The sequence below is a fragment of the Frigoribacterium sp. UYMn621 genome, assembly GCF_040549525.1.
Taxonomy (GTDB): Bacteria; Actinomycetota; Actinomycetes; order Actinomycetales; family Microbacteriaceae; genus Lacisediminihabitans.
The window spans coordinates 1-57,671 of the sequence record NZ_JBEPTM010000008.1 but is presented as its reverse complement, the minus strand read 5'-3'; the positions used below and the strand labels follow the sequence as shown (position 1 = coordinate 57,671).

Sequence of the window (57,671 nt, the reverse complement as noted above, 5' to 3'; positions counted from 1 at the left end):
CGGGTCGACATGTCGATCTCCACCTTTCTCGGGGTGCACTCCGAACTCGTCACCGCCGCGATCGACCGGCTCGGCTCGGACGAGCAGCGCGAGCGGCTGCTCCCGGGCCTGCACGACCTGTCCCGCATCGGCGCCTTCGCCCTCACGGAACCAGACCACGGATCGGACATCTCCCGCTCGATGAGGACGACAGCCACCCGGCGCGGGGACACCTGGAGCATCTCCGGTGCCAAACGCTGGATCGGTAACGGCACGATGGCTGACCACATCATCCTCTGGGCCCGTGACACGGCCGACGGGGAGATCAAGGCCTTCATCGTGGACCGTGACACTCCCGGCCTTCGCACCGAGAAGATCGATAACAAGATCTCGCTTCGCATCGTGCAGAACGCGGATATCCTGCTCGACGATGTGCGCGTCGACGAGTCTGCCCGACTGCCCGGTGCAAGTTCGTTCCGCGACGCGAGCGCGCTGCTCACCGACTCCCGGGTGTGGGTGGCCTGGCAGACCGTCGGCCTGCAGTTCGCCGCCTACGATCACGCGCTCGCCTACGCGCTCGAACGCCGCCAGTTCGGCAAGCCGATCGCGTCGTTCCAACTCGTGCAGGAGAAGCTCGTACGCATCCTCGAGAACACCACGGCCTCGCTCGGCACGATGTTTCGCATCGCACAGCTGCAGCAGAACGGCACCCTTCGCTCCGAGCACGCGGCGATGGCCAAGGCCTCCGGCAGCGCACGGATGCGGGAGTCGGTCGCCATGGCCCGTGGCATCCTCGGGGGCAATGGCATCTCGACCGACTTCGGCATGGCCCGCATCTTCGCGGATGCCGAAGCGGTCTACAGCTACGAGGGAAGCTACGAGATCAACACCCTGTTGGTCGGGCGGGCGATCACGGGGATCTCCGCATTCGAGTAGCGCGAGCCTTCGAATAGCGCGAACCTTCGGGCAGCGCGAGCCTTCTCCTGTCTCGCCTGCCGGGAGGAGACGGCGAAGGTGCAGTCGGTAGAATTGGACACCCATGACCGACGCGACCACCGACAACGCGACCCCGCAGTACGTGATCTCGTATCCGGAGGATCTGCCGGTCAGCCAGCGCCGCGATGACATCGCGGCCGCCCTCCGCAGCCACCAGGTGGTGATCATCGCCGGCGAGACCGGCTCGGGAAAGACCACCCAGCTGCCGAAGATCCTGCTCGAACTCGGTAAGACGAGCATCGGCCACACCCAGCCGAGGCGCATCGCCGCGCGCACGATCGCCGAGCGCATCTCCGACGAACTCGGGACGCCTCTCGGCGGGCTCGTCGGCTACCAGGTGCGATTCACCGACACCGTTGGTCCCGACACCCGCATCAAACTGATGACCGACGGCATCCTGCTCAACGAGATCCACCGCGACCGGCTCCTCCGCAAGTACGACGCGATCATCATCGATGAGGCCCACGAGCGCAGCCTCACCATCGACTTCCTGCTCGGCTACCTCAAACAGCTGATGCCGCGGCGTCCCGACCTCAGCATCATCGTGACCTCCGCGACCATCGACCCCGAGAGCTTCTCCCGTCACTTCGCGGATGCCGCGGGCGTCGGCGCACCGATAGTCGAGGTGAGTGGACGAACCTTCCCCGTCGAGGTGCGGTACCGACCACTCGTGGCCGAGGCCTCGCTGGAGGAGGACGACGACGACGCGGAGGCGGAGGCGGACCTCGATCCCCTCGAGGGGATCAATGCCGCGCTCGACGAACTGGCCCGCGAATCGAACGGCGATGTGCTGGTCTTCCTCAGCGGCGAGAACGAGATCCGGGACGCCGAGGAGGCGATCGGCGGCCGGAACCTGCCGTTCACCGAGGTGCTTCCGCTCTACGGCCGGCTGAGTTCTGCCGAGCAACACCGGGTGTTCGAGACCGGGCGAGCCCCCGGCATCCGTCGTCGCATCGTGCTGGCGACCAACGTGGCGGAGACCAGCCTCACCGTGCCGGGCATCACCTACGTCATCGACGCGGGCACGGCCCGCATCTCGCGGTACAGCGTCCGATCGAAGGTGCAGAGACTGCCGATCGAGGCGATCAGCCAGGCGAGCGCGAACCAGCGCTCGGGTCGAAGCGGCCGCACGAGCGACGGCATCGCCATCCGCCTGTATTCGGAGCAGGACTTCATGCGCCGACCGGAATATACCGAGCCGGAGATCCTGCGCACGAACCTCGCCGCCGTCATCCTGCAGATGATCTCGCTCGGACTCGGCGACATCGCCAGGTTCCCCTTCCTCCAGCCGCCGGATTCGCGCGGCATCAAGGACGGTCTGGACCTTCTGCGGGAGCTCGGAGCCGTTGAGGCCGGAAGCGGAGACGATCCCCGCATCACCCGCATCGGAAAGCAGCTCACGCAACTGCCGATCGATCCGCGACTCGCCCGCATGGTGGTGGAGTCCAAACAGCACGGGGTGACCCGCGAGGTGATGGCGATCGTCGCCGGTCTCAGCATCCAGGACCCCCGGGAACGACCGCTCGAGAAGCGAGCACAGGCCGACCAGTCCCATGCGCGCTTCGTGGATCCGACGAGCGACTTCCTCACGCTGCTCAATCTCTGGAATCACCTGCGCGAGAGGGAGAGGGAACTCAGCGGCAACCAGTTCCGGCGGCTCTGCCGCAGCGAATACCTCAACTACCTTCGGGTGCGCGAGTGGAAGGATGTCTTCCGCCAGCTCGAGCGGATGGCGAAGCCGCTCGGGCTCGTGGTCGGTGGCCCGTCTGCCAACCCCAACGGCATCCACCGCTCGCTGCTTGCCGGCCTGCTGAGCCAACTGGGCATCCGGGATGTGGCGAAGAAGGACTACATCGGCGCGAGGCAGGTGCGGTTCAGCGTGTTTCCCGGCTCGGCGCTCGCGAAGAAGCAGCCCGCCGAGTTGATGAGCGCCGAGCTCGTGGAGACGAGTCGGCTGTTCGCTCGCACGAATGCGGCCATCGACCTCTCCTGGGCGGAGCCCATCGCCGGAGATCTCGTGAAGCGCAGTTACAGCGAGCCGCACTGGGAGAGGAAACAGGGATCCGCCGTGGCTTGGGAGCGGGTCACCCTCTATGGTGTGCCGATCGTGGCCCGGCGGCGGGCGCAGTTCGCGAAGGTCGATCCGGCCTACGCGCGCGAGTTGTTCATCCGCCACGCCCTCGTCGACGGCGATTGGGACCTCGACCGGGTGGACAAGCGGGTGAGCGCCTTCGATCGCGCCAACCGCGCCCTGCGCACCGAACTCGCCGAGCTCGAGGAACGCACGCGACGCCGGGACCTGCTCTTCGATGACGAAGCGGTGTTCGACTTCTACCAGCGTCGCATCCCGAGCGAGATCACCAGCCAGCGGCTGTTCGAGACGTGGTGGCGCACGGCGCGCCGCGAGACTCCCGACCTGCTGACGATGACGGCCGAGAACCTCATCGACGAGGATGAGGCCGCTCCCGTGGCCGAGCTCGTGGAGACCTCCTACCCGAAGACGTGGAGCCAGGGCGACCAGCAGCTGTCGCTCGGCTACCGCTTCGAGCCGGGAAGCGACGACGACGGGGTCACCGTGCAGGTGCCGATCGCCCTTCTGGCGCGGCTCGATCCGGAGGGCTTCGACTGGCAGGTGCCCGGTTTTCGGGAGGAGCTCGTCACGGCGCTGCTCAAATCGTTGCCGAAGGCGATCCGTCGCAATGTCGTGCCGGCGAACGACTGGGCACGGCGGCTGCTCGCCGAGCTCCCCGAGGTGAGCGATGGACGCTCACTGCGGGCAGCCCTCGCGACCACGATCACCCGGCTCACCTATGTGCCGGTCGCCACGACCGACTTCGATGAGTCACGCATCCCCTCCCACCTGCGCATGAGCTTCGCGGTCATCGACGAGCGCTCGCGCACCGTCGCCACGGGTACCGACCTGCGCGCCCTCCAGGAGCAGCTCAAGTCCACGGTGCGGGAGAGTGTGGCGCGGGCATCCGTCACACCCCGAAGCAACCTCGAACGCGCGGGGCTCACCGGGTGGGATTTCGACGAGCTGCCGCGCACCCTCGACACCAAGCAGGGTGGCAACACGATCCGGGCCTACCCTGCCCTCGTCGACGAGGGCTCCAGCGTGGCCATCCGCCTCATGACGACGCCGCTCGACCAGTCGAGGGAGCAACGACGCGGGGTGCGGCGGATGCTGCTTCTCGCCATCCCCTCCCCCGTGTCCTACGTGCAGGATCACCTCACCCAGACCGAGAAGCTCATGCTCGCCCAGAGCCCCTACCGGACGACGGCCGAGCTTTTCGCGGATTGCATGGCGGTCTGCATCGACGCCGTGATCGCCGACCGCGAGATCTGGACCCGCAAGGAATTCGAGGCGGTGCGGGACGAGATCTCGGCCACGATCATGGAGGCGCTGTTCCAGACCGTCTCGCTGCTCACGAAGGTGCTCGCCGGGGCCAGGGATGCCGAGAAAGCGATCAAGGCGGCCTCGAACATCGCCATGCTCAGCCCGCTCGCGGATGCCCGTGAACAGCTGTCAGCCCTGGTCTATCCCGGTTTCGCCTCGGAGACCGGCCTCGTGCAACTGCGGCGGCTGCCGGTGTACCTCGCGGCCATCGTGCATCGCATCGGCAAGCTCGGAGACAACCTGGGGCGTGACCGGGTGTGGATGACGGAGGTGCAGACCGCGACGGCGCGCTACGAACTCGCCGGCGGCCGTCTGCCCCTCGCGCCGGACTCTGCAGCTCCCCTGGTGCGCGCCCGATGGTTGCTCGAGGAGCTGCGCCTCAGCCTCTTCGCCCAGCACCTCGGCACGTCAGAGCCGGTCTCGCTCCAGCGCATCGTGCGGGCGCTCTCGGACTGAGGTCTCAGCTGGCGGCGAACACGACGGCGTCGCCGAGCGCGCGGACCACGACCTGGTCGCCCCGGCGATGGGCGGATGCTCCGGTCACCGGGATCTCGATCGAGCCCGTTCCGGCCAGCTCGAGTGTCAGCAGCTGGGATGCTCCCTGGAATTCGACCGCGACCACCCGGGCGACGCAGCCCGCGGCATCCGCTCCCGGCAGCAGCGGGCCGACCACAAGCTGCTCCGGCCGGAAGAGGGCCGTGCAGGCTCCGACGAGCGAGCTCGACTGCGCGACGAGTCCGAGCGCGCAATGCACCCGACCACCGGAGGCCTCGGCGTCGAAGACCACGGCGTCCCCGAGGAAGCGCGCGGTGGCGAGATCCGCGGGGGTCGAGTAGACCGCGACGGGTGTGCCAACCTGGGCGAGACGCCCGTCGCGCAGCACGGCGACCTGATCGCCGAAGGTCAGCGCCTCCTCGCGATCGTGGGTCACCAACACCGTCGTGACTCCGGCCGCGCTCAGCGCTGCCGCGACCAGTTCGCGGGTCGCCGCCCGTAGTCCGGTGTCGAGGGCGGAGAACGGCTCGTCGAGCAGCATGATTCCCGGTTTTCGCGCCATCGCGCGGGCGAGGGCGACCCGCTGCTGCTGCCCTCCCGAGAGCTCATCAGGGCGACGCGAGGAAAGGGAGGGATCGAGGGAGACCAGCTCGAGCAGCTCGGCCACGATCGCCGTTCGATCCCCGCGCTCGTGGCGATCCAACCCGAAGGAGACGTTCTGGCCGACCGTGAGGTGGGGGAACAGTGCGCCGTCCTGGGCGACATGCCCGATTCCGCGGCGGTGGGCCGGTACGGCGACCCCCGGCCCGGCGACGATGTCTGACCCGATTCGGATGGTGCCGGCATCCGGGAAGTCGAAGCCGCTCAGCAGCCGCAGCAGGGTGGTCTTGCCCGACCCGGAGGAGCCGACGATCACGGTCTTCGACCCCGCCGGCACATCGAGGTCGATGGACTCGAGCACCGGGGTCGCGCCATAGCGCTTGCCGATTCCGCGAATGTCGATGGCACTGCTCTCGATGGCGCCGCTCTCACGCGAAGGCGAGGATGAATCGCTCACAGGCTGTTCACCACCATTCGGTCTGATCGGGATCTCGCGAAGAGCAGGTAGGTGACCGGCAACGAGAGCAGGATCATGAGACTGGCATACGGCGCCGCCCCCACATAATCGATGTCGTTGACCCGGGACCAGAACTGGATCGCGAGGGTGCGCGTGCCGTTCGGCGCGAGGAGAAGGGTCGAGGTCAGCTCCGTGACGATCCCGAGGAAGACCAGCGCCGACCCGGCAAGCGCCGAGGGCATCACGAACCGCAGCGTGACGGTGAAGAAGGCGAGCAGCGGCGGGCGACCGAGCGAACGGGCGGCCTCCTCGAGCCCCGGAGGCACCTGGGCCAGTCCGGAGCGGAGGTTCACGATCGCCCGCGGCAGGAACATCAGGAGGTAGACCACGATCACCAGCGCGGCGGTCTGGTAGAGGGCGGGCACCAGGCGGATGGCCACCGTCACGAAGGCGAGGGCGGTCACGAGCCCGGGGAGCGAGCTGGTGACGTAGTTGATCGACTCGAGGATGCGCGCCACGCGACTGGGGAAACGCACCGCGAGAAGCGCGATCGGAAAGGCGAGCAGGCACGTGGCCACAGCGCCGACGAGCCCGTAGCCGATCGTCTGGCCCAGAGCGGTGAGCAGGTAACGATCGGTCCACGCGGCGAGCCCACCGGAGACCAGCCACCGTCCGACACTCGCGAAGGGAACGGCGACGGAGAGAGCGACGAGAAGCCCCAGGAAGAGATAGGCGGCCGGTGCCCACCCGCCGAGAGCCGATCGCTCGGCCGGGCGCGCCGATCCGGAGCCGATGCGGGCGTAGCGCGCTCCGCCGCGTGCACCGGACTCCCCCATCAGGAGCACGAGGCAGCACAACACGAGCACGCCGGCAAGGGCGTTCGCCGCCGGCCCGTTGAAGGTGGAGCGGAACTGGTCGACGATCGCGGTGGTGAACGTGTCGAAGCGGATCAGGGCGAAGGCCCCGTACTCCGACAGCAGATGGAGCCCGATGATGAGCGAGCCTCCCAGGATGGGCAGTCGCAGTTGCGGAAGCACCACGCGGAAGAAGACCCCGATCGGCGCGACGCCGAGAGAGCGGGCTGATTCCTCGACGGCCGGGTCGAGGCGCCGGAGGGCCGCGACGGTCGGGAGGTAGACGAGGGGGAAGTAGGAGAGGCCAGCCACGAGCACCCCGGACCACAGCCCGTTGAGCGATGGCACGGCGCTCACCCAGCCGTAGCTGTTGACGAAGGCGGGGATGGCGAGGGGAACCACGAGCAGGATGGCGAAGGCTCGTGAGCCGGCGAGTCTGGTGCGCTCCACCAGCCACGCGGCGGCCACACCCACCAGAGCGCAGAGCGGCACCGTGACGACAACGAGTCCCGCGGTGTTGGCGAGGAGTTCGCCCACCCGCGCCCGGAAGATGAGCGCGGAGAGCGTCGGACCGCCGGTGAGGATGGCGGTGACCGCGACGTAGCCGAGCGGCACCAGGCCCAACAGCGAAACCCCGGCGGCCATAGCGATGATGGCACCGGGGGTGCGCTGTCGAAGTCGAGTCACCGGCCGAGTCTATTCAGGGCAGCTTCAGAGAAGCCCGGCCGCGGTCATGAGATCGGTGACCTTGCGGCTGTCGAGTTTCGAGGGGTCGAGCACGGGGGCGTCCAAGTCGACGAGCGGCACGAGCGCCGTGTTCGCCGCGACATCACTGGCGACCGGGTACTCGAATGAGCTTCCGGTCTGCAGGATGGTCTGGCCGGTCTTTCCGGTGATGAACTTCAGGAAGGCCTGGGCCGCCACCGGATTCTTCGCCGTCTTCAGCACTCCCCCGCCGGAGGTGCTCACGAAGGCGCCGGGATCCGAGTTCTTGAAGTAGTGGAGCTTGGTGTTGTCGCTGTTCTCCCCGGTGCCGGACTGGTCGCCGAACCAGTAGTAGTGGTAGATGACTCCGGCCGGGATCTCCCCCGCATTGACCGCCTTCATCACGGCACTGTTGCCCTTGTACGCGGTGGCGTTCACCTTCATCGAAGCGAGCCAGGCGGATGTCGCCTTCTCCCCCTTCAACGCCAGGAGCGCGCTCACGATGGCCTGGAAGTCCGCGCCCGATGGCGAGGCGGCCCAGCGCCCCTTCCACTTCGCCTCGGCGAGGTCGAGCAGGGATGCGGGCAGTTGGCTCTCGGAGAGCATCGACGGGTTGTAGACGAAGACCGTGCTGCGCGCGGCGATTCCGGTCCAGTGCCCCGAGGAGGGGCGGTACGCCTCCGGCACCTGCGCGAGAGTCGCGGCATCCACGGGCGCGAAGAGCTTCGCATTGTCGACGAGGCTCATCGCCGGGGAGTTCTCGGTGAGGAACACGTCGGCGGGAGAGGCGTTGCCCTCCTGCACCAGCTGGTTGCCGAGCTCGGAATCGTCACCGTTGCGCAAGGTCACGGTGACGCCGGTCTGCTTCGTGAACTCGTCAGCCCAGGCCTGCGTGAGCTCTTCGTGCTGCGCGTTGTAGACCGTGATGGTCCCGCTGGGCTTCGCGCCCGGGGTGGAACCGGTGGAGGGTGTCGCCGTCGAGCATCCGGCGAGGGTGATCGCGGCCACGAGGGCGAGCGCAGCGACGCCGACCCATTTCGGGGTGGTGATCATGGGGGGAGGCTCCTCTAAGTCGAAACCGGTTCCGTCCGCAGAACCTTTAGGTAAGCCTACCCTAAGCGATCACGGCTGAGTGGTGACCGCCACTTCGACCTCGGCCTCGTAGATGGCCACCAGTTCCCGCTTGAGCACCTTGCCGCTCGGCCCGAGGGGCAGGGTCTCCACGATCTCCACGCGGCGGGGGTACTTGTAGGCGGCCAGCTTCTCCTTCGCGTACTCCGCGAGGACCGCGGTGTCGACATCCGCCCCGGGCGCCAGCACCACTGCCGCCATGATCTCCTGGCCGTGCACCTCGTGGGCCACGCCGAAGACCGCGGCACTCGAGACCGCGGGATGGGCCACCAGCACCTCTTCGACCTCCCGCGGATAGACGTTGTATCCGTTCCGAAGAATCATGTCTTTCTTGCGGTCGACGATCCAGAGATAGCCGTCTGCGTCCTTGGTGCCCAGGTCGCCGGTGCGGAACCACCCGTCCACGATGGCCTTCGCCGACTCCTCTGGCAGGTTGAGGTAGCCCTTCATGAGGTTGTGCCCACGGATCACGATCTCGCCGAGTTCATCGATCGGAAGCAGTTCGATCGACTCTTCCACCTCTGCCCGCGCGATCTCCACATCCACTCCCCAGATCGGGGTACCGATGCTTCCGGCGCGCGGCGTGCGCCCCACATGATTGAAGCTCGCGACGGGTGAGGTCTCGGTGAGTCCATAGCCCTCGTAGATCTCCACCCCGAACTCGGCCCGGAATCGCTCGATCACGGCGAGCGGGAGCGAGGCTCCCCCGGAGACCGCATAGCGCAGCTTCGGGCGCTCGGTGGTCTTCTTCGCGGCCTCGAGAAGCGCGATGTACATGGTGGGAACGCCCATCATGATGGTGCATCCCGAGTCGATCAGCAGTCGAAGGGCGGAGTCTCCATCGAACTTCGGCAGCAGAACGATCTTCGCCCCGGCACGAAGTCCGGTGTTGAGCGTGCAGGTCTGGCCGAAGGTGTGGAAGAGGGGAAGGCCACCGAACACCGTGTCATCCGCGGTCATGTCGAAGGTGGTCAGCAACAGGGTGTTGGTCTGTTCGACGAGCGCGAAATGGCTGCCCATCGCGCCCTTCGGCTTTCCCGTCGTGCCGCTGGTGTAGAGGATCGTCGCCGTGTCCGATGGTTGGCGAGGGCTGTAGGTGCGGATCGGTTCCGCCTCCGCGGCGAGCTTCTCCAACTGCAGGATGCCCTCTACCGGATCGGGGGCGAGCACCGACAACACCGGGATCCCGGCCTGCGCCGCACCCTTCGCTCCCTGCCCGAGCAACGGCGCTGCGCAGATGAGCATGGTCGCTCCGGAATCGCGGAGCACGTATTCGATCTCGTCCGCCTTGAGGAGGGCGTGGATCGGCACGACGATGCCGCCGATGCTGAGGATCGCGAAGTAGGCGCGGGCGAAGTCTGCGACATTCGGAATCAGGATGGCGACCGCGGCTCCCTCGGTCACCCCCTGGCCGAGCAGGGCTCCGGCGTACGAACGGGTCTCTGTCCACAGCTCACCGTAGGTGAGCTCTTGGCCGCCGACGACGAGCGCGACATGGTCGGGGGTTCGATCGGCGGATTCCTTGAGGATCGCGGCGACGGAGAGGGTGGAGTAGCTCGGGTCGGTCATGGTGTTCCTGTCATCCTCGACTGGGCGCGCTCGCCTGCGAGCGCTCTCACGCACGCTACGCCTGTGGATGCGAAAACATCAACTTTGCCGGCCCTGCACAGCAAATCCGCAGCACCCGGGTCGCGCAGCCGATCCGAACGCCAGGAGCCGCGTCAGAGCACCTTGGAGAGGAAGGCCTTCGTGCGGGCGTGCTGGGGGTTGGAGAGCACCTCGCGGGGATCACCGGACTCCACCACCACGCCACCGTCCATGAAGACCAACGAGTCGGCCACCTCGCGTGCGAATCCCATCTCGTGGGTCACCACGATCATCGTCATGCCCTCCTGCGCGAGATCCTTCATCACCTCGAGCACCTCGCCCACGAGTTCGGGGTCGAGAGCCGACGTCGGCTCATCGAAGAGCATGAGCTTCGGATCCATCGCCAACGCGCGCGCGATCGCCACGCGCTGCTGCTGCCCGCCGCTCAAGTGGGCGGGGTAACTGTCCGCCTTGTCGGCCAGGCCGACGCGCGCGAGCAACACCTTCGCGCGCGCCACTGCAGCAGCCCGTTCAACGCGTTTCACCCGCATCGGCGCCTCGATGATGTTCTCGAGCGCGGTCATGTGGGGGAAGAGATTGAAGCGCTGGAATACCATCCCGATGTCGCGACGCTGCAGGGCAGCCTCTGCGGGCTTCAACTCGTGGAGTTTGTCACCCTTTTCCCGGTATCCGATGAGGTCCCCATCGACCCGGAGGCGGCCCGCATCCACCTGTTCGAGATGATTGATGCACCGCAGGAAGGTGGATTTGCCCGATCCGCTCGGCCCTACGAGGCACATCACCTCTCCACGCCCGACGGTGAGCGAGATGCTTTTCAGCACATGGTTCGAACCGAAGCTCTTGGAAACGCGATCGGCCTCGACCATGGGGGTTTCGGTGATGCTCACAGGTGCGCCTTTCCGTCGGGAGGAATCGTCGGATCGCTCGGCGCACCCGAGTCCGCCACGGTGATCGCACCGGTTTCGATCGAGGCCTCGGTGGTCGCCGGCCGCGCATCGCCGATGCCCCGCGCGAACCGCTTCTCGAGGAAGTACTGCCCCACCATCAGCACAGAGGTGACCGCGAGGTACCAGGTCGAGGCGACCAGCAGCAGGGGGATGGGGGTGAAGGTCTCGATGGAGATGTCCCGCGACCGCGCGAACAGATCGAAACTGAAAGGCACGGCCACCACCAGTGAGGTCGTCTTCAGCATCGAGATCACCTCGTTGCCGGTGGGAGGGATGATCACTCGCATCGACTGCGGGATGACGACCCGCCACATGGTCTGCGTCCAGCTCATCCCGAGGGCGACCGCCGCCTCCTCCTGGCCGGCATCGACCGAGAGGATTCCGGCGCGCACGATCTCGGCGAGGTACGCCGCCTCGTTCAGGGCGAGCCCGATGATGGCCAGTTCGAACACATTGAGAGCCTGCCCGGTGGGCAGGGTCAGCACCGGGGGCAGGAATGGCAGCCCGATGGACAACGTGGGGTAGATCACCGACAAAAGTCCCCAGAAGACGAGCTGCACGTAGACCGGGGTGCCACGGAAGACCCAGAGGTAGGCCCAGGCGATGCTCTTGAACACGGGATTCGTCGAGAGTCGCATCACCGCGAGCAGAAGGCCGAGCACCACCGCGATGAGCATCGAATAGACAGTGAGCTCGACGGTCACGAGCGCCGCCTGCGAGATCCGCTGGTCGAACAGGTACTTCGCGTAGATATCCCACTGGAACGGCTTGCGAAGGGCGGCGTCCCAGAGGAACGCCGCCAACCCCACGAGGATGATCACCGCGATGAGATTGCGCCACGGATGACGCAGTCTCACCACCGTGATCACAGCCGAGACGGACGGATCGTCCGCTGATCTTCCGCCACCCGTCGCGGCGCGATCAGGGAATGCGGACACGACCTAGCCGTTCGCCGCAGCGTTGATCGTGATGGACTTGAGAGCGCCGTCCTGCACGCCCCACTTCTCGAGGATCTTCGTGTAGGTGCCGTCATCCACTATCGCCTGGAAGGCCTTCTGCAGAGCGACACCGAGCTTCGATCCCTTGTCGACTGCCACGCCGTAGGGCGCGACCTCGAAGGTCTTACCGGCGGCCTCCAGCTTTCCGCCGGATTTCGCCACCGCGTAGTCGGTGATCGGCGAGTCGGCGCTCATCGCGTCGGCCTGTCCGAGCACCACAGCGTTCGTCGCCTGGTCCTGGCCGTCGAACTTGAGGATCTGGATGGCGGCCTTGCCGGCGTCGGTGCAGGTCTTCGACTTGGCCGGGAGCTCGTCCTGCTCTTCGGTGGTGCCGGTCTCGACGGCGACCTTCAGGCCGCACGCGTTGTCGGGATCGACGGTCTTGCCCTTCGGTGAGGCCCAGAGGATACCGGCGGAGTAGTAGTTGACGAAGTCGACCTGCTTCTCCCGGTCGACCGTGTCGGTGAACGACGAGAGGCCGACGTCGAACTTCTTGCCCGTGATGTTCGGGATGATCGTGTCGAATCCGGCGATGTTGTAGACCGGCTTCACTCCGAGCCTGGCCGAGACCGCGTCGAAGAGGTCGATGTCCCACCCGATCGCCTTACCGTTGGCGTCCTTGTATTCGTTCGGTGCGTAGGTGGCGTCGACGCCGACCTGGACCGTTCCGGAGGAGGCGATGGCGGCGGGCAGAAGAGCGGCCAGGGTGGCGTCCTTGGTGCCGGTGTCGACCTTGCCCGAGGGGGCCGTCACCGTCGTGTTGTTCACGCAACCGCTCAGGGCGAGTGTCGCCGCCAGTGCAACGAGGGGGATTCCATACCTGAGACGCATCCTGCTGTCCATTTCTCAATAGGGGGATTCGGGCGTTTGGGAAGAGTATTCCACCGCGCGCGACCGCGACTTCGCGGCCCGCGAAATCGGAGCCTACACCCCGTCAGCGCCACCCGAGCGCAGGTTGTCCTGCGTCGTTCGAGGGTACTGCCATCGACGTGATCGCCGAACGGGATGGATCGGAAGATCCGCGAGGAATGTTCGGTCATTCGAGCCACGGCGAGCGCCGCCGAGCGGGCTCGAATGAGCAGCGAGCCTGGGCGCTGCTACAGCACCTTTTCGTAGCACAGCGCGTTGGGCATCGATTCGAACGGCGGATACGGCGGGGTGACCGAGTAGCCGAGGGCCTCGTACAGCCCGATTGCCGCGCCCTGGAGATTGCCGGTCTGCAGAACCAGCCGGGTCGATCCGAGCTCCCGCCCCACGGATTCGAGCGTCGTCATGAGGCCGCGCGAAACGCCCCTACCGCGATGAGAGTGCCGCACGAAGACCTTCTTGATCTCGAGCACACCGAGATCGCCCGCCCGCGATCCGTGGGGACGCAATCCCGCATGCCCCACGGCAGTCTCTCCATCGAGCACGAGGAGGGTCGCGACGATGGTCTCCGGCTCCACCGCGAACGCGGCGGAGAGAGACCGCGCGATCTCCGGAGGATAGTGGTCCATCGTCGAGCCGTAGAGAGCGGTCATCTCCTCTTCCATGATGTCCCGCAGGGCAGAAGCGCGCGGGTCGACCCAGTCGACCCGCGCGATCTTCAGGAGTTCCCCGGGACCGAAGGCGGCTACTTCGCGCCCACAGTCGCCGAGGCGTTCGACTCGTACGACGTGTTGGTCGACTCGAAGAAGTTGACCAGCTGGAGGGTGTCGTTCGCGGTCGCCATCCACTTGGCCGGGTTGGTCACGTTGTACTCGGCTTCGAAGCCGAGCTCCTCGAGACGACGGTCCGCCAGGTACTTGACGTACTGGTTGATGTAGTTGGCGTTGAGGCCGAGGATGCCGCCCGGAAGCAGGTCGCGGTTGTACTGCTCCTCGAGCTCCACGGCATCCAGGATCATCTGCTTGATCTCGGCGGCGAACTCCTCGGTCTGCAGGTCGGGGTTCTCTTCGAGCACCGTGAGGATGAGGTTGATGCCGAACTTGAGGTGAAGGGACTCGTCACGCACGACCCAGTCCATGAGGGATCCGAAGTTGCGCAGCAGGTTGCGCTGGCGGAACGACAGCGCGACCATGAAGCCCGAATAGAACCAGAGGCCCTCGAGGATCACGTTGTACGCCACGAGGTTGCGCACGAAGTCCTTCTTGCCCTCGGTGGTGGTGATGTCGAGAGTGTTCTCCGTCATGCGACGGATGTACTTGATCTCGAACTCCTCCTTCTTCGCCATGGAGGGGATGTCGACGTGCGAGTTGTACGCCGCCTCGCGGTCGATCGGGAAGGTCTCGAGCACGTACTCGAAGGACATGCAGTGGTTGGCCTCTTCCCACATCTGCTTCGCGAGGTAGATGCTGCACTCCGCCGCGTTCACGTAGGGGTACACACCGAAGGCGAGCGCCTTGTTCACGAGCAGCTCGTTCGGGTTGAAGTAGCTCATGAGGAAGGTCACCGCGTGGCGCTCTTCATCCGTCATCTTCTTGAAGTCGGCGATGTCTTCGCCGAGCTGGATCTCGTTGGGGAACCAGGTGTTCGCGACGGCCTGGTCGTACAGGTCCATCGCCCACTGGTAACGGATCGGTTTGAGGAGCAGCCCCTCTTGCAGGCCGGTTCCAAGAATTCCCATGTCCTGTGCTTCTTTCTATTAGCTGTGTGTGATGCTCTGCTGTTCGTCTGCTGTTACTTCTGAGGTGCACATGGTGATCGAGTAGGGCGCTCAGCGCCCGTGTCGAGATCAGCCCGTGTCGAGATCCGCCCGTGTCGAGATCAGCCCGTGTCGAACGTCCCGACTACTGGCAGCTCTCGCACTGCAGGTCGTCCATCGGATCGACCGGAACCTCGTATTCGAATACCCGGGTGTCGTTATTCACTGTCTACTCTCCTGACTTGGGAGCGAGCCCACCGAAGCCGAACCCGCGCTTGGGTGCCGGAGCCTCGGAGACGGGAACTGCCGGAGCGGAGGCGGTCGGCAGAGCGCCGGCGGATTCCACCGCCGGAGCGGAGGCCGGTCCAGCCGAGCCGAAGCCCTTGCGCACGGCACCTCCCGCTCCGCCACCGATCTGCTCCGACTTGTTCACCTTCACTGTCGACTGCTCGGCAGTGTGGCGTGGCTTCATGTGCAGGTAGTAGGTGGTCTTGACGCCACGCTCCCATGCCCCCATGTAGATATCCATCATGTCGCCGAGGTCCCGCGTCTCAAGATACATGTTGCGGCTGATCGACTGGTCGACCCACTTCTGGGCCCGGGCCGCCACCTCGAGGAAGGAGTACGGCGAGAGCTGGAAGCTCGTCTTGTAGGTGGCCTTGATGTGGTCCGGAATGGCCTCGATGCCCTGGATGTCGCCCTGGCTGCGCAGGATCGATTCGCGGGTCGAGTCCCAGATGCCGAGCTCCTGCAGGTCGGACACGAGGTTGCGGTTCACCTCGAGGAACTTGCCGTTTGAGGTCGCGCGGCTGAAGATCTGCGAGAACTGCGGGTCGAGACCCGGAGTCGTGCCGGCGACGAGACCGATGGATGCCGTCGGTGCGATCGCCATGAGCGTCGCGTTACGCATGCCGCCCTTCACCTTGGTGCGCAGGGCATCCCAGTCGAGCCGCGTGGTGCGGTTGACCTCGATGCTCGTGCCGCGGTCGGCCTCGGTGAGCGCGATCGAGTCGAACGGCACGAGGCCCTTCGACCAGCCCGATCCTTCGAAGTTCGCGTACGAACCGCGCTCCTTGGCCAGGTTGGCGCTCTCGTCGATCGCCGCATAGGAGACGTGCTCCATGATCTCGTCGATCAGGTCGTAGGCCTCTTCGCTCTCGTAGCTGAATCCGAGCCGCTCCACGACATCCGTGAAGCCCATCACTCCCAGTCCGACGGCGCGGTTCTGCTGGTTAGAGAAGTCCGCCTCCTTCACCGAGGACCGGGTGATGTCGATGAGGTTGTCGAGCTGCCGAACGGCAAGGCGAGCGCTCTCTTCGATCTTCGCCCAGTTCATCGCGAGCACCCGTCCCTCGCCGGTCAGCGAGTCGAGGTGGCGCGACAGGTTGATCGAAACCAGGTTGCAGACGGAGACGTTGTCTTCGTCCTGCGGGAGGGTGATCTCGGTGCAGAGGTTGGAGAGGTGGATCGTTCCCGTGTTGTTGTTGAGCGCACGGAGGTTGATCGTGTCCTTCCAGCACAGCCACGGGTGGCTGGTGGTCTGCAGGGAGATGAGGATCGACTTGAACTGTTCGCGAGCGGTGATCTTCTTGAACATGTGCATCTCGCCGGCTTCGGCCTTGGCGACGTACTCGTTGTACTTCGCCGAGAACTCCTTGCCGTAGAGCTCGTTCAGATCCTGCACCTCGAGCGGGTCGAAGAGGTACCAGTCGTCGTCGTTCTGCACGCGCTTCATGAACTCGTCCGAGATCCAGACCGCGGTGTTCGCGGTGCGGGTGCGGCGGTACGGGTCTCCGGAGTTCTGGCGAAGGTCGAGGAACTCGGGGAAGTCGAGGTGCCAGTTCTCCATGTAGAAGCAGAGGGCACCGAACTTCTTGCCTCCACGGCTGACCGCCCGCAGGATCGAGTCGATCGTGTGCATGAACGGGATCGGGCCGGTCGAGGTGGTGTTGTTCGAGCGGATCGGCGAGCCCTGGGCGCGCAGCTTGGTGACGCTGAGGCCGATGCCGCCGGTGCCCTTTGTCAGCCACATGACATCGCGGGTGGTCTTCGCGATGTGCTCCATGTCGTCCTGCATCTCCATGACGAAGCAGTTGGCGAGCTGCGGGTAGATGGTGCCCGCGTTGACGAGGGTGGAGCCAGCAGCGATGTACTCGAGGCTCGACATCTTCTCGTAGAAGGCGATGGCGTGCTCGGTGGGGTTTGCCTCGTTGAGCGAGAGGCCCATGGCGATGCGCATCCAGAAGTACTGGGGAACCTCGAGGGCGTCGCCGTTGCGTCCCTTGATGCCGTAGCGGTTGTTGAGGGTGACGACCCCGATGTACTTGAGCAGCTCGTCGTGCGAGGGCTCGAGTGCGTTGGCGAGGGCGTCGAGGTCGAAGAGCTGGGTGAGACGCGAGTCGAGGAGGAGTTCCTCGACGCCACGGGTCACGTTCGCGGCGAAATGGCTGGCGTGGAGGGCCTTCAGCTCTTCTGCGGTCTCGTAGTCGCCGAGCACGCGCTTGTAGATGGTCTTGAGCAGCAGTCGAGCGGCCACCGTGTCGAATGCCGGGTCGTCCTTGACGTTCTGCAGGGCGACCTGGATGACCGCCTCATCGAGCTGCTGAGTGGTGATGCCGTCGAACAGGGTCAACTCGAGCTCACTGGCGATCTGCGTGACCCAGGTGATGTTCTCGTCGAGACCGGCACTGGCGTGCTCGATCGCGAGGTTGATCTTGTTCGCGTCGTACGGCTCTCGCTGTCCATTGCGCTTGACTACGGTGATTGCCACGTTTGCTTCCCCTCGTGCGCCCCTCAGCGAGGCCGAAATAGTGTGCGGAAACCGTCATTTCACGCTCCTCGACCGATGAAATCGATGAGCGGGGGTTCCGCGGTTTGACCACTATATAGCGGGCCTCCGACAAAGCGGTAACCCCATATGTAGTGGGCGTGTCGTCCACAGCTTGTGGATAAGTTCGCGGGTTTTTGCACAGGCTGTGCACAATCTCCGCGGTCTCGATTGCGACACTATCCCCGACATCCGACCCCGGTGGACCGGCGCCCAACCGATAGGCTTGCAGCCTTGTGAAGACCTACCTGAGCCTCCTGAAAACGCGCGGCGTCGCGCGCATCATGGCAGCCCAGTTGGTGGCTCGATTCCCCAATGGAATGCTCTCCCTGGCCTTCCTTCTCCACATCGAACACATCTCCGGCACCTATTTCGCCGCCGGACTCGTCCTGGCCGCCACCAGCATCGGCCAGGCGATCGCCGGCCCCCTCACCAGCCGCTGGATGGGCGTCTGGGGGATGCGCCGCGTGCTCGTGCTCACGACGATCGTGTGTGCGACTGCCGTTGGCACCATCGCTCTCGCGCCCGCACTTCCGATCGGGCTCTACATGGCGATCGGATTCGTCGGCGGACTCAGCACTCCCCCGATCCAGCCGGCGGTGCGCACCATCTATCCCAAGATGGTCAACTCAAGGCAGCTCACCCCGCTGTTCTCACTCGACGCCTCGGCGCAGGAGGTCATCTGGGTGCTCGGGCCGGTGATCACGACCTTCCTCGCCATCCAGGTGAGCACCGTGCTCGCGATTCTCGTCGCGCTCGCTTTCTTGGTCGGTGGTGGCATCTGGTTCATCTCCTCCCCCGAAGTCGGGCGCGTGCGGATCCCCCGAAGCAAGCGCAATCTCGGAGCCGTGCTGAAGAAGCCGGCAGTGCTGCTGGCGACAACGACCGGATTCCTTCTCGTCGGGGCCTGCGCCGCCATCGAGGCCGGGGTGGTCTCGGCATTCGGAGACAGCGGATCGGAGGCGGGCCTCGTGCTCGGCCTCTTCGCCGTCGGATCGCTCATCGGCGGACTCGCCCTCGGGCACATCCCCATCGGCCCCTGGGCGCTCGCCCGTCGCCTGTTCGCCATCTTCGTCGGGATGTCTCTCGCCGCGGTATCCCTCAACTTCTGGTGGCTCGCCGTCACCCTCCTGATCGCGGGGATCGGCATCGCCCCGGCCCTCGCGGTGATGTTCGCCATCGTGTCGTCGAGCGTGAGATTCAGTGAGACCGCCGAAGCCTACGGCTGGGTGGGCACGGGCCAGCTCATCGGCGCAGCGATCGGTTCCGCCGTGGCCGGGTTCATGATCGACCGGTTCACCGCCCCCGGCGCGTTCTGGGTTGCTGCCGCGTTTGCGGGACTCGGATTCCTCATCCCCACCATCTTCCACCGGGCACACCCCGACCTCCGCGGTCGTGACGCCAGCCCCATCCCCGACACGGAACCGATCGCGACCCATCCCGGCTAGCGTCCCCGTGCATTCCGGTGACGGCTGTGCCGCTTCGGGCCGGCGCGGAGCCGGGAATTCGCAGGAGAGCAGTCCGGGCCGGCCCCCGCTCGGCGACGGTCTTCGATAATGGAACGATGACGACAACGACCTCACCCCTCCTCGCGATGAACGATGGCCGCGACATCCCGCAACTCGGCCTCGGCGTGTACAAGGTGGCGGATGCCGAAGCTGCGCGCGTCGTGGAGCTCGCCATCGACGCGGGCTACCGTCATATCGACACCGCCACCCTGTACAACAACGAGCGCGGCGTCGGCGACGGTGTGCGCGCCTCCGGGGTGCCGAGAGACGAGGTCTTCGTCACCACGAAGGTGTGGGATGACGACCACGGCTTCGACAAGACCCGCCGCGCCTTCGACACGAGCCTCGAGTTGCTCGGGTTCGATTATGTCGACCTGTACCTCATCCATTGGCCGGTGCCGTCGAAGGACCTGTTCGTGGAGACCTGGCGCGCACTGGAGGCGATCAAGGCCGACGGTCGGGTGCTCTCGATCGGGGTCTCGAACTTCGCACCGCACCATATCGACCGGCTGCTCGCCGAGACCGAGACGGTGCCGGCGATCAATCAGGTGGAGCTGCACCCCTGGCTCCCCCAGCGCGAGGTGCGCGACTTCGACGCGAGCAACGGCATCCTCACCGAGGCGTGGTCACCCCTCGCCCGCGGACGACTGATCGGCGACCGAGTGCTCGACGCGATCGCGGCGAAGCACGAGCGCAGCGCCGCTCAGGTGGTGATCCGCTGGCATCTCCAGCTGGGCAACGTGGTGATCCCGAAATCGGTGACGGCCAGTCGCATCACGGAGAACTTCGACGTGTTCGACTTCGAACTGGATGCCGAGGATCTTGCCGCGATCGCCGGGCTCGAGTCGGGCGTGCGCACCGGGATGGAGCCGGACGCACACTGAGGGGTCTCGATGCGGGAGTGCGCGAGCTCACCAGCGATCGTGGATTGCGGCGCGAAACTCACGGTCGTACAGCTCGGTCACGGCGGCCGTGAACGCCGGGCTCAACGGGGGCACCGAACCGGCCGCGGCGTTACTCACGGCCTGGGACACATTCCGCGCGCCGGGAATGACCGCGCTCACTCCCTCGAGCTGCGCAACCCAGGCGAGGGCGACCTGCGCCGTGGTGAACCCGGATGCCGCGGCCTCGGACGGAAGCAGCGCGGCGAATTCCCGCGCGGCCGCCACTCCCCGTTCGAAGTCGACTCCCGAGAAGGTCTCCCCCACGTCGAACGCGGAGCCGTCACGGTTGTAGGTGCGATGGTCGTTCGCCGCGAAGGTCGTTTCGGCGGTGTACTTGCCGCTCAACAGCCCGGAGGCCAGCGGAACCCGGGCGATGATGCCGACGCCGGCCGCGATGGCGGCGGGCAGCACGGCATCCAGCGGCTTCAGCCGGAAGGCGTTGAGGATGATCTGCACCGTGGCGACATTCGGCCGGGCGATGGCCGTGAGCGCCTCATCCGCGGTCTCGACGCTCACGCCGTACGCGGCGATCGCGCCCTCGGCGACAAGGGTATCCAGATCGTCGAAGACCCGATCGGTGGAGAAGACAGCGGTGGGCGGGCAGTGCAACTGCACGAGATCGAGAGTGTCGGTGCGCAGGTTCGCGCGGGAGCGGTCGGTCCACTCCCGGAACTTCGAGAGCGTGAAGTTGCCCGCATCCTGGGCCTCCCGTCGACCCATCTTGGTGGCGACGGTGATGTCGTGCCCCGATCGGTCGGCGAGGTAGCCGCCGATCAGCTGTTCGCTGCGGCCATCGCCGTAGACGTCGGCGGTGTCGAAGAGAGTGACGCCGGCCTCGGCGGATGCGTCGAGCACAGCCCGGGCGTCCGCCTCCGTCACCTCGCCCCAGTCCGCACCGAGCTGCCAGGTGCCGAGGGCGATTGCGGAGACGGAGCGGTGGGTGCGGCCGAGGGTGCGAGTGTCCATCACTCCAGCCTAGGTCGCCCCCGTCGAGCTCCGCTCAGCCTGGTCGCACAGACTGGTCGCACGACTCGCTCGAAGGACTCAGTCGCGCAGCTCTTCCTTGTACTCGTTCTTCGCCTTGGTGGCGTCGCGATCGGCTTCGGCCTTGGAGACCTCGCCCTCGGCGCGCTTGACTTCACCCTCCGCCTTCACCTCGTCGACGCGGTCACTCACGCGTTCCTTGGTGTCGTCGGCCCACTCGCCGATCTTCTTGCCGGTCGCTTCCGCAGCGTCTTTGGCATTGTCCATCAGGCCCATGATCTCTCCTTCGTCTGGTGTTGATGACACGGTAATCCCCGCCGTGGCACCCTCATGCGGCTCCCACACGATTCCCAGAATCGCAGCCTGTCGTGACGAACGAATCGCCAGAAACGTTGGGTGGCGGCTCGCCGGAGCACCCGCCTAGCGTGAGGGCATGAGGCGCATACCGGTCACGACACTCCTGCTCGTCACTGCACTCGGTCTCGCGGGATGCACCGCATCCGCCGGATCGGTGCAGTCTGACAGCTCTGGCAGTTCGATCGCGCGTGCGCCGATGATGGCGCCGGAGAAGGCCGCAGGCACCGTGGGCGCGGCATCCACGCCGGCAACCCGCTCGGTGATCACCACCGGCACGCTCTCGATCACCGTCGATGAGCCCTCGGTCTCGGCAGAGAGGGCCGTGACGATCACGGAGGCGGCTGGCGGTCATGTCGACGGACGCACCGAGCATCCCACGACGGAAGGCGTCCCGGGGACCGCCCGGCTGGTGTTGCGGATCCCTGCCACCAGGCTGGATGCGGCGCTCACGGAGTTGAAGAAACTGGGGCGTGTGGAGAACGTGTCCCTGGCGACCCAGGATGTCACCGGCCAGTCCCAGGATCTGGCGGCGCGCATCACTGCGCTGAGCACCTCGGTCGACCGACTGGTCGAGCTCCTGTCCCGCGCCACCACCACCGCCGACCTCATCTCCATCGAGACCGTGCTCTCCGACCGGCAGGCCAACCTCGAGAGCCTGCAGGCCCAGAAGCGTGGGCTCGACGACCAGGTGGACCTCGCCACGCTCACCGTGGACTTCGGCACGGTCACCACCGCTCCCGTGCGCCCTCCCGCCACCTTCCTCTCGGGTCTCATCGCCGGCTGGGGCTCCTTGCTTGCCTTCCTCTCCGGAGCGCTGGTGGTGGTGGGAGTCGCGCTCCCCTGGATCGCCTGCGCGGCGATTCTCGCCGCACTGGCCGTCTACGTCGTGCGTCGCCGACGCACACGCGTCATCCGGCAGTCGTGAGGGAGCGCCGGGGTACCTCAGCGCTGGCGGGCGAGATGCTCCAGCAGTTCCGGTGCCGCCCGGTCCAGCTGCGCTCCGCCGAGACGGATGCCCAGCACCATGAGTCCGGAACCGAGGGCGATACCGACCACGAGCCCGATCCATCCCAGAACGTCGACCCCGGTCGCCGCTCCGACCACCGCGAGGACGAGTTCGGGCAGCACGAGCACCCCGAGCACCCCCCAGGTGGCGAAGGTGGTGAGGGCCGTCGTGAAGCCAGCCCCGGGTGCCGCCTTGAACGGGTTGTCGCCCGGTCCCGGCACGGGGATGACGATGCGGGCCGAGGAATAGCTCGAGACCCCGAGCCCGCTGAGGAAGATGCCGATCGAGAGCCCGAGAAGGCCGGGCAGCACCGACCACGATCCGCTGATCCAGACCGAACCGATGCTGAAGATGATCACGATCGGCAATCCGAAGCTGCCGAGAGCGGCGGCCCGGCCGAGCCGGTCATCCCTGCCTCGGATGCCGGATGAGATCTGCGTCGCGAAGGCGGTGCCCTCGTAAGACAGGTCGGAGAAGATCGACAGCGAGAGCAGCAGCGCGACGATCGGACCGACGGAGTGCAGAAGGTCGAGCGCCCCGTTGCGGCTGTAGAAGAACATCAGGGCTGGAATGAGCGGCACGACGAGCAACTGGCGGGCGTAGCGCGGGTCCCGGATCCAGTAGGTGAGGGAACGGGCCGCGACCGCCCCGGCCGGCGTCGCCGGAAAGCGGCCGAGCCACCCGAGTTTGCCGCTGCCGCGACTGCGCGAGGCTGTGTGGGCCGGAGTGATGAGGGCGAGCGCGAGGCTGCGGCGCCAGAGAAGCAGGAGAAGGAGCAGGGTGGCGACACCGATCAGGAAGTGGAGGGCGGCTTCGCCAGGATTTCCGAGCGCGAGGTCCGAAGGCACCGCCCAGAGTGCGCCGAGGGGCGTCCAGGCGAGCGCATTCGCGAGGCCGGGAAGAGCATCCGTGGCCGTGCGGATGCCGGAGGAGAGCGACACGATGATCGGTCCGAGCAAGAAGAGAGGGATGATCGCGAGGAATCCCGCAGCTTCTCGAAAGCGGCGACCGGAGGTGAAAGTGGAACTGAGCGTGGTGACCGCGCGCGATCCGACGATGCAGGTCGCGGCAGCGATGGCCGCGCAGAGGCCCGCGACCAGCGCGATCAGCGGATGCTGCCACCAGGTGCCCGCGGTAGCCAGCGACGCGAGCAGGGTCACGATTCCGGGCACCCCCACGAGACCACTCAGGGCGAGACCGAGCAGCAGGGTGTTCAACGGAATCGGGAAGGTCACCAGTCGTGCGGGTTCGAGGGTCTGGTCGATCCCGGAGGCCAGGAGCGGGATGAGCACCCAGCCGAGGACGAGGGCCGAGCCCGCGAGCACCACGACGGTGCGAGCGATCCCCACCGGCACGCCGCTGAGCGCCACGAGCCCGATCGTGCTGCCGAACAGGATGCCGATGCCGTAGAGAGCACCGAAAATCACCGCGACGAGCTGCCAGGTGCTGCGCAGAAGGGAGTTCTTGAGAACGAGGAGGCGAAGCCTCAGGAGATTCGCAACCACTCGGGCCCCTCCGCGTGGTGTCGCCCGCCGACCAGTTCGACGAACCGGTCTTCCAGCGTGGACCCGCCACGCACCTCGTCGACGGTCCCAGCCGCAAGCACCCTCCCCGCCGAGATCACCGCGACGTGGTCGCACATGCGCTGCACGAGATCCATGGCGTGACTCGACACGATGACGGTGCCCCCGGATGAGACATAGCCCTGCAGGATGTCGCGGATGTTCGCCGCCGAGACCGGGTCGACCGACTCGAATGGCTCATCCAGCACCAGCAGTCGCGGTGCGTGCACGAGCGCGCAGGCCAGGGCGATCTTCTTCGTCATGCCCGCCGAGTAGTCGACCACGAGGGTTCCGCTCGCCCCCTGCAGGTCGAGCAGCCGGAGCAGGTCGTCCACCCGTTCCGCGACTGTCGGCCGGTCCATCCCCGTCAAGAGTCCCGAGTAGGTGACGAGCTGCTCCCCGGTGAGGCGGTCGAACAGGCGCACGCCGTCGGAGAGCACCCCGACGAGCCGCTTCGCCTCGACGAGGTTGCGCCAGACGTCCACCCCGTGCAGCGTGATGGTGCCGGCATCCGGTCTCAGAAGCCCGGTGGCCATCGAGAGGGTCGTGGTCTTTCCGGCACCGTTCGGGCCGACGAGGCCGTAGAAGGAGCCGGTGGGAACATCCAGGCTGAGATCGTCGACGGCATTCTTCTCGCCGAAGCGCTTGTACAGGCCTCGGATGCTCAAGGCCGCCTGAGGGGGGATGGACTCGGTCTGGCGCGGGCTCTCCGGCAGGTTCTGTGGCACGAGCGTCACCCTAGTCGACGGCGCCGCCAAGGGCCGGTGCGCGGGACCCGGCAGACGAAAAACTCCCCGCGATCGTCGGCGGTGATGCCGTGTCGCGGGGAGTTTCTGCGGTACCGGTGGACCCTAGGAGATTCGAACTCCTGACCTCCTCGATGGAGATGAGCGAATCCTCGACCTCTTTTTGCGCGCCGTTTGCTTCCCGATCCCTGCTATCACGGGGATTTTGACAAATTGAGCACACACGTTCGATTGATTCAAAGCGTGGGCAAAACGTGGGCAAATTCGATACGGACTGTCTAGACATGTCTCTAGACATGTCTCTTACTGCCACCGCAGCCGACCGTATTCGCCTCTCGCCACCAGCCAGAAGCCCGGAAACCGCGCCCAGCCGCGCACACCAACCGCCTCCCGGCCGCTGTGCGCGCCGACCAGCGTCTGGACGCCAACCGGCCTCGACCGCGCACGCGGGCTCTGAGCGCATCAGCCAACCCCACTCCACCCGGCCTATCAGCCGTTGCCCCCATGCAGTCGCACCGTCCTCTCTTCGCAACTCCCGGTAACCGCGCCGCCTCTCGAACGCCTCTGCCCGCGCTCGCCGCGTTTCTCCCCCTTACCGCGGCTGTGAGATGACGGGGCGGGCAGTGCCCTCACGATCGTGTCGGTCAGCGTTTCGGCTGCGGCCCGCGGTGGCTGGCCCAGAGGGCTCTTGATCGGCGGCGATTAGGGATCTGGAGCGGGGACTGAGGCGCGGAGCGCCGGCTGGATGTCGGCCGCCGCCGACGGGATCAGCTGCTCGAAGCCGCCACCCAAGATCTGCTGGCCGTCCGGAAACACGGTGGCGCTGGGCTAGTCCTGGTGTCTTGCTGGGCAGTCCTGTAGAGGGCAGGCACGACGCCTTCATTGCCAACACGTTCGGGACTGCTGACGATTTAGTTGACTCAATCGAACCGACAGCAGTCCCGGCGCCCCTGCCACAGGTAGCGCCGCGATCACCCGTCACGATCGCGGCAGTGCGGAACCCAGGTCCAGAATTCAAGACGCTCCAACGGCGCGATCCGATCTGGGGATAGCCGTCCGTCACGATAGGCGAATCGTTGCTTCGCGGCGAAGGCGGCAAGTCGCTTCTCGAACGGGTTATCGCCGCGCAGCCGGGGTGCGCGCCTGAGCGTTTCGGTGAAGTGGCGGTAGTCGATCAGGTTCCTGACCCAGGCGTCGCTTCCAAGTTGAGGGTGGTCGAGAGCCTCCAGGGGCCCCGCTGTACTCGTCTTCCGAGCTTCGGCCGGATTGGGGCGGTCGAGCTGTTTTTCTCTGTGCATCTGCGCTCCTAGACAGTTCTTCCGCAATCATCAGGAGAACTGTGTTCGCGCGACTGTCCGCCAGGTTGCATGTAGCATATCGGTCTGCCAAAATGATAATGTCGTCCCGCACATGTCGGCGCGCACCATCGTGTCCATCCGGAAGAGCACAGATGAAGCAAGCGAAGTCGATCGGATCACGGGTCCGCCTCGTCCAGGACGGCGGCCGCTGGGACATTGTGCTCAGTTCCCCTGATCGGCGCAACGCGCTCGACCTGCAGGCCACCGGCGAACTGCGGGATGCCGTGCGCGAGGTTGCTGCCCACGGAGACGACGTGAGCGTCGTGGTCCTGCGCGCCGAAGGGACGAACTTCAGCGTCGGAGGTGATCTCAAAGAGTTCGCCGCCCACCAACGCGACGCGACAGAGCATCTGAGGGCGACCGTCGAGCCCCTGCACGAGGCCGTCATGCTTTTGGCATCTTTCCCGTGCCCGGTAGTCACGGTCGCGCAGGGCGCGATCGCGGGCGCAGGCATCGGCCTCGCCTATAGCGGTGACGTAGTGGTTCTCGCTGATGATGCGGTCTCGCGATTGGCCTACACCGCCGTCGGGCTCTCTCCCGACGGCGGTGCGAGCTACTTGCTCCCCCGCGCACTCGGCGAACGCCTGGCGATCGACCTGCTGCTCACCAATCGTTCTTTCACCGCGAGCGAGGCGCTCGCGTGGGGCTTGGCCTCCCGCGTGGTACCCGCCGCGGAGCTTCGGGCAGAGACGGATCGCGTTGTGGCCGCACTCCTCGAGGTTTCCTCCGAGTCCCTGGCCGCCACCAAACGGCTGGCGAAGCAGTCCATGCCGCTGGCCGAACAACTGAACGCCGAGGCGGAGTCGATCACGAACCTCATTGCAACCCGGGCCGCACAGACCCTGATTCAAAGTTTCGGGCAACGCTAGGCGGACTACACATGCGCGTCCACGTTGAGTTCGAACCCTAATATCCGACCGCCACCCCTTGTGTCACGCTCAACATCGTCCTGATGCGGGAGGCAGAGCGCCAACCACCCGGAGTTCGCCAGAATTCATCGTCGTTGCACCCGAAGGTGTATGGCCCGGGATCACCGCCCACCAGGCGGTAGGCGACGAACTCCGGGAATCTGATCGCACTATCGTCGTCCAATTACGCCGTGCCATTGTCCGCAATGTTCAGCGCATATCCCTCCTCGGGGAGAGGAGGCCTTGAGCCGCACCCCAACCGAAGTTGTTCATCATCTCGGTGATATCAATGCGATGAACGTTGAGTTGATTGCAGCGCCACTCGGCATCGTCGGTCCAGATCGGCCGGAACAGCTCGCCGTCGACGCGTTCCATTTCTGGTCATAGGGTGATTGCAGTTCGGCGATAACCTCTCGATAGCTCTGCTCAGCAAGAAGTTGTCATCGTCGACCTATCAGGAAGTCCCCAGAGAGTACCGGAAGGTGGTGGCCGTCATCACTGGAAGCCTGCTTGAATGCGCCCTCAACATCCCTGTTGAGAACATATTGCATGTATCGCGATTCGCATATTGCACATACGTGTGAGGCCGGTCGGAAGTCCCGGTTAGTCGCTCAGCGTGTAAGTTTCTGATCACACGAAACGCTAGGACGGGAGATCGCGTGCGACCTTTGGAAGGTGGAAAGTCGCTCCTTGATCGAGTGACAGACTCACTTCGCAGGGCGATTCTGGCGGGGGAGCTTCCACCCGGTTCTCGGCTCAGCGTGCCAGACATCGCGCGCCAGCTCAACGTCAGTCGCACTCCCGCGAGAGAGGCCCTCATGCGACTTCAACATGAGGGGCTCGTCGATGTGACCCCGCGGCGTGGCGCGGTCGTGCTCAACGGATCGACAGCGGATCTGCGCGAACTGTTCCAGTACAGAGAAGCTCTTGAGGGCATGGCGGCACGCCTTGCCGCCACCCAGATGTCCGATCGCGAGAAGCAGGATCTCCGTGATTCTTACCGCAAACATGTCCGCGCCGTCCAGGCGCAGGATCTCGCTGGGCATGAGAAGTACGACAGAGCGTTCCACGAGGCGTTTATCGAAGGTTCCGGCAATCGTCGAATAGTCGAAGAGCTCCAGCGTGTGCGAGCGCTGCTCAAGCTTCTGATGCGAGAAATGGCGGCCCTGCCCGGCGCTCTATCGGAGCCGCTCCTCACGGCTCACGACCGTCTACTAATTGCAATCGAGGAATGTGATGGTGAAGGCGCCGAGAAGGCCGCCCGCCAGCACGTACGTGGCATCCTCGAGTTCTCGATCGAGCATCCAGACACTGCCTCTGCCGTGCCCCTGCCTCGCGAGGAGTAGGACTCGCGGCAACCGTGTCAGTTGGGTTTGTTATCCGTCCGCGTGTTGCGGATCGTCGCGCCAAACTATCAATACGTGTTGCATGTAGCGTGCAACTATTCTAGAGTCGACATCGACCTCAAGTGATAGTCCCTAGAGGTCGGGGTTCACGCGTGGCTGTCCTGCCGCAAGAGTTCCGTCATGGCACACGAACGAGCAGAGGAGCGACCAATGAAGATTGCCGTCCTGGTCAAACAAGTGCCGGACACTTGGGGTGTGCGTCAGCTCGATCTCGAGACCGGCCGTGTCGACCGCAACGCCTCCGATCGGGTCATTGACGAGGTCGGTGAACGCGCACTTGAAGTTGCTCTGACGATCAAGGACTCCACCTCTGACGCCGAAGTCGTCGTTATCACGATGGGCCCGAGCCAGAGCGTCGACGCGCTGCGCAAGGCGCTGTCCATGGGAGCCGACTCCGGCGTACACATTCTCTCGGACGCCCTCGTGGGAGCGGACATGCTCTGTACAGCGGGGGCGCTAGCGGCCGCATTGCGCGGGCAGGCTTTCGACCTGATCCTCGCGGGGAACGAATCGACCGATGGCCGCGGGGGCATCGTGCCTGCCATGATCGCGGAGCTGCTTGGGATGCCGGCCCTCCTCGAGCTCGACAGTATCGATATCACGCCCAGCCAGGTGTCCGGGATGCGAGGCGCCGATCACGGAACGGTGAGCGTCCACACCCCCCTTCCCGCAGTGGTGAGCGTGTCTGAGCGCACACCGGAGGCGCGATTTCCGAGCTTCAAGGGCATCAGGACCGCGAAGAAGAAGCCTGTGGCCGTCCAAATTGCCGAGCCTGCCGCACTGGCTTCGTCGGTTGTTTTGACGACTACATCGCGTGCGGCGCGGTCCGCCGGTCGGATCGTGACGGACGATGGATCTTCCGCTGCCGCCTCCGAGCTCGTGCAGTATCTTGCCGACCGACGACTCATCTGACCGAGTCCCGAAGGAGACGACGATGTCAACGTGCCTAGTATTCATTGAGAGCGCGCCCGGTGGTGGGGTGCGCAGTTCAGCGGCGGAGTTGATTGGGGCCGCGAGTGCCCTCGGAAGGGTAGTCGCCGTGGTCACGGCACCTCTCGCTGCAGTGGACGCGGTGGTTGACGAGCTTGGCCGCTACGGTGCGGATGAGGTGCTCGTGGGCGAGTCATCCTCGCTTGGCGAGGTGCTTGGCCGCCTGCAAGTTGAGGCGGTGACCTCCGTCCTGGCGAACACGTCACCAGTTGCCGTGCTGCTCGCGAACTCGACTCTCAGTCGCGAGGTTGCGGGTCGAGTGGCGGCGCGCACGGGAAATGCCGTCCTTGCTGATGCGATCGGGGTTCGCTTGGACGGGGACCGAGTGGTCGGCCTACACTCGGTGTTCGGCGGCGCGTACACGACCGAATCCGCTGTCGACCGCGGTATCCCGATCGTGACGATCAGAGAAGGGGCAATCTCCGGACGCGCCTCCCCACGAACTCCCACGAGCACGATCGTTCCCGTGATCGTCGATGGCCCCGCAGCCTCAATCGATTCCGTGGAGGTGGTGCACTCCAACACATCACGGCCGGACCTACGCAGCGCGCAAATCGTCGTGTCGGGGGGGAGAGGACTCGGCTCGAAGGAGAAATTTGTTGTGGTCGCGGGCTTGGCCGATGCGCTGGGCGCCGCAATCGGCGCATCCCGCGCAGCCGTGGATGCCGGCTATGTTCCGAAGAGCTATCAGGTAGGCCAGACCGGCGTCATTGTGTCTCCTGACCTGTACGTCGCCCTGGGTATTTCTGGTGCCATTCAGCATCGGGCGGGAATGCAGACCGCTAAGACGATCGTCGCGATCAACAAGGATGCTGATGCACCAATCTTCGAGGTTGCCGACTTCGGGATCGTCGGTGACCTGTTCACTGTGGTGCCGCAGCTCGTCAACGAGATCGCGGCGCGGAAGAAGTGACCACGGTGGCTGCCTTACGTAACCGACACACTCTGCTGTGGTGCGTTGCAGCGCTGATCGCCATGGTCGTCGTGGTGTTGATCGCGCGGTGGCTTCGCGAGATGTCTGCGGTTCAGTCGTTCGTCTTCGCCTATCCGGGTGCGACTCCACTTCCTACGAGTGCTCCGATCGGGCTGCCCGCGTGGGTGGGGTGGCAGCATTTCCTCAATGTGTTCTTCATGGTGCTCATCGTCAAGACTGGATGGTCGGTGCGGACGAAGGCGCGTCCTGCGGCCTACTGGACTCGCATGGTTGGTCCAACGAACTCGGCTCGGCCCCCTAAGCGGATCTCCCTCGACTTGTGGTTCCACCTAAGCCTCGACGTTCTCTGGATGGTAAACGGCATTCTGTTCATTGTGCTGCTATTCGCCACTGCTCAATGGGTCCGCCTTGTCCCGACCAGCTGGGAGGTCGTGCCAAACGCTCTCTCGACCGCCCTGCAGTACGCCTCCCTGAACTGGCCCACCGAGAACGGCTGGGTCAACTACAACAGCCTTCAGCTGCTGGCCTACTTCTCCATCGTTTTTGTCGCGGCCCCGCTGGCGATCATCACAGGAGTGCGGATGTCGCCCTTATGGCCCGACACGGCCGAGCGTGCTGGCCGGGTCTTCCCCATCGAGCTCGCACGTGCGGTTCACTATCCAGTGATGCTCTACTTCGTGTTGTTCGCGATCGCCCACGTGACCCTGGTGTTGGCGACTGGCGCGCTGCGCAACCTGAACCACATGTATGCCGCCCGGGATGAGACCTCATGGGTCGGGTTTGCGTTGTTCGCTGCATCCGCCGTTGCGATGGTCGCGGCGTGGATCTTTGCTCGCCCTGTCATTCTGAGACCGATCGCCGCCCTAACCGGCAAACTCAACCGGTGACGCTCTAGTGGAATTGAGACCCCTCGCAATTCCCAATCGCGCGAGGATTTCGCGCCGGATTGTCACGGCCGCTCGTGTTTCACTGTCGACCGGAGGCAGCCTCGACCAGTGGCTCATCTCCGACATCTGCGAGAGGCTCGGTTTGAGCACTCACGCATTTCGCCAGTTGTTTCCGACCGCCGATGCCCTTTTGGATGCCGTACACGAGGCACTCGTCGACGAGTGCTCGTCGCGACTCCGCGCCTGCATCGATCAGTTCGTCGCGTCGGCCACGCCGGCCGGCGTCACCGAGGCCGCAAGCCTTCTGGCCAAATCCTGGCCGCTCGACAGGGGAGGCCTGATCATCCGAGGTGAACGCCGAGTGCGGGCGATGGCGGGCGGGCTCGACGGCCCCGGAGCCGCGAGGTCGGAGAGGAAGTTCCTCGGCGCGCTCGTGGACATCTTCACCGACCTCATGACGAGGATTGGTCGACGCTTCGAATGGGACCCGATGCTCGCCGTGCGGGTGATACTAGACACATACGAGCGCTCGTTCGAAGCGTGGATTCTGGACGGCCATTCCGAACTGACGTTCGCAGACTCGCCCTACATTGCACGAACACTGCCGACGCTGCTCGAGCAACTCAGCCAATCTGTCGCGAACGATGCCCCGCAGTCGGGAAGCGCGGCAGCGGTGGCCTAGGCTGCGCGGATGGCAGAGAGCATGGGCGGGCAGGCAGTGTGACGGCGTCAGTCCATCCTTGGGGCCGCGCGCGCGTTGCTCGCCGAGCAGGATAGGACGGGCTGACCGTCGACTGCGTCGCGGCCGGCGTCAGCGAGCAGTTGCAGATCCATCATTGAAATGCATTCTCGACTGCGGCTACTCTTGCGTCACGCTCCTTGGATGAGCAGAATTTTGCCCGCGTGCTTTCCGGAGCTCAAACGTGCGTGCGCAGCTTCAGCGTCTTCAAGTTCGAACGTCGAATCCAGAACTGGGATGACCTCGCCGCGCTCAATCAGCGGCCACACATCCCGTCCGACGCCCGCGACCACCTCAGCTCGCTCGCACAGAGGACGGCTCCGCAATGTAGCGGCGGTTACAGACGAGGCCTTTTGGAGGAGAGCACCGATGGGGAGCACCCCTTCGCGACCTCCTAGCGTGCCAATGATTAACAGACGGCCTCGGCGAGCGAGCGAGTCGAGATTCCGAACAAGATAGTCTCCGCCTCGAACATCGAGGATGAGGTCTACTCCTCGACCTCCAGTGAACTCCCGACTCTGGACAACGAAGTCTTCCGTGGTGTAGTCGATTGCGAGGTCGGCGCCCAGACGACGGCACAGAGCTCCCTTTTCTTGGCCGCTGGCTGTCGCAATGACTGTCGCCCCGAGGGCCTTCGCAATCTGGATCGCGATGGTGCCGATGCCGCTCGCGCCTCCATGCACCAGGAGGACGTCTCCGGAAGTGATGCCACCCATCTCGACGAGATTTGACCACACTGTGCAGGCTGCCTCGACCATTCCTCCCGCTTCGATGAGTGATATGCCGTTCGGCGCCAGCAGAGTCAACCGGTAATCGACTGCGACTCGCTCCGCGTAACCCCCCCCGGGAAGTAGGGCGCATACCTCGTCACCGACCGCAATGCCCGTGACGTTGGACCCGATGGCCAACACTGTTCCGGCACACTCGAGGCCCAGGTACGGCGGTGCGCCCGGGGGCGGCGGATAGCGTCCCTCGCGCTGTGCAAGATCCGCCCGGTTTACACCGGAGGATCGGATATCGATCAGCACGTCGTACTCGCCCACCTGCGGATCCGGGACGGTGTTCCATCCCAGGCGAAAGTTGGAGTCGACTTCGATTGCCTTCATAGCGCTGCCTACTTGATGGCCAGGGCGTTGGCGGGCGAGCCGACACCGCCCACCAGATTAAGCGGTGCGGACGTCAGGAACGAGGTGTATCGCCCGTCGAGCGCGCTGTGCGCAGCTAGTTCATCGAGCCACCATAACTCGCCGAACGGTACCCCGAGCCTCGCAAGAAGGCGGGCATGCAGCGTGGGACCCTGGATCGGCATGGGCTCGACAGCGATGTTGTCCGCCGCGATCGCGCTAATGCCCCAGTCCCAGAGGTACTCGACCATCTCAAGGCTCGGCTCGAGTCCCGGACTGTCGTGCACGGTGCGAACGCGTTCATGCTCCTCGGTTGTCGCCATGTTGTAGCCGGTCGTCCACCCGGTGCGAATGAGAAGGATATCCGCCTCGCGGGACTCGATGCTCTGCGCGGTCCTGACCGCCTCCAGCACATCCACTCCGATCGGGGTCCGCTCGTTCCAGCTCAACGACCGCCCCTGGGCGGTCACGTATCGTTCGACATCAAGCAGGACTGCCCTCCCGGCAATTCCGCGTCGCGCCCACTTCTCGATCCCGAGGTCCTCATGCGGGAGATGGTTGTAAAAGCCGGTCTCGGGGTCGCGGAAGTGCTGAAAGCTGTCCCACTGCGAAGACCCCTGCAAGTAAAATCGATCCAGATAGTCATCGCGGTTGCCCATTCCGGTCGTGTAGACCGAGTGCTCCACCTGCGCACGGTTGAACAGGGGCGGATCGGGCCAATTCAACGGTGCGTTCAGGGAAAACATCTCTCCGCTGACAATCGCCTCGCGCGCCGCACGAATCGTTTGTGGCGTCTGCCTATTGAGCACGCCGAGCGCATCGTCATCCCCGAAGACTCCGCGTGCATCTCCATCAGGCAAATCGCGATAGAACATGGCCATGCTCCTCTTACTCAGTTGAACTTCTTCTCGCCGAGGGTAAGCTTCTCACCCCATGAAACTGCCGCCGTTGACGTCGATGGTCGCGCCGGTGATGAATGACGCAGAATCTCCCGCCAGGAACGAGATGGTCGCGCCGATGTCCGCCGGCTGACCGACACGTCCGACCGGGATCGCCGCCGCCAGCCGTGCGTTCACCTCGTCGGGCGCCTGGGCCGCCATATCCGTCTCGACTCTTCCCGGGGTCACGGAGTTCGCGGTAATTCCGTCGGCTCCATACTCGTACGCGACGGTCATTGCCAGACCGAGCAGCGCCGACTTCGTGACGCCGTAGTGAACGCCTGCGATCCGAGCTCCCTGACGACCTGCCTGGGAGGAGACGTTCACGATTCGACCCCACCCTTGCGCACGCATTGCTGGCAGCACAGCCCGCACACCAAGGAATGCACTCGTGAGGTTGACCGCAATGACTCGGTTCCACTCCTCCAGCGGCATTCCGTCGGTCTCCCGACGTAGACCGTTGTGCTTGGGTGAGATCCCGGCGTTGTTGACCAGAACCGCCACGGGGCCAAATCGACGCTGCGTCTCCTGAAGAATTGTCTCCCAGGCCGCTTCGTCCGAAACGTCGGCAGCCACGATAGCCAGGCGCTCCGCCAATTTCGGACGCGCGGCACGAAACTCCGCGAGCGCGTCCGTGTTGATGTCCACCACGACCACCGGATGCCCGGCAGCCAGTAGTGCGTCCGCAATGCCGGCACCGATTCCACGTGCCGCACCCGTCACGATCGCGGGCCGCTCACTTCGAACAATGAACTCGTCGGAGTCTGTCAATTGGTGCTCCTTCGCACGGGTAGAAACGGGTTTCCGCTAGTCCACGGATGGACGCAAGACGACAAGCGCATCGACTGCGACGGGTCGGCCATCCTCGAGCACCAGCAGCGGATTCAGATCGATCGAGAGGATGGATTCGGAAAGCGCTGCGGCCAAGCTCGAAAGTCGCGCGATGGACTCCGCAAGCGCGCCCTCATCCACACCGCGCCGACCACGCACTCCTCGAAGAAGTTTGACCCCGCGAAGTGCCTCGATCATGCGACGCGCCTCAGCTACGCTGACGGGTGCCAGTCGAACTTGTACATCTGGGAGCACCTCGGCTGATACTCCACCGATGCCGACGAGAACCGTCGTGCCGAACGTGTCATCCTGCGAGGTCCCGAGAATGATCTCGATGTCATTGTCCAGCTGTCGCTGAACGACAAGTCGTCGGTCGGTGACGCCGTGCGACGCCGCGATATCCAGAATCGATGCAACCGCTTCGAGAACCGCGGCTCGGTCCCGGAGTCCCATGCGCACCACGCCGAGTTCGCTCTTGTGCGGAACCTCGTCCGAGAGCAACTTGACCACAACGGGATAGCCCATCGAATAAGCAGCATCTGCCGTATTTTCGGCGGAGTGCGCTTGGGACTCTTCCACCACGGAGATCCCGACCGCTTCGACGACCCGCTTGCTGATTACCTCGTCGAGGGTGATGGTCCCAGTGCCCTCTGCCTCTTGGATCAACTCCCGGGCTGCCTTGATGCCCGCAACCGGAAGGCACTCGCCGCGTTCCAGCTCCCGCTGCTGCTTGGTCATGGCCCAGCGCACCGACGCCGCGGCAGCGCGCATCGTGCGAGCGGGATCGGTGAAGGTCGGGAGGCCGCCCGCCGAGAGGACTTTCTGGGGTTTCCCGGATCCGCCTACCCAAGTGACCAGCAGCGGCTTGTCGCTCTTGGCTGCCCGTTCGAGCAGAAGCGCGCAGATCGCGTCCTCTTCCGGCTCCAGATTGCCCAACAGGACGATGGCCTGATCCGTGTCGGGGTTCTCGAGTGCGATGCGTACCGCGTCATCCAGAATCATCAAATCGGCGGCAATCGCGCCGGTGACATCGATCGGATTGCCGGTCGCCGCAAACGTCGGCAGGACCTCTTGCAGACGGGCCTGCCAGGGCTCATCCCACGCGAATATCGACAGCCCCAAGTCCTCCGCGATGTCGGTCATGAGCACTCCGGCACCCCCAGACAGAGTCACGATGGAGACACCGTTGCCCTTCGGCCGGCGTGGACTGGAAAAGACCCGGGCAAGATCGAGGAGGTCCTCAACGCTCTCTGCCCGCTGCGCTCCGTGCTCACGGAAGAGTCCGTCGAAGACGACATCCGATCCCGCGAGGGTACCTGTGTGGGAAGCGGCCGCGTGAGCGCCGCGTTCGCTGCGCCCGACTTTGAGAAGGCCGACCGGAATGCCCGCATCGAGGGCACTGGCGAGCGCGTCCGTGAACGCTTCGCCGTCGCGAACCCCCTCGACGTAGGCTAGTAAGACCTTGGTTTCTCCTTCGTCAACCAGCTGCTGCATGACCTCGGGCAACGCAAGGTCTGCCTCGTTGCCCGTGCTGATGAACGTCCCGACCCCGATGTGCTGGGACTGCGCAAGGTTGAGTATGAAACCGCCCATCGCCCCGCTCTGCGACACGAAGCCGATCTTGTGATCCTCCGGCTCGAAGCGGTCCTGATCAACGCCAGTCATGAACGTCGTGATGACGCTGTTACCGAACGAGACAGCACCGACGCTGTTCGGTCCGAGAACGCGGATCCCGGTACTGCGCGCTGCCTGAACAACCAACTCTTGCGCCTTCGCGCCTTCTTCTCCCATCTCGGCGAATCCGGACGCGAACACGATCGCAAGCGAAGCGCCTGCCTCACCGCACTCCCGAACTGCCTGCTCGATCGCTGTAGCGGGCAGGACGATGACGACGATGTCCGGCACCTCGGGCAAAGCACTGACACTCGGGTATGCCACTTCGCCCTGCACCGTGGGACTGTTCGGGTTGACCGGATAAATCCGCCCCTGGAACCCGTACCGACGAAGATAGCGTTGCGTCCGACCCGATGCCTTCGTCCCGACATTCGAGGCACCGATGATCGCGATCGATTGGGCGCCATGCAGCGCTTCAACCAAATTCAGCCGGGTGGCCTCACTGGCACTCGAGGCGTTCATGCTGAGTCCACCTCATCCAGTATCAAGGAGCCGATCGCCTGACGGTGCTCGCTTGCAGACCCGTTTGCGATCTCCAACGCTTTGCCGCGTTGCAGCCACAGGTGCAGGTCGTGCTCCCAGGTGAAGCCGACTCCGCCGTGTAGCTGAAGCGACGCCCTGCCCGCGATCGCGAGTGCCTCGTTGGACGCGGACTTCGCCGCGGTCGCCGCCAATTCGGCTCCGCTGTCGGAAGTACTTACGCGGTAGAGGGCATTCCAGGTCAACGAGCGAGCCGCCTCAACTGCGACCGCAACGTCGGCTAGGCGATGCTTGAGTGCCTGGAAGGAACCGAGCACCCGCCCGAACTGAACGCGCTGCAATAGGTAATTGCGAGTCATCTCGCACATTCGGCCGGCTACTCCGACTGCGAGCGCCGCGTTGCCCGCCATTACAGCGGCGCGAGCGCGCGCAGCAATCGTCGGCGAATCGGTGACAAGCGTCGACTGGTCGAGAACGAACTCACAGCGGGCGAGGCGGCGACTCGGGTCAATCCCGGCGACAGGTGCGGCGAGGAACTGGCCGGTGCGTAGAAGGTGGATCTCGTCGCGATCGATCACAATTAGTGCATCCGCGCGGGCGCCATCGCTGACCAATGACGCGCCGTCCATCGCGACCGCGACGACAAATTCGCCAGAGGCGATGCCCGTCAAAAGTGTCTCCGCGCCGGGGAAATCGGGGCACCACTCCTGAAGTAGCAATGGTGCAACGACAAGGGTCTCCACGATCGGCTCGGCAACCGCAAATTGCCCGCATTCCTCGAGAGGCAGAGCAAGGTCGAGCACACTCGCTCCCGAACCACCGAAGCGCTCCTCCACGAGCATTCCCCACAGGTCGAGCTGCGCCAGCACCCTGCCATGGCTTCCGTCATAAGCGTGCCCTTGCGACCACACCTCTCGAACCGAACCCGGCGTCACCGAACGACCGAACGCGTCGCGAACGGCATCACGGTACGAATATTGTTCCTCATCGAAGTCGAAGTCCATGATCAGCCTTTCGGGAGGCCGAGGACACGCTCGGCAATGATGTTTCGCTGTATCTCGTTCGAGCCGGCATAGATGTGCGCAGCGCGGCCCAGCCAGTAGCTCTGTATGAGGGGAGAGACTACGCCGGACTGGTCACGCAGCACTTCCGCTTCTTCGCCGATCATCTCGAGGGCGAACTCGAGGATGCGGGTCTGCATCTCAGACCACCACAGCTTCCCCATCATCGACTGCGCTCCGAGAGTCTTCCCTCGCGTGAGTTCGGTGAGAGTACGCAAGGAGAGATAGCGATACGCCTCGATCTCCTCGTAGAACCGTCCGACCCGTTCACGCACGGCGGGATCTCTGCGCCGACCCGTGGGAATCGTTTCGATCGCCTCCTTCAACATCTGCTGGAAATGCGCCGCCGTGTTCAGGTTGCTGCTGCGCTCTTGGGTGAGCGTGCCCATAGCGACCCTCCATCCGTCGTTAAGTTCGCCGACGACGTTCTCAATGGGGACTGCTACATCCGTGAAGAACACTTCCGCGAAGTCCGCGGCGTAGTTCATCTGCTGGATAGGGCGAATATCGATTCCCTCCTGGTGGCGCGGAATCATCAGGAACGTAATGCCCTTGTGCGCAGAAGCGCTAGGGTCGGTTCTGACAAGCGCGAAGATCCAGTCGGCGAATCGTGAGTGCGAGGTCCATATCTTCTGACCCGTGACCCGAATAACATCGCCATCCACCTCACCCTTGGTGCGAAGCGAAGCGAGGTCGCTGCCGGCGTCCGGCTCGCTGAAACCCTGGCACCAAATGTCGTCACATCTCAGCATGGGTTCCAGCCATCGCCGCTTCTGCGCGTCTGTGCCGTTGTTTATGAGAGTGGGACCGGCCAGCCCGAGCGCGAGACGGTTCAGACGATCGGGGGCGCCCGCAGCGAGGTACTCGTCGTAAAAGATCATGGTCGCCGTCGGATTCATTCCTCGGCCACCGAATTCGGTCGGCCAATGAACAGCAGCAAAGCCCGCCGCGTGAAGCTCTCGCTCCCACGCACGGTGCTGCTCGAATCCCTCCCGCGTGGCGGCCGATCCGAATGACTCCCGCGGAACGTGCGCGTACAGCCATTCCCGAATCTCATCGCGAAAGGCACTCTGCGCTGCGGTCAATGACAAATCCACGTTGACTTCTCCTCTATCGACATCCGATCCATGAGCGATAATAGTAAACATAACCATGAATGCTAAGAGATGCCAAATCGCGCAAGTCCCTCACATGACAGCGCATGCTGGGCTCCCGGTGAAAGGGAATTGCGCGCTCGGCGGGTCGGTCGACGTTCGCTTGCGCGCCTCATCACGCCGCGCACAGGTCAAGACCCTCGCGATCGATTGAGATCAGTTCAACGGCGGAAGGACCGGTTCGTACGCCAGCCCGCTCGCCACGAGGTACTCCCGATACTTTAAAAGATGGAGCTCCATCGCCGCGCGCGCACCCGCGGCATCTCGCTCACCGATCCGCTCGGCAATCCGCTCATGCGCTTTGCGGGTCACTTCACGGTCTGCTGCCGAGATCCGCTCCTCACGGAAATGCGTGTCGAGCGCGACGTGCATAGCCTTCAGCGTGAACTCGAAGAGATCATTGCCGCTCGATTCGGCGATAAGGTCGTGGAGATCCGCCGTGTGTTGGGCGCTGCGGTCCTGACGCGCGATGTCGAGGATCGCCTGGCGCTGCCCTTCCGTCGCATTGATCGCCGCCAATTCAGTAACGAACGGCTCGACCTGCAGTCGGAAGACCGCGAAATCATCTAGCGACGTATTGCGTAGGCGCAGCAGCAACGCGAGTGCCTCGCTCACCTGGCGGATATCTGGGTTGGAGACGAAGATACCACCGCTAGGGCCGCGTCGAATGCTGACGAGACCATCGCGCTCCAGCAACCGCAGAGCTTCCCGGACAGTGACTCGTCCGAGCCCGAACCTCTCAGCCATCTCGGTCTCGGACTCCAACCGCGTGCCGACGGCGAGCTTCCCATCGATCACGTCAGCGCGAATTGCATCGACGACGAGGTCCGAAGCCTTCGGGATACGAACTCCCCTTTGTCGCTGCATGGCCATCACTTCTCCGCTGATCGCAAATCCTTCAAGAATGCGCTATTGCTTTCGCGCCGAACGCCACACGGAACCTATCGGGAACGATCACCCTAATTGTTGCAAAGATAGCACTCACCAATCCGATGAGCCGCCGATTCCGCCTTAGATGCCCTCGACGGGATATTCGAACCTGATCTTGCGCCCACCGTCAACGACGAGCGTCTGACCGTTCACGTGCTGGGAAAGGTCGGATGCGAAGAACAGCACCGAGGATGCAATGTCGGACGGCTCGCCCAAGCGGCCCGTCGGCGTTCCGTCAGTCCAGTCGGCCCGCCGGTTCTCACCGATCGCTCCACCGATCCGATCAGTCCAGATCACGCCGGGGGCGACTGAGTTCACCCGGATGCCGTACGGTCCGTACTCGACAGCGGCGGACTTCACGAGCGAAATTAGCGCGGCCTTTGCCGCTCCGTAGCCGGAGTGACGTTGAGCGGCGTCGATGCCGCTAATCGAGCTGATCATGACGATCGCCCCCCCACCGGACTTACGCATGGCGCGCCCGGCCGCCTTGATCACCAGGAATCCCTGCTTGAGGTTGATGGTCTGCAGCTGGTCCCAATCCTCCTCCGAGGTCTCTTCAATCATGAGGAACCGCGAAATTCCCACGATGTCCACAACTCCGTCAACTCGACCCTCGGCGTCCATCACGGAAGAGAACAGCTGGTCCACCTGGGTGGCAACCGTAACATCGGCAACCATGGCCACACCGTCGACCTCGGCTGCTACCGCGGCAGCCCGCTCGCCCACTGCGTCAACAACCACAACCCGCGCACCCGACTGCGCAAGTGCGTGACTGACCTGTCGACCGATGCCCTGGCCGCCTCCGATGACGACAAAAACACGGCTGTCGAGTCGAGCGAGTTCCGCGTAGTTGGTAACTGGTGTTGCGTCCATTGAAATTGTCATGCGTCTCTCCTCTTGTTGAAATTCAAATAGCAGCGATCAGTAGGTGGTCCGGCCACCGCTGATATCGAAGACCGCACCTGTCGAGAACGAGCACTGAGGCGAAGCCAGCCAAGCAACCAGCTCGCCCACCTCTTCGGCCTCGCCTGGACGACCCATTGGGATCTTGGCGAGAAGTCGAGCAATGTGTTCGGGGCTCGCATCCGCCATGAGCGGCGTGTTGATGACGCCGGGCGTGACGGTATTGATGAGGACACCAGTCTGGGCGAGTTCCTTGCCCAACGACTTGGTGAGCCCGATCACTCCGGCCTTCGCTGACGAATAGGCGCTGCTGCCCGCATTGCCTTCTTTGCCCGCAACGCTCGCAACGTTGATGATTCGGCCATAACCACGCTCAATCATGCCCGGAATCACCGCCTGACAGCAGTGCACCGTTCCCATGAAGTGGGTCGCCCACATGCGTTCGAACATCGGCAGCGGCGTCTCCCACATGGGGTAAGACCGGTCGGTGATCCCCGCGTTGTTCACTAAAATGTCGATCCTGCCTGCCGCGTCCGAGACCTCACGGACAGCGGAGTTTACCGATTGCGGGTCTGCCACATCCAGAACAACCCAGTCCAGCAGCAAGCCGTCCGACTCATCGACAGCCTGCTGGACGGTCTCGGCGTTGATATCACTCAAGAAGACGCGGGCGCCCGCTTCAGCAAGAAGCCGAGCGGTTGCTAGCCCGATTCCGCGAGCCGCGCCGGTCACCAGGGCGATCTGCCCTTCCATGGTCTTTGTCATCATATTCCCTCTTCGTTCGGCAGAATTGCTCAGGAGAGCGTCCAGTTCGGTTCACGTTTTTCAAGAAATGCGGCCAGCCCCTCCGCCGAGTCGTTAAAGCCGCGCAGCCGGTTGGTGTAGTCCCACTCGGTGCGGTATTGCTCCTCGAGCTCGTCCGTCTCGATGCGAAGGATCGATTCCTTCGCGAGGCGCATCGCCAGCGGGCTCTTGCCAGCAATTCTCCGTGCGATTTCGGTGGCCGCAGCCAACGCTCCGCCAGGCTCGACGAGCCGTTCGATCACACCAAGTCGGTAAAACTCTGCGGCTGACTGGAGTTCCCCGGTGTACATCATCATGCGTGCCTTGTGCGGGCCGACCAGGCGCAGCGCCTTGCTGGCGCCGCCGAGCAATCCGACGTTGATCTCGGTAAGGCCGAACGAGGCTGTCGTGGAAGCGACTATCAGGTCAGAGACCCCGATCAGGCCGAATCCGGCACCGATGGCCGGGCGTTCAACCGCCGCAATCACGGGGACGGCAGAGTGACGGATGACATGCTGAGCCTCGCGCCACCGCCATCCGGGGTTGGTGGTCGACCGAAGCGAATCACCTCCACCGGAAACCCCGGATTCGAGCTCTTTCAGGTCGATTCCCCCACAGAATGCGCGATCTCCAGCACCAGCAAGGACAACCGCATGAACCTGCCGGTCCTCCGACAGCTGAGAGAACGCATCGATCAGATCAATCTGCATTTGCGCGCTGACGGCGTTGACGGGCGGACGATTGAGCGTGACGGTGGCGACATTGGCGTCGCACTCGACGGTGAGTGTTTCAAATTCCATGGTGATCTCCGCTGGGTGGGTTACGCGATGTCAAAGTGTTCAGGCCTCGGGCGATTGACCATGAGGAAGTACTCCCCCAGCTTCCAGGGCAGGTTCACGTTCTGTCGACCGAACTTGTTGATGTAATAGTTGCGCCCGGCCGGTGCCTCGTTCTGCCAGATGAGGTGTTCGTGAGCAGCATCTAACGCCTCGTTGTAGCGCTCGAAAACCTCCTGCTTCACCTCGATGCTGCGGGCGCCGCGCTCGATCACATCGACGACTGCCTGAGCCGCATACCGCGCCCAGACCTCGATCCAGGAGAGGAAGGAGCCTGCCCGCGCCTGCGAGTTCGGACCATAGAACATGAACAAGTTCGGGAAGTTCGGCACCACCAGCCCGAGGAACGCACGCGGGCCGTCGATCTCCCAGGTCTCCTCCATGCTGGTGCCATCGACGCCGACATACTCTGCGGGCCACAGATACTTGCTGACCTCGAATCCGGCCGCCACGATAAGCGTGTCCACCTCGATAGTGCGCCCATCGGCGAACTCGATGCCTGTGGGGAGAATTCTCTTGATGCCATCGGTGATGAGCTCGACGTTGGGGCTCAGCAGCGAGTCGTACCAGCCATTGTCCACAACGAGCCGGCGAGCCAGAGGTGCATAGTCCGGCGTCACCCTCTCGATGAGATCCTCGCGGTCCCCTAGGCGGGTGCGGATGTAGCCCGTCAACGCGGAACGAAGGGCATCGTTGCGGGGTCCGATCAGCCCGCCGGTCGCCTGCCAGGCGCGGTCGTACTCTTGCGCGGCCTGCATTCCTGCCGCCGTCGTCTGCGCTGAGTAGCAGTACCAGTTCCAGTACGCGGGCATGTTCGCGAAAAGCCACTTGACCTCATCCGGAATCAGCTCCCGGTACCCTTCCATCGGAGAGATCCACTGCGGCGTCCTCATGAGCACATACATCTGCTCCGCGGTCTGCGCGAGTCCCTGCATGACCTGCACGCCAGTGGAGCCGTTGCCGATGACGGCGATGCGCTTGCCGTCAGCCGAGTAGTCGTTGTCCCAAGCTGTGGTGTGAAAGGTTTCGCCCTGGAAGGACTCGATGCCCTCGATATCGGGGAGCTTCGGTGTGCTGAAGAGTCCCGCGCCGCTGATGACGAAGTTCGCGACGAGTTGCTCGGATGCCCCGCCCACCGCAGTCGTGTCGAGCACCCACGACTGGCGATCGTTGTCGTACACCGCGCGGTCCAGCGAGACATTGAAGCGAATCTTGTCATACACACCGTGCTTCTTGGCGATGTGCTCGAGGTAGCGCTTGACCTCGCCCTGTGAGGCGAAGTATTCCGTCCATGGGTAGTTCTTCTCGAATTTGAACTGGTACAGGTAGCTGTTGGTGTCCACCCGCGCATCGGGGTAATGGTTCAGATGCCAGGTTCCGCCGATGTCAGCCTGGCGCTCGATGATGGTGTATGGGATCCCGAGACGCTCGAACTGGATACCGGCGGCGATACCGCTCGCACCGGCCCCTATTATGACGACCTGGTGATCCAACGCATTCGACGGACGCTGCACGTTCCAATCCGCGCCGCGGGGGAACTCCTCGAACGCGAGTTCCTCGCGCCCGAGCGCGAACTCTCCGTCGGTAAGCGGCTCACCCGTGAACAGAGCCATCATCCGGCGCAATCGATCATCCGCGGGAGGAGTGACCGGGGTGCCCGTTCGATCCATCATGAGGTAGGCCAGGGCCTTGTCCTTGACCAGTTGCGCATCTTCTTCTGCGACGACATAGGCGAAAAACGCACCCCCACGAACGGGCACATGAACAATGCGGACCTTGGTAAGTTCTTCATCACCGGTCATTTGGTACAGCGCCAGTCGTAGAACGTTCAGATTGGCTTGATCGATAGCGGCTCGCGCAGTCGACTCACGATTTTCGAGCATGCTTCCTCCTTGAAACATCGCCTTGCTTTGTCCAATATTTGTTCGCTCACTTCGGTCCCGCGCCCGCTCATGGCATCAGTCCAACAGCCGAACTCGTGGGGAGTGCCCCAGGAGCGAGGCATCCAACTCAACCGAGCATCATCTCCACTAACTCGTCGCGGTGAGGCATCACTTCGCGCGATCCCTGCGCCACGATCCGCCCCTGCTTGATCACGACGAGAGAATCCGCGACCGCGAGCGGCTGATCGATCAACTGCTCGACCAGGATCACGCCCATTCCTTCGCCTGCACGCCCCTTGAGGAACTCGAGGATGTCAGGAACCAAGGACTGCGCGACACCCAGGGATGGTTCATCGCAGAGTAGGAACCTGGGTTGCGACGACCATGCCTGTGCCAGCGCGAGCATCTGTTGCTGACCGCCGGAGAGGCTCCTGGCCATATCGCGACGCTTGTCACCCAGAATCGGAAACACTTGGTAGGCGCGGTCGCAGACCTCGTCTGTGGATAGCCGTCGCGGACGCGGCAGCCCGATCTGACCCAGGCGGATGTTGTCCTCGACGGTCAACCCAGGGAACACACGATGCCCTTCGAGCACGTGCCTGATCCCCTTCCGGCTCGCGTCTTCGGTTGAGATCGTTGCGAGCGATGCACCATCGAGGGTGAGTGAACCGGATTGCAGTCGAATCATGCGCGACAACATCCGCAACAATGTGGTCTTCCCTGCTCCGTTCGGTCCGAGAACTAGAGTTATCGATCCTGCTGGAATTTCCAGGTCAATGTCCCGCAACACGGTCATGCGACCGTATCCGGCACTAGCGCCCTCAACCTTCAGCATTGCCCACCCCCACAAACAGCTTCGCAACGGCCGGATGCTTCCGGACATCTGCCGGCGAACCGGTGACTACGACGCGCCCACGATCCAGCACAGTGATCCGGTCTGCCGTGCCCCAGACGAGCTCAAGGTCATGTTCAACCATGAGGATGGCGGCGCCAGTCGAACTGGCAATCTGCCTCAGCAGGCGACCGAACTGATCTCGTTCCGCGTGGGACAGGCCAGCTGCGGGCTCATCAAGAGCAAGCAAAGTTGGTTCACCACGCATCGCGCGAACCACCTCGAGCGATCGGCGCTGCCCGTGCGGCAGCGTCCCGGCCACGATCGAATCCCATCCCGACTGGAAGTTGGCCAGCACACCATCCAGCCAGGATGCTGATGTACCGCGCACTCTTCCGGGACCGAGGTCGACATTCTCCCAGGCGGAGAACGAGTCGAGCATGCGCGGCTGCTGGAACGTACGCCCCAGCCCGAGGCGAGCTCGACGGCTCGCGGACTTTGAGGTTACGTCGTTTCCATCGATACGAATCGCTCCGGAGTCCAGCGAGATGAGTCCGGAGATCGCGTTGAGCAACGTTGTCTTCCCCGACCCATTCGGACCGACGATCGCGTGAACCTCGCCTGGAAAGATGTCGAGCTTGACGTCGTCCAGAGCCACCACCGCATTAAATTTGCGGGAGACGCCCGACACACTCAGGACGGGCTCTCCACGAGATGGCTTCGCCACGCCTGCGGCCGCCGCCGCTTCGATGATCGGCTCCAGGGAGGTCAGGCCTTCCGGGACCGCGATCGGCTTTCGCCTCATCGAGTGGAACAATCGCTTTATGCCCACTGCCAAACCCTCCGGCATCCAGAACATGACAGCGAATGCGATTACACCGTAGATCAGGAGTCGGTAGTCCACGAAGTTCGCAAGAAGCACATCTGGGACGATATAGAGGACTGCGACGCCCAAGACCGTGCCAGCAATAGAACCCGGGCCGCCGATCACGACAATGAAGAACAGCAGGATTGATAGCGACAGCGTGAACGAGCTGGGCGCAACGTACTTAATCAGACAGACATAGAGCACGCCGGCCACGGAACCAGTGGCCGCAGCGATCGCGAACGCTTGGAGGCGCAGGCGCCCCGGTTTCAATCCCAGTGTCGACGCGGCCTCCGAGCTGGTGCCAGCAAGTAAAAGCTGTCGACCGAACTTGGACGACCGCAGTACTGCGATAAGAAGCACTGCAGCGACGGCAAGGACCATGATCACTATCGTGAGCCAATCTAAGGTGCCGAAGAGGCGTTGGCTGAGGGGTAGGTCGGACACGTTCACCCCGGTCAGTGCGTTGGTCTGATCCTTGAACAGCAACAGCAGCTCAGGTAGAGCGATTGCAGCGGCCATAGTCACGAAGCCGAGATAGTAGCCCTGAACGCGAAGCGAAGGCAGCGCCATCAGCATCCCGGCGGCCATGCCGCTTGCCACGCCGATGGCCACCGCGAGCCAGAACGGCAACTCCCACACACCGCTGGCAAGCGCCATCGAGTACGCTGAAACGCCAACGACGGCACCTTGCCCGAACGAGATCTGCTTGGCCAGCGCATCGAGGACGCTCAAGCCAGATGCAGCGATCACATAGATGAGGGCAACCAGAATAATCTGCTGCCAATAGACGTTGCCGACGACGACAGAGATGACGGTCGCGCCGACAATAAATGCCATCGCGATGCCGAGCTCTCCGCGTTGGCTCGGCCGAACACCGAAGGTGAGGGACTTGCGTCCGCCCGCGACGCGGTTGGTGAAATTGTTCATCATTAGACCCTCCTTGCGTGCGGTCGGCCAAAGATTCCCTGTGGCCGAACCATGAGCACGACGACCAATGCCGCGAGCGCGAGCGGCACTTCCGCGTCACCGCTCAGATGGAATGAGATGAACATCATCAGGACGCCAAAAACCGGCCCAGCAACGAGTGCGCCGAGGTTATTGCCGATCCCCCCGACGACCGCCACGATGAATCCGAAGATGACGTAGTGCAGCGCCTGACTTACGGAAATTTCCAACACGTAACCGCCAACGAAGCCGGTCAGACCCATCATTGCTCCCGCGATGGCGAAGGCGAAGATCTGCAAGCGCAGTGTCCTCATGCCATTCGCCTTTGCTGCGTCCAGGTCCTCAGACAGGGCGTTCAGTGCCAAGCCCGCTAGCGACTTGCGCTGGAATAGTCGGGTGCCGGCCAAGACCACGATGGCCAAGGCGAGCAGCACCAGGTAAACCAGCGGTGTCTTTGTTCCGACGAGAGCGAAGGACCCGAACGGGTCTTCCATGATGAGTGTGCGCGGCCCGAGTGCGAGCACGAGGATGGCGCCAATCATGATCGATGCCGACAGTGTGGTGATGATCCAGGAATGCTGGTCGGAGCCTCGGCGCATGGGGAGCAGCGTCAGCAGCCCCTGCAGTGCGGCGATCACTGCCACCACAAGCGTGACAAGCAAGCCGACCCCGTACCACAGCAGAGAAGTGGCGACAATTCCAGCAGGCAGCAACAAATATGTCATCACTCCGGAGAGTACGAGCAATTGCCCCTGTGCGAAGTTAAGGACTCCGGTTGCGTTGTAGATCACGTTGAGGCTCATCGCAATCAGCGCGTAGACCGCTCCGGCACCTATCCCGCGAATGAGGATGATGATTGTCTCTTCCATGGGCGTCAGCTCCGCCCAGCATTCTCAGTCATCATGAGGGTCAGTCGCAGTCGATCCGCTGGAAGATCTTTGGAGCAACTTCCTTTCCCGGGTTCACCAGTGCGAGCGAGTCAACGTTGAATAGGAAGTGGTTCTTCTTGCTCATTGCCCAACCGGTGTGCACAAGCAACTTGTTCTTGTCTGCTTCCGCAGCACCCTTGGTCTCAAGCCACTTTGCGACCGCTGCACCATCCGAGCCTCCGGTTGCCTCATATGCCGCGCCGAGCAGGATGACGGCGTCGTGCCAGACCGCCGCGTAGTCGTACGACATGGTGGCCGCTGCCTTCGTACTCAGCGTGGACTTCAGGTGATCAATGAATCCGCTCGCTTGCGGGCGAACGTTCTTCGCCGTGCACGCGCCGAAAGCGGACCACGTGACCGAGTTGAGGTTCGCGTAAGCATTCGGCCCTGCGACCCCCATCGTCTGTGCGGCGAAGGTAGTCGCGTAGTTGCCGATCGCAGGGATGTTCTCCATGTTTAGCCCACGACGCGCGAGTTCGAACTGCCCGGTGTCGCTGCCGGTCTGCCCGACGAGCAGCAGGAAGTCCGGGTTGCCCTGCTTCAGCGACAGCAACTGCGGAGTCATGTCCGTGACCGGGATGTCGTACTCCGCCTCAGCGACCGGCTTGAGGCGAAACGTGTCGAGCGTTTTGAGGAACGACTCGTGTGCCGTCTTGCCCTGGGTCGCCGAGTAGTTCGCCGTCGCGATGCGCTTTGCATGGTACTTCTTCACGGCGAAGTCGACCATTTTGGCGGCCTGATCGCTGGCGTTGAGCAGCATCGCGAAGCTCAGCGGTGCGTTCTTGGGCGTGATCCCACTGGATGACCCATTGATCGAGGCGATGTTCGCCGTCCTCAGCATGGGCAGGGTCGCGAGCGTCTCGTCACTCGTCATCGGGCCGACAACAAAGTCGACCCGATCCTGGTTGATCAGCCGCGTCGTCGCCGACACTGCCTTGGTGGGGTCGGTCTCAGTGTCCAAGAACACCAGTTCGACTTTCCGACCTCCGATGCCGCCGGCACGATTAAGTTCGTTTGCTGCAGCCTCAACTCCTGCACGTGCCCAAGTTCCCACCAGGGCGGCCGGGCCGGTAATCCCCAAGGGGACGCCGATCTTGAGCGGGCCCTTTGCGGCGGCGGGCGTGGCGGTTGGCGTTGAGCCTCCCGAGCAGGCTGCCAACGACACCACAAGGCCGAAAACCGCGACCGCCATGGTCGCTTTGCGAATTGTCTTGCGCATGACTACCAACTTCCTTATCGATAGTGATCCCGCCCGCAACGTTGCAGACCGGGTCATAGCTCGCGACTCTGCGGGCCAGTCTTAGCATAAATGATTATTCATGCTAAGAATACATACTTTGTGCGCGCGCATTGAACTCAGTCTGGCGACCGCAGCCGTTTTCTCGCGTCGTTCGCCGACACCAACGCCTCGCCCGAAACACGCCGTTCCCTCTCTGTCAGGCTGGTGTGAGACACCCCGTGGTTTGTGGGGCAGGTCTTTGAGAGGGCGGGGAACGGATTATCCGCATGGAAGAATTAGGACCCCCGGAGGCGGAAAGTTCGATCGTGGATCCGGCCGCGAGGCCGACACGTCGGACGTATCCAGCTGAGTATCGGGCGCGGGTGCTCGCGGAGTATGAGGCGGCCCCGCGCGGTTAGAAGTCCGCAGCGCTGCGTTGCGAGGGGATTTAGTGCTCGCCTTTTCTTATGCTCAGGGATGGGGGAAATTCTCACCTTGACTGCGAAACCCGGATCGATCACCAGTCCTGAGCACGATTCCAGTGTGATGAGAATTCCTCGACCGAGTGACTTTCGGGAGCTCCGCACCAGGCGATGGTGGCGGCGAAGCTGGCCGAGGAGGCTGTTGCGGTACGCGATTAGTCGTGGACACGCGACACTGGGTGCGCCCGAAGATGAGGCTTCACGTCGCCACCGCCGCGCAAGTGGCCCCGGACGGCGACGTCACCGGAACGGCTCAGGTCGAGATATTCATGGTCGAGAACCAGTTGCCGCAACAGCTCCTGTGCCTCAGTGCTGTCGGTCAGGTTGAGGGTGAAGTAGCTGAGTGACCTATCCAGCAGTGCGATCTGCGTTGCCGTATTCACCTCGCCGAGAGGAGCGTCCCATTCCGCCCTTGCAACCGATAGAGCTCCACGGATGGCAGATGCTCCAACGCGGCTTTTGTCAAAGAGCACTTTCGTCCGGTTTCGCAGCGTGAGCCTGTCTACCGGAGAGCCGGCGGCAGCGAGTTCGGCGAGGGTGAACGGAATCATACGGAAGGCGTAGTTGTGCGCCTGGACAGATGTGAACCTCGCCTGCCCGTCTTGCATCGCATCCTCGACGAACCTTCCGGCGATCGACGCTCTGCTCACCTCGGGGGCCACGACTACCACGACGGCCTGGACTGAGAAGCCATTCGACTTGAACTTACGTGCGGTCGCAATCGGGACCGCCGGGTTGCGAAACGTTCCCTCGACGAGGACGCTGATTCCTCGCTCAGCGGCGAATTCGATCGACCGCTCGACCCACCCCGAGGACGCCTGGGCGGTCGCGTTAGGCATGTCCGCCGGCGACTGGTTCAGGAGGAAGTCGTATCTCGGGTGATACGAACGCAGGTCGTCTCCAACAATCGCGGTCACCTTCTGGCCGCTGGCTGCACTTACCGTCGCCCCGGCTCGGGTCTTGCCAGCACCAGGCCGGGCTCCGAGAAGGATAAGCAGCGGAGAGTCAGATCTCTCGGCCCGCCGAAACAGGGCGGGCGCTATGAAGTTTGAGAAGATTCGATCCAGCTCGGCTGCACTCAGTGCGTAGCCTTCAGGATTCACGAAGAGCCGCGTACCTCGCCCGGAAATCGCCGGTGGCAGCCTCTTGAGCAGCCAAGTCGTTGGGGTCGATGGCTTCGACCTCATCGTAAATCGCGGAGATCGACTGAATCGCAGGGTCGTCGGTCCCGCCGACTGTGGCACGCTGCGCGTAAACCCCGACCAGTCGATTGGCTGCTTCACGCATCACGTCGTAGACCACGACCGGGTCCTGGGAGGTGCGGATTTCGTTCATTGTCATCATCACACCTCTCTTATGCGCGGCAGGTTGGAACGGCAAGTCCTCTTGCTTACGCGGATACGCCGCCAGAGTACGTTCCGGCCGATGCGGTTTCCGCGGGTGGCTGAATGCTCGGGCCGATTCAGTGGCGCCGACAGAGAGTAATGAACTATTTTTCATCACACTGGAATCGTGCTCGGGACATAGTTTCGAATCAGCACCTAAGCAAATGCCGAACACCAATCGGTCGGCGCCAATTCGACTCAGAATGCCCCCGACTGACCTCGCTCCTCCGTTGCACCCGGTTCTGCTCCGTAGGTCAGGAGCCGGCAGCCCCCGATCAGTCCGCTGAAGGTTCCGCTTGCGGGCGCCGACGGCCGCCCTTCGGTCAAGCTATCTCCGGAGTCACCTATCTGTTCGGCACACCCGGAGCAGTCGCGGCCTGTTTTGTCCGGAATGCGTGTCAAAGTCCGGAATGAGTTGGCAAGCGACAACTGCGGGGCGGTGCGATGCGATGCGCCCGCGGAGCGGGGTGGTGGCCGCACACATGGGGGTGCATGACGTCCCTACTGCTCGAACGCCCCGACACCGCCCCCGACGACGCAACTCGGGAAGCGGTAGCGCCGGAGCGGCTCTGCTGGTCGGGACTCAACTCAGATGGAATCTGCACTTGGGGCGAAGCCCTCGGCCTGATCTCGCTGGTTGGAGTGCAGGAGGAATTCACCTTCCTGACCCTGTACCGCGACGCGGCAGTCGACCCGGCTCAACGGTTCTTTCAGTGCACCGGCGGTGGCCCCAAGGTCGGCGGTCGGCTCTTGGCTGAGATCGGCAACGGGAACGATGTGGCCGTCATGGCACCCTGGGACGCCGCGGTTGGTCGGCGCGTGGAGATCACCACAGCCGAGCCGTGGGCCTACTCAGAGGCAGACGAACAAGGCCTCTTGCCGCGCGAGGAGTTGTTGGCTATTGCCTATGAATGGGTGATGCACGGAAAGGTCAGCCCGAAGTACCGACTTCGCCGAGTCCCCACCTTTAACCTGCCGGTCGTGAACCTGTAACCCACCACGGTGCTCGTCGGCGAGGCATGAGGTCCGGGTCACGTCTGAGCCTGACCGAGAGGCGCTGGACGTCGCAGCTCAACGGGATCCTGCCGGCCGGCAGGAAGAGACTGCGGTGAGCCGCGAGCATGACGGTGCTTTGGGGGGCGTGGGAGCAGAGGGCGCGGCGAGGGCGTTGTGGGGGCGTTGAGGGGGCGTTGAGGGGCGGTCCGCCCCGTGTCTGCGAACCACCCTGTCGCCTCGGGCGACCCCGGGGCGCCTCGATCCTTCTCCAGATGGAATTGATTCCGAACCTTTCGAACCGTCGGGCACCTCCGCTTCGCTCCGACGCCGCTCCGCGCCGTCGCCGCCCCTGTCCGCCAGCTCGCCGCCAGCACGTCCTTCGCTCCGCCATCTTCCGCGCTGCGCGCGGCGTGATCGCCCCGCCTACGGTCCGAGACAATGCGGGTGCTCTACGAGGTGAGTTTCGTTGCGCTGGCAGTGCGATTTCTTGACGGTATCTCTCGCGCGACGCGCGGCGTCGGGTGAAGCGGAGTTCGCCGCATACATCACTGTTACCACCCGTGAAGATACGCGCTGGCTTCGCCTAGCGATCTTCACGTTGTATCAGGTCGTTTGGAGGACCGTTTGACCGTCAACTTCACCGAGAGCCACAGGGTCGCTCCCGCGCGCCTTGATCTCACCGAACTCCTCTTGAAGACCCTGCGTGACAAAGCCGGCAACCCGGACCCTCGCGCTGCCGTTCTTCGCGTGCTCGTTCGTGGTCTCGCACACCATGTGTCACCGACCGCAATCAAGCGTTGGCTCGTGTCGCTCGGGACACCCGAGCAGGTGCTCTGCACTACTGACGGACAGTGGCAACAGCTCGTACGCGAAGCGAAGGTTTGGCTTGCCAGCTCTTCCTCCCTGAGCACCGCGCGGCGGATGGTGGCGCGCGTCGTCGCGCCCGTCATGCCAGGCACGTTCACCTCGAAGCGGCAGGAGGTTCAAGCGCGCGTTGCGGTTGCTGTGATCGGAGGCCAGCAGCTTCGCACCGGCTACGACAAACTCCTGGTGACTGGCGATTGGCTCGGCCTCCAACTGAACCTCACCCCAACGGCCGCACGCACGATCTTGAAGGCTCTTGAACGAGCCCGCTGGATCCGGCGTGTGTCCTCTCGCGGTGGCGCCCTCCACTACCGGCTGATGAAGCTCGGGACTGAGGACCTTCGCGATTGGGCCGACCTGCATCACGACACGATCCAGGCGCTTGCCGACGGTACGCCCGAGGACAGCTACCTCGCAACGATCCTCATGACTGCGGCATCACCCGCCTGGCACTACTCCGATGACATCATCGCCGGCGGCCGCACATGGCTCCGCCTGGTGCTCGCCTACTCGGGCCAGCCTGCCGGTGAGTGGCTTGGGTTGAGCAAGCGGGCGAACACTGAGCTTCGCGACGAGCTGCACCGTGAACTCCCGGGTGCCCTGGAGGGGACCGTCGATCTGGCCGCCGTACTCAGCGTAAAGAGCGAGGAGACCTTCGCGTTCTTCCGGCACGTGGAGCGGAAGGACGACTTGGCCGCGCTGGCGATCGTCAACCGAACACGCGTGGCCGCGTTCCGGGAAGCGTCGGCTGAGAAGTTCGCAGCGAAGAAGTTCGCCGGTGGCCTCCTACATGCCGCATACGACTTCGCCGGGCGGGTACCTCACGGTTCGGACCTGGCGGAGGTCCAGCGTTGGACGAGTCAGGCTGCGGCGTACTTCAACGCCGGGGGCGGCGTTGTCCACGACACCGCCCTGCTTCCGGTCCTCGCTGGTCTGCTTCGTGAGCTGACATCCAAGGCCGGTTGGTCCGACGCCCTGATCGACAAGGCGGTTCCGTTCATCATCCGCGAGACGCTCCCCGCGTAGCCGCCTAATTCTTCCGTCCGGTATCTGCGGGTCGGACCGACGCAAAAGGAAAGGCACAAACCATGACACGCAGCAAGCAAGACACCGTGGTGATCCTCATCAAAGATGGGGACACCGACTTCACGACCGCCTGTTCGGCCAGTGAGGCCCCGGCCAGTTCGCCGGGCCACTCCGCACGGTCGCCCGCGCCGCCGCGGAGGTACACGTTGACGTCATCGCCCTGCCGGCGCCTCGTCCGCTGGAGTGTCTCGCCGCGTCACTCGCCCTTTCGTCGCCCGCGTGCGTGTCGTCACGCGCCCCGCGACCGCATCTCGTTCCGTTTCGCCTTGGTCGGGGGCTCCGCCTCGATCCGCGCTAACCTGATCCCGCGACCCGAGAATTGGTCGCAAACTCGGAAGCATTCGCAGAGCACCTCATTGAATCTGGCGGCGGGACCACGTATTCATTCTGCTCACGGTGTTTTAACACGAATAGCCCCATCAGGGGGGGGCGAGGGGGCTCTTATGGCTGACGACGGCGCACAGTACAAGAACATGTCCGTGAAGACGATGCGCGGCCTGGAAGCCAGAAGCCGGGCGAAGTGGGAGAAAGACGGTTGGGAATTCGTCTCCCAAGATCAGGTGTCCCGGTTGCGGAGCGAACTGACTTTCCGTCGTTTGAAGAAGAAGCAACCCTGGTATCTGTGGCCGGCCATCGCCGGTGGGGTCCTGCTGGTTGTTGGCCTCTTTGTCATTGCCGGAGTATTGAAGAGCGGCGAGGACAGTGGAAGCACGCAAAAGGCGGTCCCGGCCGCAGTCAGTACTCCGGCGTCCACGCCAACCTCAACTCCAACGGCAACGGCAACGCCTTCGCCCACGGTGACCGCCCCCCGCCCTCTCGACGAGACCACTGCGGCACAGTTCCTCGCTATGCAATGGGAGGCCAAGTTCACGTACGGTGGAAAAGTCCAATGGGTCATGGACCGCATCACTACCCCTCATCCGGACGGTACTTTCACCTTCAAACTCAGCGCAACCGTCACGAACCAATACGGCACCGATCAGCAAGCCACCATAGAAGGCGACGTCGGCGGTACTGATGCTGCCCCGACCATCACGGACTCGATTCTGTACACAGCCGATGGTCAGATAGTCAACTTCAGCGGATAGCCTGGTGGACCTGCCCCTTTCCTTCCAACAAGCCGGCTCTGCCACATTGCTCCACGCTGCTGGCCGAGCGTTTCCCACCCTTTCCCTGCCGACGCCGTGTCCGCCGGAGCGTCTCGGCGCCCCGCTCCCCTTCGGTCCGCGAGCGCTCCCGTCCCGCGAAATCGCCCCGTCGTCGCCTCCGCCGTCGTCGCTGTGTCCCCGTGGTCGTCCCCAACCGCTCCTAGTGGTGCCCGCAACGAAACATCCGATCGCGTCGATGACCCGCATGATTGGGTCATTCCTTTGCTACTGGCGTGCGCGCAAATAAGCTGCCGGGATGATCGAAAATACTTGGAATCTGACTATGGACGACCAGACTTGGCAGCTCACGGATTTGGAAGCCATCTTCGTGCAGAGGTTCCTTCGCGGGGACCACGGGTTCGCAGATCACACGCTATCCGGCGAGGGCTCTGAAGAGTTCGTCCTACTCCACAACAGGTGCCGCGAGATGTTGCTCGAACGCGTTTGAGATTCGCCGGCCTCGAATGAAGACCATTGCCGAGCGAGTCCTTTCGTGGTGGACGGTGCCCCACATGGGCTCCTCCTTTCGCGTGTTAAAGCATTTGGAGAGCGAAATAACGACTCTGCCACGCGCCATGAATAGGGCCATTGGGACCATTAAGGTATAGATGACCATGAACCGCTCCTTTTGCTAGAGAGTTGCTTTGCGCGAAATCTCAGTCCAGTACGAATTCGACTGCCTACCGAGTGAAAACGGAATTCATTCGAAGGCAACCTGTGCAGGGAGCATCCCATTTTTCGATTCTGTTGAAGCCCCAGTTGCCTATTGCTACTTTGAACCGGCTACCACGTCGAGCAACTGGCAGGCGGGCGATCTAGTCTCTTGGTGCACGGGCCGGCGGGAAACCATCGTTAGAGTCGTCGGGTCCACCCTCTACTCGCTCGCGGCAAAAGATGAGTTCGCGGACGCTCGCGTGATCGATCGATGCCTTCGTTCTGCGCTTCGTTTCCAAAAGGTGATGCAATCGGTCGATCCCCGGTATGAAATTCGAGCTGAAATTGGCAAACTGGCAATCATCGACGGACAACTCTGGCGGAAATGCGGTGAACCGACCTACTCGGTATGGCCCTTCAAATCCGTTTCTTCGCACGAGACCCAAATTTTCGCGTCGGTAGTATTCGAACACTCGGTGGGGTTGAAACACGAAAATACGCAAACTCGTCACACCTTCGCAGCCGACGGGTACCAAGACGCGGTCGAGTACATCGCCGAACTAGAATCGCGTGGCTTTGAAATGTCCGATCAACTACTCGATCTCCATCCCATCATCGTGACGGGAGCTCACCGGTCAGGTTCCACGTGGTTTGAGAGCGGTATCGAAAACTTCCCAGATCCGGAGGACTTGACCTTCGAAGAACTGGGCGACTTCCTTACGAAGCTGCGGTCGTCATTGTCTCTCGCTAGCGCATGTCCCTTCGGAACGCACATTGCTCTATTCAACCCAGACGTTTTATCTCTCATCCAGGTTGATGTGATCCTCGGTTATTTGAATCGAGCAGAGTCAGCGGGAATCGATTTAGCGGGCTACACGGAGTACCCGACACCTCCCAGTCGGAGATGAAGGCTGTAGAACGAGTCCAGCTTTCTCAAGCACCGCTGATTGGTGGGGTCGAACGGTTGGCGCGGAGCGCGATGGACTGGACAGAGTTTTCGAGAGCGAGATCGATGACTGCCGAAGTATTTGATGCTTTCAGAGCCACCCAATCGTGCGATTCAGAGCCACCGATCGTGCGGAAGAGAGCCAGTGGTGGTGTGGCTCAGAGCCGCTGGCCCTCTCCGCTCGGTGTTAGCTCGGGATCAAGAAGTCGCTGCTCCTCGGAGTAGCGAAACGATCGGACACTGACTCAGCTCCTGATAGAGCGTCTCGGTCGCCGTCAGGATCCGGTCGGTGACATCGGTTAGTTTCAGTTGAGCAAGGAGATCGGGCAGGGCAGACTGGTCAAGAGCCACCGTGGTTTGTGTCCTTCGTGAGTGGTTTAGTCGTTACTCACTGACCATCCCACGATGGCTCTTCACGTCGACGATCCGACGCTCGGAAGCAGGGAAACTACGCCACCACCAGGGACGCAACCTTGGGTGACGGATCGAACTGCCCGATGTCCCATGCGTTCGGCGAAAGTTGGCATGCGATCAGGCTAGTGGCAGAGTGCGCTGCGAACTCTGACGATCGTGTCTAATCGATTTCTGGTCCGGAGCTTGCGCGCCGTCGAGTACGGCCCGATCACCAGGCGCCCGCGCGGAATTCACGCCCCACATGGTCGCGGAACGCCTGCCGTCCGGGTCACGTCCCGCTGAGTGGTGGAGTTTCTCAACACCGTGCGGGTCAGTTGTTTTAGTTTAGGCGGCGGCGAGTTCTGGGAGGATCACCGCCTC

At 63.7% G+C, this 57,671-nt stretch carries 48 protein-coding genes and 2 pseudogenes (1 of these 50 running past the window's edge); 17 read left to right on the top strand and 33 right to left on the bottom strand.

All coding sequences use genetic code 11. The annotated features are described in order from the left end of the window. Together ABIB54_RS13370 and hrpA are read left to right on the top strand one after the other, a co-directional pair. Positions 1 to 915, top strand: the 3' portion of a protein-coding gene (locus ABIB54_RS13370; RefSeq protein WP_354576014.1) for an acyl-CoA dehydrogenase family protein. It extends 282 nt beyond the left edge of the window; 915 of the gene's 1,197 nt are visible here — the last part of the coding sequence; its start codon lies beyond the left edge, outside the window; it ends in the stop codon at positions 913 to 915. 103 nt (positions 916 to 1,018) lie between these two features. After that, on the top strand, positions 1,019 to 4,828 hold the full coding sequence (gene hrpA / locus ABIB54_RS13365) for an ATP-dependent RNA helicase HrpA (protein WP_354576013.1): 3,810 nt from the start codon (positions 1,019 to 1,021) through the stop codon (positions 4,826 to 4,828). Between the two features lie 4 nt (positions 4,829 to 4,832). Here hrpA and ABIB54_RS13360 read toward each other — a convergent pair whose 3' ends face one another. The 10 genes from ABIB54_RS13360 to ABIB54_RS13315 all read right to left on the bottom strand — a co-directional run bounded on the left by ABIB54_RS13360 (position 4,833) and on the right by ABIB54_RS13315 (position 17,560). Then, complete coding sequence (locus ABIB54_RS13360) at positions 4,833 to 5,924, bottom strand: ABC transporter ATP-binding protein (protein ID WP_354576012.1); 1,092 nt, start codon at positions 5,922 to 5,924, stop codon at positions 4,833 to 4,835. Further along, positions 5,921 to 7,465, bottom strand: coding sequence for an ABC transporter permease (locus ABIB54_RS13355; protein ID WP_354576011.1), 1,545 nt, complete (start codon positions 7,463 to 7,465; stop codon positions 5,921 to 5,923). The genes ABIB54_RS13360 and ABIB54_RS13355 overlap by 4 nt, the downstream gene beginning before the upstream one ends. A 24-nt stretch (positions 7,466 to 7,489) precedes the next feature. Next, positions 7,490 to 8,536: an iron ABC transporter substrate-binding protein gene (locus ABIB54_RS13350; RefSeq protein WP_354576010.1), complete on the bottom strand. Its 1,047-nt coding sequence runs from the start codon at positions 8,534 to 8,536 to the stop codon at positions 7,490 to 7,492. 69 nt (positions 8,537 to 8,605) lie between these two features. Further along, on the bottom strand, positions 8,606 to 10,183 hold the full coding sequence (locus tag ABIB54_RS13345; RefSeq protein WP_354576009.1) for a long-chain-fatty-acid--CoA ligase: 1,578 nt from the start codon (positions 10,181 to 10,183) through the stop codon (positions 8,606 to 8,608). A gap of 152 nt (positions 10,184 to 10,335) precedes the next feature. After that, positions 10,336 to 11,088: an amino acid ABC transporter ATP-binding protein gene (locus ABIB54_RS13340; protein ID WP_354576069.1), complete on the bottom strand. Its 753-nt coding sequence runs from the start codon at positions 11,086 to 11,088 to the stop codon at positions 10,336 to 10,338. A 17-nt stretch (positions 11,089 to 11,105) separates the two neighbouring features. Next, positions 11,106 to 12,107 (bottom strand): amino acid ABC transporter permease, encoded by a 1,002-nt coding sequence (locus tag ABIB54_RS13335; RefSeq protein ID WP_502917132.1) that lies wholly within the window; start codon positions 12,105 to 12,107, stop codon positions 11,106 to 11,108. Between the two features lie 3 nt (positions 12,108 to 12,110). Next, entirely contained in the window at positions 12,111 to 12,998 is an 888-nt protein-coding gene (locus tag ABIB54_RS13330) for an ABC transporter substrate-binding protein (RefSeq protein ID WP_354576008.1), read from the bottom strand. A 266-nt stretch (positions 12,999 to 13,264) separates the two neighbouring features. Then, positions 13,265 to 13,687: a GNAT family N-acetyltransferase gene (locus tag ABIB54_RS13325; RefSeq protein ID WP_354576007.1), complete on the bottom strand. Its 423-nt coding sequence runs from the start codon at positions 13,685 to 13,687 to the stop codon at positions 13,265 to 13,267. A gap of 92 nt (positions 13,688 to 13,779) precedes the next feature. After that, positions 13,780 to 14,772 (bottom strand): ribonucleotide-diphosphate reductase subunit beta, encoded by a 993-nt coding sequence (locus ABIB54_RS13320; RefSeq protein ID WP_185201515.1) that lies wholly within the window; start codon positions 14,770 to 14,772, stop codon positions 13,780 to 13,782. Between the two features lie 247 nt (positions 14,773 to 15,019). Beyond that, positions 15,020 to 17,560, bottom strand: coding sequence for a ribonucleoside-diphosphate reductase subunit alpha (locus ABIB54_RS13315; RefSeq protein ID WP_354576006.1), 2,541 nt, complete (start codon positions 17,558 to 17,560; stop codon positions 15,020 to 15,022). A 293-nt stretch (positions 17,561 to 17,853) separates the two neighbouring features. On the opposite strand from ABIB54_RS13315, the gene ABIB54_RS13310 reads away from it, so the two are divergent. Then, a complete protein-coding gene (locus ABIB54_RS13310) occupies positions 17,854 to 19,065 on the top strand; it encodes an MFS transporter (protein WP_354576005.1) in 1,212 nt (403 codons plus the stop codon). Between the two features lie 116 nt (positions 19,066 to 19,181). Next, complete coding sequence (locus ABIB54_RS13305; protein WP_354576004.1) at positions 19,182 to 20,009, top strand: aldo/keto reductase; 828 nt, start codon at positions 19,182 to 19,184, stop codon at positions 20,007 to 20,009. A 27-nt stretch (positions 20,010 to 20,036) separates the two neighbouring features. On the opposite strand, the gene ABIB54_RS13300 is transcribed toward ABIB54_RS13305, so the two are convergent. Together ABIB54_RS13300 and ABIB54_RS13295 are read right to left on the bottom strand one after the other, a co-directional pair. After that, entirely contained in the window at positions 20,037 to 21,035 is a 999-nt protein-coding gene (locus tag ABIB54_RS13300) for an aldo/keto reductase (protein ID WP_354576003.1), read from the bottom strand. A 78-nt stretch (positions 21,036 to 21,113) separates the two neighbouring features. Further along, positions 21,114 to 21,359, bottom strand: coding sequence for a hypothetical protein (locus ABIB54_RS13295; RefSeq protein WP_354576002.1), 246 nt, complete (start codon positions 21,357 to 21,359; stop codon positions 21,114 to 21,116). Positions 21,360 to 21,486: 127 nt separating this feature from the next. Between ABIB54_RS13295 and ABIB54_RS13290 the strand changes: the two genes are divergently transcribed. Beyond that, positions 21,487 to 22,335: a DUF4349 domain-containing protein gene (locus ABIB54_RS13290; RefSeq protein ID WP_354576001.1), complete on the top strand. Its 849-nt coding sequence runs from the start codon at positions 21,487 to 21,489 to the stop codon at positions 22,333 to 22,335. A gap of 17 nt (positions 22,336 to 22,352) precedes the next feature. Here ABIB54_RS13290 and ABIB54_RS13285 read toward each other — a convergent pair whose 3' ends face one another. Then, the gene (locus ABIB54_RS13285) at positions 22,353 to 23,921 is read right to left on the bottom strand and encodes a transporter (protein WP_354576000.1); all 1,569 of its coding nucleotides are present in this window, start codon (positions 23,919 to 23,921) and stop codon (positions 22,353 to 22,355) included. Continuing rightward, positions 23,903 to 24,706: an ABC transporter ATP-binding protein gene (locus tag ABIB54_RS13280; protein ID WP_354575999.1), complete on the bottom strand. Its 804-nt coding sequence runs from the start codon at positions 24,704 to 24,706 to the stop codon at positions 23,903 to 23,905. Before ABIB54_RS13280 ends, ABIB54_RS13285 begins: the two co-directional genes overlap by 19 nt. A gap of 1,468 nt (positions 24,707 to 26,174) precedes the next feature. Between ABIB54_RS13280 and ABIB54_RS13275 the strand changes: the two genes are divergently transcribed. Beyond that, entirely contained in the window at positions 26,175 to 26,951 is a 777-nt protein-coding gene (locus ABIB54_RS13275) for an enoyl-CoA hydratase/isomerase family protein (RefSeq protein WP_354575998.1), read from the top strand. Positions 26,952 to 27,200: 249 nt separating this feature from the next. On the opposite strand, the gene ABIB54_RS13270 is transcribed toward ABIB54_RS13275, so the two are convergent. Next, entirely contained in the window at positions 27,201 to 27,365 is a 165-nt protein-coding gene (locus ABIB54_RS13270) for a hypothetical protein (protein ID WP_354575997.1), read from the bottom strand. Positions 27,366 to 27,649: 284 nt separating this feature from the next. On the opposite strand from ABIB54_RS13270, the pseudogene ABIB54_RS13265 reads away from it, so the two are divergent. The 6 genes and pseudogenes from ABIB54_RS13265 to ABIB54_RS13240 form a co-directional block, all read left to right on the top strand. Continuing rightward, positions 27,650 to 27,853 (top strand): annotated as a pseudogene (locus ABIB54_RS13265) (GntR family transcriptional regulator); the annotation flags it as partial. 9 nt (positions 27,854 to 27,862) lie between these two features. Further along, a complete protein-coding gene (locus tag ABIB54_RS13260) occupies positions 27,863 to 28,336 on the top strand; it encodes a GntR family transcriptional regulator (protein ID WP_354576067.1) in 474 nt (157 codons plus the stop codon). 210 nt (positions 28,337 to 28,546) lie between these two features. Continuing rightward, positions 28,547 to 29,308, top strand: a complete 762-nt coding sequence (locus tag ABIB54_RS13255) for an electron transfer flavoprotein subunit beta/FixA family protein (protein ID WP_354575996.1) — start codon at positions 28,547 to 28,549, stop codon at positions 29,306 to 29,308. Positions 29,309 to 29,330: 22 nt separating this feature from the next. After that, positions 29,331 to 30,299, top strand: a complete 969-nt coding sequence (locus ABIB54_RS13250) for an electron transfer flavoprotein subunit alpha/FixB family protein (protein WP_354575995.1) — start codon at positions 29,331 to 29,333, stop codon at positions 30,297 to 30,299. Continuing rightward, entirely contained in the window at positions 30,296 to 31,207 is a 912-nt protein-coding gene (locus tag ABIB54_RS13245; protein WP_354575994.1) for a cytochrome b/b6 domain-containing protein, read from the top strand. The genes ABIB54_RS13250 and ABIB54_RS13245 overlap by 4 nt, the downstream gene beginning before the upstream one ends. Positions 31,208 to 31,349: 142 nt before the next feature. Further along, a complete protein-coding gene (locus tag ABIB54_RS13240; protein WP_354575993.1) occupies positions 31,350 to 31,889 on the top strand; it encodes a hypothetical protein in 540 nt (179 codons plus the stop codon). Between the two features lie 188 nt (positions 31,890 to 32,077). Here ABIB54_RS13240 and ABIB54_RS13235 read toward each other — a convergent pair whose 3' ends face one another. The 17 genes from ABIB54_RS13235 to ABIB54_RS13155 form a co-directional block, all read right to left on the bottom strand. Then, positions 32,078 to 33,052, bottom strand: a complete 975-nt coding sequence (locus ABIB54_RS13235) for an NAD(P)H-quinone oxidoreductase (protein ID WP_354575992.1) — start codon at positions 33,050 to 33,052, stop codon at positions 32,078 to 32,080. Between the two features lie 8 nt (positions 33,053 to 33,060). Continuing rightward, positions 33,061 to 33,951, bottom strand: a complete 891-nt coding sequence (locus tag ABIB54_RS13230; RefSeq protein WP_354575991.1) for a cyclase family protein — start codon at positions 33,949 to 33,951, stop codon at positions 33,061 to 33,063. 45 nt (positions 33,952 to 33,996) lie between these two features. Next, positions 33,997 to 34,779, bottom strand: a complete 783-nt coding sequence (locus tag ABIB54_RS13225; RefSeq protein ID WP_354575990.1) for an SDR family oxidoreductase — start codon at positions 34,777 to 34,779, stop codon at positions 33,997 to 33,999. Positions 34,780 to 34,815: 36 nt separating this feature from the next. Beyond that, complete coding sequence (locus ABIB54_RS13220; RefSeq protein WP_354575989.1) at positions 34,816 to 36,975, bottom strand: acetate--CoA ligase family protein; 2,160 nt, start codon at positions 36,973 to 36,975, stop codon at positions 34,816 to 34,818. Next, entirely contained in the window at positions 36,972 to 37,997 is a 1,026-nt protein-coding gene (locus ABIB54_RS13215; RefSeq protein WP_354575988.1) for an acyl-CoA dehydrogenase family protein, read from the bottom strand. The genes ABIB54_RS13220 and ABIB54_RS13215 overlap by 4 nt, the downstream gene beginning before the upstream one ends. 2 nt (positions 37,998 to 37,999) lie before the next feature. Then, a complete protein-coding gene (locus ABIB54_RS13210) occupies positions 38,000 to 39,139 on the bottom strand; it encodes an acyl-CoA dehydrogenase family protein (protein WP_354575987.1) in 1,140 nt (379 codons plus the stop codon). Between the two features lie 225 nt (positions 39,140 to 39,364). Beyond that, positions 39,365 to 40,081: a FadR/GntR family transcriptional regulator gene (locus tag ABIB54_RS13205; protein ID WP_354575986.1), complete on the bottom strand. Its 717-nt coding sequence runs from the start codon at positions 40,079 to 40,081 to the stop codon at positions 39,365 to 39,367. Between the two features lie 138 nt (positions 40,082 to 40,219). Continuing rightward, positions 40,220 to 41,023, bottom strand: coding sequence for an SDR family NAD(P)-dependent oxidoreductase (locus tag ABIB54_RS13200; protein ID WP_354575985.1), 804 nt, complete (start codon positions 41,021 to 41,023; stop codon positions 40,220 to 40,222). 36 nt (positions 41,024 to 41,059) lie between these two features. Continuing rightward, a complete protein-coding gene (locus tag ABIB54_RS13195) occupies positions 41,060 to 41,809 on the bottom strand; it encodes an SDR family NAD(P)-dependent oxidoreductase (protein WP_354575984.1) in 750 nt (249 codons plus the stop codon). 26 nt (positions 41,810 to 41,835) lie between these two features. Beyond that, positions 41,836 to 42,624, bottom strand: coding sequence for an enoyl-CoA hydratase-related protein (locus ABIB54_RS13190; protein ID WP_354575983.1), 789 nt, complete (start codon positions 42,622 to 42,624; stop codon positions 41,836 to 41,838). 20 nt (positions 42,625 to 42,644) lie between these two features. Further along, positions 42,645 to 44,543 (bottom strand): flavin-containing monooxygenase, encoded by a 1,899-nt coding sequence (locus tag ABIB54_RS13185; RefSeq protein ID WP_354575982.1) that lies wholly within the window; start codon positions 44,541 to 44,543, stop codon positions 42,645 to 42,647. Positions 44,544 to 44,670: 127 nt separating this feature from the next. Then, positions 44,671 to 45,339, bottom strand: coding sequence for an ABC transporter ATP-binding protein (locus ABIB54_RS13180; protein WP_354575981.1), 669 nt, complete (start codon positions 45,337 to 45,339; stop codon positions 44,671 to 44,673). Positions 45,340 to 45,364: 25 nt separating this feature from the next. Further along, complete coding sequence (locus ABIB54_RS13175; protein WP_354575980.1) at positions 45,365 to 47,173, bottom strand: branched-chain amino acid ABC transporter ATP-binding protein/permease; 1,809 nt, start codon at positions 47,171 to 47,173, stop codon at positions 45,365 to 45,367. Beyond that, on the bottom strand, positions 47,173 to 48,057 hold the full coding sequence (locus ABIB54_RS13170) for a branched-chain amino acid ABC transporter permease (protein WP_354575979.1): 885 nt from the start codon (positions 48,055 to 48,057) through the stop codon (positions 47,173 to 47,175). The genes ABIB54_RS13175 and ABIB54_RS13170 overlap by 1 nt, the downstream gene beginning before the upstream one ends. Positions 48,058 to 48,097: 40 nt before the next feature. Next, positions 48,098 to 49,336, bottom strand: coding sequence for an ABC transporter substrate-binding protein (locus tag ABIB54_RS13165; RefSeq protein WP_354575978.1), 1,239 nt, complete (start codon positions 49,334 to 49,336; stop codon positions 48,098 to 48,100). 637 nt (positions 49,337 to 49,973) lie between these two features. Continuing rightward, complete coding sequence (locus ABIB54_RS13160) at positions 49,974 to 50,921, bottom strand: zeta toxin family protein (RefSeq protein ID WP_354575977.1); 948 nt, start codon at positions 50,919 to 50,921, stop codon at positions 49,974 to 49,976. After that, entirely contained in the window at positions 50,911 to 51,153 is a 243-nt protein-coding gene (locus tag ABIB54_RS13155; protein WP_354575976.1) for a hypothetical protein, read from the bottom strand. Before ABIB54_RS13155 ends, ABIB54_RS13160 begins: the two co-directional genes overlap by 11 nt. Before the next feature lie 542 nt (positions 51,154 to 51,695). Between ABIB54_RS13155 and ABIB54_RS13150 the strand changes: the two genes are divergently transcribed. The 5 genes from ABIB54_RS13150 (at position 51,696) to ABIB54_RS13130 (ending at position 56,859) form a co-directional block, all read left to right on the top strand. Next, positions 51,696 to 52,196 (top strand): hypothetical protein, encoded by a 501-nt coding sequence (locus tag ABIB54_RS13150; protein WP_354575975.1) that lies wholly within the window; start codon positions 51,696 to 51,698, stop codon positions 52,194 to 52,196. A 627-nt stretch (positions 52,197 to 52,823) separates the two neighbouring features. After that, positions 52,824 to 54,089, top strand: a complete 1,266-nt coding sequence (locus ABIB54_RS13145; RefSeq protein WP_354575974.1) for a hypothetical protein — start codon at positions 52,824 to 52,826, stop codon at positions 54,087 to 54,089. A 503-nt stretch (positions 54,090 to 54,592) separates the two neighbouring features. Further along, on the top strand, positions 54,593 to 55,237 hold the full coding sequence (locus ABIB54_RS13140) for a YPYG domain-containing protein (protein ID WP_354575973.1): 645 nt from the start codon (positions 54,593 to 54,595) through the stop codon (positions 55,235 to 55,237). A 343-nt stretch (positions 55,238 to 55,580) separates the two neighbouring features. Then, complete coding sequence (locus ABIB54_RS13135) at positions 55,581 to 55,745, top strand: hypothetical protein (protein WP_354575972.1); 165 nt, start codon at positions 55,581 to 55,583, stop codon at positions 55,743 to 55,745. 196 nt (positions 55,746 to 55,941) lie between these two features. Next, a complete protein-coding gene (locus tag ABIB54_RS13130) occupies positions 55,942 to 56,859 on the top strand; it encodes a DUF8359 domain-containing protein (RefSeq protein ID WP_354575971.1) in 918 nt (305 codons plus the stop codon). Between the two features lie 257 nt (positions 56,860 to 57,116). Here ABIB54_RS13130 and ABIB54_RS17905 read toward each other — a convergent pair. Then, a pseudogene (locus ABIB54_RS17905) lies at positions 57,117 to 57,248 on the bottom strand (IS256 family transposase); the annotation flags it as partial. Positions 57,249 to 57,671: the final 423 nt, after the last annotated feature.

Bases quoted from the DNA above. Each gene is read 5' to 3' on its own strand.
- hrpA (WP_354576013.1), top strand. From the start codon at position 1,019: ATGACCGACGCGACCACCGACAACGCGACCCCGCAGTACGTGATCTCG.
- ABIB54_RS13350 (WP_354576010.1), bottom strand. From the start codon at position 8,536: ATGATCACCACCCCGAAATGGGTCGGCGTCGCTGCGCTCGCCCTCGTG.
- ABIB54_RS13345 (WP_354576009.1), bottom strand. From the start codon at position 10,183: ATGACCGACCCGAGCTACTCCACCCTCTCCGTCGCCGCGATCCTCAAG.
- ABIB54_RS13340 (WP_354576069.1), bottom strand. From the start codon at position 11,088: ATGGTCGAGGCCGATCGCGTTTCCAAGAGCTTCGGTTCGAACCATGTG.
- ABIB54_RS13330 (WP_354576008.1), bottom strand. From the start codon at position 12,998: ATGCGTCTCAGGTATGGAATCCCCCTCGTTGCACTGGCGGCGACACTC.
- ABIB54_RS13325 (WP_354576007.1), bottom strand. From the start codon at position 13,687: ATGACCGCTCTCTACGGCTCGACGATGGACCACTATCCTCCGGAGATC.
- ABIB54_RS13320 (WP_185201515.1), bottom strand. From the start codon at position 14,772: ATGGGAATTCTTGGAACCGGCCTGCAAGAGGGGCTGCTCCTCAAACCG.
- ABIB54_RS13305 (WP_354576004.1), top strand. From the start codon at position 19,182: ATGACGACAACGACCTCACCCCTCCTCGCGATGAACGATGGCCGCGAC.
- ABIB54_RS13300 (WP_354576003.1), bottom strand. From the start codon at position 21,035: ATGGACACTCGCACCCTCGGCCGCACCCACCGCTCCGTCTCCGCAATC.
- ABIB54_RS13290 (WP_354576001.1), top strand. From the start codon at position 21,487: ATGAGGCGCATACCGGTCACGACACTCCTGCTCGTCACTGCACTCGGT.
- ABIB54_RS13275 (WP_354575998.1), top strand. From the start codon at position 26,175: ATGAAGCAAGCGAAGTCGATCGGATCACGGGTCCGCCTCGTCCAGGAC.
- ABIB54_RS13270 (WP_354575997.1), bottom strand. From the start codon at position 27,365: ATGGAACGCGTCGACGGCGAGCTGTTCCGGCCGATCTGGACCGACGAT.
- ABIB54_RS13255 (WP_354575996.1), top strand. From the start codon at position 28,547: ATGAAGATTGCCGTCCTGGTCAAACAAGTGCCGGACACTTGGGGTGTG.
- ABIB54_RS13250 (WP_354575995.1), top strand. From the start codon at position 29,331: ATGTCAACGTGCCTAGTATTCATTGAGAGCGCGCCCGGTGGTGGGGTG.
- ABIB54_RS13235 (WP_354575992.1), bottom strand. From the start codon at position 33,052: ATGAAGGCAATCGAAGTCGACTCCAACTTTCGCCTGGGATGGAACACC.
- ABIB54_RS13230 (WP_354575991.1), bottom strand. From the start codon at position 33,951: ATGGCCATGTTCTATCGCGATTTGCCTGATGGAGATGCACGCGGAGTC.
- ABIB54_RS13220 (WP_354575989.1), bottom strand. From the start codon at position 36,975: ATGAACGCCTCGAGTGCCAGTGAGGCCACCCGGCTGAATTTGGTTGAA.
- ABIB54_RS13215 (WP_354575988.1), bottom strand. From the start codon at position 37,997: ATGGACTTCGACTTCGATGAGGAACAATATTCGTACCGTGATGCCGTT.
- ABIB54_RS13205 (WP_354575986.1), bottom strand. From the start codon at position 40,081: ATGGCCATGCAGCGACAAAGGGGAGTTCGTATCCCGAAGGCTTCGGAC.
- ABIB54_RS13200 (WP_354575985.1), bottom strand. From the start codon at position 41,023: ATGACAATTTCAATGGACGCAACACCAGTTACCAACTACGCGGAACTC.
- ABIB54_RS13195 (WP_354575984.1), bottom strand. From the start codon at position 41,809: ATGATGACAAAGACCATGGAAGGGCAGATCGCCCTGGTGACCGGCGCG.
- ABIB54_RS13190 (WP_354575983.1), bottom strand. From the start codon at position 42,624: ATGGAATTTGAAACACTCACCGTCGAGTGCGACGCCAATGTCGCCACC.
- ABIB54_RS13185 (WP_354575982.1), bottom strand. From the start codon at position 44,543: ATGCTCGAAAATCGTGAGTCGACTGCGCGAGCCGCTATCGATCAAGCC.
- ABIB54_RS13180 (WP_354575981.1), bottom strand. From the start codon at position 45,339: ATGACCGTGTTGCGGGACATTGACCTGGAAATTCCAGCAGGATCGATA.
- ABIB54_RS13175 (WP_354575980.1), bottom strand. From the start codon at position 47,173: ATGATGAACAATTTCACCAACCGCGTCGCGGGCGGACGCAAGTCCCTC.
- ABIB54_RS13170 (WP_354575979.1), bottom strand. From the start codon at position 48,057: ATGGAAGAGACAATCATCATCCTCATTCGCGGGATAGGTGCCGGAGCG.
- ABIB54_RS13165 (WP_354575978.1), bottom strand. From the start codon at position 49,336: ATGCGCAAGACAATTCGCAAAGCGACCATGGCGGTCGCGGTTTTCGGC.
- ABIB54_RS13155 (WP_354575976.1), bottom strand. From the start codon at position 51,153: ATGAACGAAATCCGCACCTCCCAGGACCCGGTCGTGGTCTACGACGTG.
- ABIB54_RS13150 (WP_354575975.1), top strand. From the start codon at position 51,696: ATGACGTCCCTACTGCTCGAACGCCCCGACACCGCCCCCGACGACGCA.
- ABIB54_RS13140 (WP_354575973.1), top strand. From the start codon at position 54,593: ATGGCTGACGACGGCGCACAGTACAAGAACATGTCCGTGAAGACGATG.
- ABIB54_RS13135 (WP_354575972.1), top strand. From the start codon at position 55,581: ATGGACGACCAGACTTGGCAGCTCACGGATTTGGAAGCCATCTTCGTG.